Here is a 55,857-nt window from a genome sequence, read left to right on the forward strand (position 1 = left end):
GCTGAAGAGCGCCGCTTTTTTTGCGAGCTTGCAGGAGTGGATTCGCAAACGGTTTGGAGTCGAGGTGGAAACGAGCTGGATGGCGGGCATTCCGGGTGTAGTTCCTGGCATCCATGTCGCGATTGAGGCATATACATCACCAGGGGAGCGCGTCCTGATTCAGACGCCGGTGTACCATCCGTTTTTCCATGCGGTTGAAAACCGGGGACGGCAAGTCGTGCGCAGCTCGTTGCGCGAGCAAGACGGCCATTATGAGATGGACTGGGACGACCTAACCAAAAAGCTGAGCGACCCCGCAGTGAAGCTGATGCTTTTGTGCAGCCCGCACAATCCTGTCGGCAGAGTATGGACCAGGCAGGAGCTGGAGCGGCTCGGAGCCTTGTGCCTAGAGCATGGCGTAATCGTCGTGGCTGACGAAATCCACGCCGACCTCGTCTACGAGCAAGGCAGCCACACCCCGTACTATTCGCTTCCCCCGGAGCTGGCCAGACAGAGCGTGACGTTTTTGGCGGCTTCGAAGACGTTCAATCTGGCAGGGCTGTTCACGTCTTATCTGCTGACGGAAAACAGGCAACTGCTGCGCGATTTTACCGCGACCGCTTCCCGGATGGGCTACGAAAACTTGAACCTGTTCGGCATGGAAGCCACCATCGCGGCCTATCGGCACGGGGAGCCATGGCTCAACGAACTGCTTATGTACTTGCAGCAAAACGCGACGTACATCCAGCGCTATTTGTCTGAGCATGTACCGGGCGTCTGTATGCCTGTGCCGCAAGCAACCTATTTGGGCTGGATGGATTTTCGCCGTCTGGGCCTGAAACAGCCGGAGCTGAATCGCCTGCTTCGCGAAAAAGCAAAGCTCGGGTTTCAGGACGGCGTCGTGTTCGGACAGGAAGGGGAAGGCTTCCAGCGGATCAATTTTGCCTGCCCGCGCGCTGTCGTCGAAGAAGCGATGGAGCGTTTGAAGCGGGCCATTACGGAGTAGGGCGGGTGGCAAAAAGAGTGGCGATGCGTCCCACAATTTGACAGCCACCGTATTCAAATCTACAATCTATTCATATACATCGTGAATATGGATAGAGGGGATAGCAGATGGAGATCGAGCGAGCGTCGATTCAACTGGCCGAAGCAGTGAAAGCGGCCAGCGATTATACAGGACAAGGCAAGGTGGCGGCGTATATTCCCGAGCTGGCAAAAGTAGATTCGCGCATGCTCGGGGCCGCGGTTTGCCTGCCCGACGGGACGATTTTGTCGGCGGGAGATGCAGATGTTCCGTTTACATTGCAAAGCATCTCCAAAATATGCTCGCTGATCGTCGCGTTGTGCCAAAACGGACAGAAGCATGTGTTTGAGCGGGTAGGCAAGGAGCCGACAGGGGACCCGTTCAATTCGATTATCAAGCTGGAGACGATCAAGCCGCACAAGCCGCTGAACCCGATGATTAACGCCGGGGCGATTGCCGTCGCGGGGATGATTCAGGGCAATGGAGTGGAGCAGCGCCTGGACGCAGTGCTTAGCCTGCTGCGCAAAATGACAGGAAATCCCGCGCTGTCCATCAATGAAGCGGTTTACTGCTCGGAAAAGCGAACGGCTGCCCGCAACCGGGCGCTCGCCTGGTTTTTGAAAGACAGCGGGGTTCTTGCGACAGACGTGGAAGAGACGCTTGATTTGTACTTCCGGCATTGCGCGATTGAGGTCACAGCCAAAGAGGTAGCGAGATTGGGCATGGTGCTTGCCGCCGACGGCGTGATTCCCGAGACGGGCGAGAGAGTGATCCCGCAAGAGGTCGCCCGCATCTGTAAAACTTTTATGGTGACCTGTGGCATGTACAACGCTTCCGGAGAGTTTGCCATTGACGCCGGGATTCCTGCGAAAAGCGGCGTAGCCGGAGGGATCATGGCTGCGGTCCCGCAGCGGATGGGGATCGGGGTCTTCGGTCCTGCTCTGGACGAAAAAGGAAATTCGGTCGCCGGAGTCAAGCTGCTTGAGCTTCTCGCAAAGGAATGGAATCTTGCTATCTTTTAGCTTCTTGCAGTTGATCCAGCTTCTCCCCTTTTCAAATGGCCCAGAATCGCGTACTATGTATGATAAGGATGGAGGCAAACGGAGGGATAGGTTTTGACAGAAATTAAAGTTCCTGATCTGGAACAGAAAGCGCTAGCACTGCTCAAAGCAGACGCAGACAAGATTTACAAGCTCATCGACGTACAGATGGAAAACCTGACCATGCCGCAGTGCCCACTGTATGAAGAAGTGCTTGATACCCAAATGTTCGGGCTTTCTCGGGAAGTAGAGTATGCAGTTCGCCTTGGACTGATTGCGGAAGAAATTGGTCGTGAAATCATGGGTTCATTGGAACGCAAACTGGCGACTCTCCATGAACTGTTCAATCAAAAGTAAGGCGAGGAGAGCGGCGATTATCCTCGCTTTTCGTTTTTTTGAAAAAGGTCTTGCCTATTTGTGTTGTATATATTAAATTTATACACAAGTATTTGATATAAGCGAAAATGCGATGACGGAGACCAGTACACGGAAGACACCGCTTGACAGGGAGAAGCTGCCCCAGACTGCAAGCAGCTTTGAAGCGCGAACCGTGGAATTCCCTCCGGAGCAGCCCTCTGAACGGCAGAGCCAACTAGGAGGAAACGGGTCATTTCCGTTAACGATGAGCAAGTGAAGTGCCGGGAGCGCGAATGTTCCTGGTGCTTAATCAGGGTGGTACCGCGAACAGACTCGTCCCTTTTTTGGACGGGTTTTTTTATTCGCCTGCCTCCCTGCATAGGAAAATAGCTACGAAAGAGACCAGTAAACGAAATGTGCTGCCTGACAGGGAAGCCGCTGCCATAGACTGAGAGCAGCCGCAGGACAGCCTTCGTCGAATTCCCTCTGGAGCTGACCTCTGAACGCAAGGCGCCGCAAGTAAGAGAGTCCGGGTCATACCCGTTATCAATGACGAGGAGAGACATGTCTTTATAAGCAAAGGCGATGTCTAACTAGGGTGGTACCGCGAGAAACGAACAACTCGTCCCTTTTTGGGGCGAGTTTTTTTATGTGTGGCAGCAATCTGTATAGTTGAGGAGTGAATCATGATGAAAAATCAAGCAGAACAGTGGACGAGCCGGCTCGGCTTTATTTTGGCCGCAGCAGGTTCCGCCATTGGCTTGGGAGCGATCTGGAAATTTCCGTATATGGTAGGGACGAGCGGGGGCGGCGCGTTTTTTTGCCTGTTCCTGATCTTTACGCTCGTCATCGGGCTGCCGCTGTTGCTAGGCGAGTTTACGATTGGCCGCAGCACGCAAAAAGAAGCGATCAGCGCCTACCGGGCGATTGCACCGGGGACGATGTGGCACTGGATCGGCCGCCTTGGCGTCGTGACCTGCTTTTTGCTGTTGTCGTTTTACAGTGTGGTCGGAGGCTGGATTCTCACTTACCTGATGCGTGGCCTGTCGGGACAGTTGATCGGTGCGCAGTATGAGCAGCTTTTCGGAGAGGTTATCTCCGCTCCGGTAGGCGCAGTCGCTGCCCAGTTTGTGTTCATGCTGATTACGGCCTGGGTGGTGGCCCGCGGTGTGCAGAGCGGGATCGAATCGGCGAACAAATACATGATGCCGGCCTTGTTCATTCTGTTTCTCGTGTTGATGTTCCGTTCCTTGACGTTGCCTGGGGCGATGGAAGGCGTCGCGTTCTTCCTCCGGCCCGACTTTTCCGCACTGAGTGCAGAAGCGATCCTGTACGCGCTCGGCCAGTCGTTCTTCTCGCTCAGCGTCGGCGTATCGGTCATGGTTACGTACAGCTCGTATTTGGCGAAAAACGAAAGCCTGGTGCGCTCCGCAGGCTCGATTGTCAGCCTGAATCTGCTCGTTTCCCTGTTCGCCGGACTGGCCATCTTCCCGGCGGTCTTCTCGCTCGGCTTGGAGCCAACGGCTGGTCCTGGCCTGCTGTTTATCGTCCTGCCGTCTGTCTTTGAAAAAATTGCGCTCGGCGGACTGTTCCTGTTCATCTTCCTGGCCTTGTTCCTGTTTGCCACGCTGACCTCTGCTTTTTCCATGCTGGAAATCATCGTCGCTTCCTTGGCCAAAGGAGAGGAAGGAAAGCGCAAGCGCCTGTCGTGGATCGTCGGCCTGCTCATTTTCGTCGTCGGCGTGCCGTCTGCTTTGTCGTTTGGCGTCTGGAGCGAGGTGACCGTGTTTGGAAAGTCGATCTTCGATGCATTCGATTATCTCGTCAGCAACATTTTGATGCCGCTCGGAGCTTTGCTGATTGCCATTTTTGTGCCGCTGAAAATGAAGCGGGAAGTGCTGATCGAAGAACTGCGCGCCGACCAATCGCCGCTCGCCAAGCGTCTGTTCGTCGTCTGGCTGTTGCTGCTGAAATATGTGTCGCCCCTGGCGATCGTGCTCGTCTTCATGCAGATGCTCGGAATCTGGTAGCGGCAGCGAGCCGGCCAACTAAAAAAGGAGTGCAACGGCAACGACTGCCGCGGCGCTCCTTTTTGCTTTTTCCCAAAGCAGCGGGGATCAGGCGAAGAAGAAGGCGGTTCCGAGAATGATGTAGACCGTGAGCAGAAGAACCCCTTCAAACCAGTTGGTCGCCCCGTCCTTCGTGATCGAGATCGTAATGAAGGTCGCAACCCCGATCGCTGCCAGCTCAAAAGGCGTGAACACGATGTCCATCGGATTGCCGAGCAGCAGGCTGACCAAGACGAGCGTAGGAGCGACGAACAGCGCAATTTGCAAGCTCGAGCCGATGGCGATTTCCACGGCAGCGCCGATCCGCCCTTTCATCGCGAGCAAAAGCGCTGCGCTGTGCTCGGCGGCGTTCCCGATGATGGCGATGACGAACGCACCGACGAACAGCTCGGACCAGCCGAGCGAGTGCGACACATGCTGGACGCCGTGCACGAGCCATTCCGAGACGACCGCGACAAACACGGTCGAGACGGCGAGCATCAGGATCGAGACGCCTTTCGACCAGACAGCGTCGCTTCCGTGAGGCTCGATGTCGGACAAAAAGTCGCTGTGCGTAATCATGGAGAAAATCAGCCAGAGGATGTAGGCGACGATCAGCAAAATCGCGATGACGATGCTCAGCGTCTCAATTTTGACTGGCGGCAGCTCCCTCATGAAGACAGCCGGAATAAACAGGGCGACGATCGCGAGTGTCATCAGCGAGGCGTTGTGCCCAGCCAGTCGGCTGTTGAAGTTTTGCTCCCTGTACTTCAGTCCGCCCAAGAGCACGCTTAGCCCGAGCACGAGAAGCATGTTGCCGATGATCGCCCCGGTGATCGACGCCTTGACCATGTCGAACAAGCCTTCCTTGACGAGGAAAAACGCGATAATCAGCTCGGCGGCGTTGCCGAAGGTGGCATTCAAAAAGCCGCCAATCCGGTCTCCCGCATAATGAGCCACGCTTTCCGTCGATTTGCCGAGCCAGGCCGCGAGAAAGATGATGGCCAGGGCAGAGGTCGCGAACTGGAAAAATTCGTTATCAGTAAAGTAGTGCGCAAAAGCCGCCAAGAGCACAGAGGCCCCGACGAGAGAAAAAAAGAGTCGTAAATTCATGCGATCACCTCAATTGCAAATATCCATTAGTTACCTACCTATTGAATCATACCAGCAAAGTCTTCCTTTTTGTACCAAAAAATTGATGCTCTCCTGGAAACCAGGACGATAGGTATAGAGTTCCTCTTCTGGCAGAAACTAAACGATGAAAGAAGACAGGGAGGTGCTACTATGACCAAGCCTTTGTTGTGTCCCACGTGCAAGTCAAACCGGATGCGCTTTACCATTATCGAACAAATCCCGCGCTACATACGGCTGGACCCGCAAACGGGAGAAGTCGTCCAGCAGATGGGCAGCGAGGAACTGGACTTGTTTCATCAGCCGTACAAGGGCGAATCCTACATGATTCAGTGCGGAGTATGCGGCACGACCGAATCGGAAGAGCGGTTCGTCAAGATGGCGCAGCATATGCAGTCCCAGCGCTCCACCTGACAGGACGGGAAAACGTAAACAGGCACGCAGTCTGCTCGACTGTTGTGCCTGTTCTTTTTTTGCAAAGCTTATCGGCAGAAGATGTGGCGGCCGATCTTTTTGATTTGCGGACGGCTCCAAATCCAACCGGACGTAGCCGTATCCGGGTTGAAGTAGTAGATTGCCCCTCCGGTCGGGTCCCAACCTTTCAAGGCGTCGTTGACCGCTTTTTTCGACTGCTCGTTTGGCGTCAGCCAAATTTGCCCGTCTGCTACAGCGGTGAAAGCGCGCGGCTCGAAGATCACCCCGGCAGGTGTGTTCGGGAAGGCGGGGTTTTTCGTCCGGTTCAAAATGACCGCTGCCACCGCTACCTGCCCGATGTACGGCTCACCGCGGGCTTCCCCGTAAACCGCATTTGCCATCAGGCGCAGGTCGTTGGCCGAGATGTTGGCGGCGTGGTACGTCTCTTTTTTCGGACTGCTCGGCGCCGCAGGTGCGCTCGGAGTTGATGGCGACACGCCCATGTCTGCCGCGGTCGGCTTGTAGTTTTTCGTAGCGTTGTACAGCTTCAATTTCGTTTTCGCTCCGAGCACGCCGTCAACAGGCAGTCCGAACTCGTACTGGAAGTTGCGCAGTGCCCAGTACGAACGCCAGCCGAAGATCCCGTCTACCGTCCCGGTATAAAATCCGAGGTGCTTCAGGCGATACTGCATTTCCCGGACGTCGCTCCCCTCTGCGCCCACTTTGACGATTTGCTGGCTGAACGCATCGGAGCGCATGGGAGAGATCATGATCGCGGTTGTGACAACGAGCGCTATTGCTGCCAGTGCTATCAGCCATTTCACAGGCTGCTTCATTTTTGCTCCTCCTTTGGAAATGTGCTAATCAACTGATGATAATTGTTAGGTTCTCCAACTTTCTACACAACGCCCTAGTAAAATACTGGAGAATGCGTACACTACCATTGACTTTTTCATGGCTGTAGATTGAATGGAGGAGTAGCAAATGAGAGTGGCGCAATACGTGACGAAACAACTGGCAGAGTGGGGCGTAAAACGCGTCTACGGCGTGGCCGGGGACGGCATTTTCGCCTGGCTGGACGCGCTGGGGAAACAGTCGGAGATTCAGTACATTTCGTGCCGGCACGAGTCTGCGGCGGCGATGATGGCGAGCGCCGAAGCGAAGCTGACGGGCAAGCCGGCCGTGTGCGCAGCGACGATGGGACCGGGCTTCGTCAACCTGCTGAACGGGCTGGCGGATGCGCATACAGATCGCGTTCCCGTCATCGCTATCGCCGGACAGGTCGAGACGCACAAGCTGGGCGGGGGCTACAAGCAGTTTGTCGCCCAGGAAGACATGATTCGGCCGATCAGCGCCTACCAGATGACCGTCAGTCACCCGGACGCCGTGGGCGAAGCTTTGCACCGCGCCTTCGTGACGGCTGCCCAGCAAAAAGGCGTGGCGCATCTGGCGATTTGCAAGGACGTGTTTGCGCAAAAAACGAAAGCGGTCGTGCTGCCGCAACTGCCGCGCATCCCGCGCGTGCTCGGCGACCGGGTGGAGATCGAATCCGCCGCAGAACAGATCATGCGTGCGAAAGCGCCGCTCATCCTGCTTGGCACAGGAGCGCGTCCGGCGGCAGCTTTGTGTTTACGGTTCGTGGAGCAGTTGGGCGCAGGAATTTTGTTGTCGCTCGGGGCAAAAGGGGCCATCGACGAGTCGCATCGCCTGGTGCTCGGCGGCTTGGGCGAAGGCGGCAGCGAGGCTTCCCTGCAAGCGCTGGAAAAGGCCGATTTGCTCGTCATTTTGGGCGCAAGCTGGTTTCCGAAGGAGTTCATTCCGAAGCAGTTGCCGATCATCCAGGTCGATCACGCGGCGGCATCCATGCATGCGCATTCGCAGCTTCTGCCTGTCACGGCCGATCTGCTGGACGTCCTGCCGATGTGGAGCCACCGTTTAAAAACCCGTCCGCCAGGCGATGCTTGGGAGAAGAGCGTAGAGAGCTGGCATGCTCGGTTTTGGGCGGAAAACGCAAAGCGCAGTCAGGCGCAGTCGCCTGACGAGGCAGTGAGGCCGGAAAGCTTGATGCACACATTGGGCGAGGTGGTGGCAGACGATGCGATTGTCGCGCTCGATACCGGCGAGCATACGATCTGGTTCAATCGCGCGTTTCGCGCAAGCAGACAGCAGCCGCTCTTTTCCGGGAAGTGGCGCACGATGGGCTTCGGTTTGCCAGCGGCGATTGCGGCCAAGCTCGCTTTTCCGGGCAGGCAAGTGGTCTGCATAACCGGAGACGGCGGCCTGCAAATGAATCTCGCGGAGCTGATGACGGCAGCCGAACAGCAACTCGCGATCACGGTCGTGGTCGTGAACAACCGGACGCTCGGTTTGGAAGAACTGAAAATGCAGCAGGAAGGGTTTCGCCCGTTTGGCGTGCAACTGCACAACCCGGATTTTGCCCTGTGGGCCAAGGCGTGCGGGGTGGACTCCCAGGTGGTGCGCACGGGTGCGGCCTTGGAGCCTGTCTTGCGGCAAGCGCTCACGGGCGAGCGCTTGACATTGCTTGACATCCATTGCACAGCGCCGACATTATCCGAGAGAAAAAAACAAATTCCCTTCCAAGCCCAAGCATGAGTTGTTTATAATGAAAGAAAACTCAGATAAAACGGGGGAGCAGATATCATTCGGTCGAAGAGGAGGGCATCCTGATGGCTGACAGACTTGGCGAGATCAGAGTGGCCGATCAAGTAATCGCGATCATTGCTGCCGTAGCCGTGGAGGAAGTGCTGGACGTTACGGTGCGGTCGGGTGGGCTGTATCAGGACTTGGCGAAAAAGCTGAATGGCGGGGCGAAAGGAATCACCGTGGCGGTCACAGAGGACAGAGTCATCGTCGACATGCGCGTGTCAGTCCGCTATGGCGCGCAAATTCATCGCGTGTGCCACACGTTGCAGGAAAAGGTGAAGGAAGCCGTCGAGAGCTTGACCGGACTGTTTGTGGAAGCGGTCAATGTGCGTGTAGAGACAATCGAGCTTGGCAAATGAAAACGACCTGCGCATCGGCAGGCCGTTTTTTTGCTTCTGGGCAAAGCGAGATGCTACATTGAATAAGGCTGCTTCTTGAGCTGCTCCTCCAGCTTCTGGCGGCTGACCTCGCGCGACACGCTCAGCAAAAAGCCTGTCGAGATCAAGCAAACGAGCAAGGAAGAGCCCCCGTAGCTGATGAAAGGAAGCGGTACGCCCGTGAGCGGAATCAGTCCTGTCACGCCGCCGATGTTTAAGATCGCTTGCAGGGCAATCATGCTGACGACCCCGATCCCGGCCAGGCTGGCAAAGGTGTCCTTGACGCGCAGACATATGTGGATGCCGCGCAACAGGAACAGCAGGTAGACCAGCAGGAACAGAGAAGAACCGATAAACCCAAGCTCCTCCGTAATGATGGAGAAAATGAAGTCGGTGTGCATCTCCGGCAAGTACAAATACTTTTGGATGCTCTTCCCGAAGCCCGTCCCGGACAGTCCTCCGTGGGCGATGGCAATCCACGACTGAATGATGTTGTACCCGGTTCCGCTCGGATCGTTCCATGGATTGATGTAGGAGTTAATGCGATTCAAGGCATGCGGCTTCAACGTGATGTATCCGAGAAAAGCCACGGTCACAACCGGGCCACCGAGGCCAATCAGGTGACGAAGTCTCGCTCCGCCGCAGATCATCACGATCAAGGCGCTGCCCAGAAGAATGGCGGCTGACCCAAGATCGGGCTGCACGACAATCAGGAGGAAAAACAAACCGGTAACCATGAGCGGGGGAAGCAAACCAGACTGGAGTTTGCGTACCCCCTCTCCTTTTTTCGCGAGAATCGCCGCCAGGTACAAGATCAGACCTAGCTTGGCGAACTCTGCGGGCTGCAGGCTGGATGATCCGATCCTGAACCACGAACGCGCTCCTTTCACATCCTCCCCGATTCCCGGAATCAGCACGAGCACAAGCATGATGAAGCTTCCTAACGCAATCAGCAAGAAATTGCGCTTGTAAAAGGAGAAGGGAATATTCATGGCGACCAGCATGCCGACGATTCCGATCAGCAGGAAGCGGATTTGCCGCTTCACGAAATACAGCTCGTCCCCGTTGCAATAAGAGCAGCCATTGCTAGTGAAGCTGGTCAGGGCGAAAATGGAGCTTGCACTAAGCACCATGGTAATACCAAACCCGACGATCAGGGCGGTTAAAAACAGGAGCAGGAAGTCAGGTACGCCCCTAGTCTTCACGGTAATACCCCCTTCTACGTGAAACAGAGAGGGGATACCTCTCTGTACCGCAGTGCGTTTTCATTTGGAATTAGTGCGAGGAAAGCTTTTCGCCAAGCATTTGCAGCTTGAGCTTCGCCGTTTTGACAACGGATTCAGGCATCGGATAGTCGTAATCCAGTCCGTGCGGGAAAAGGTGTTTGCCCATGTACGGATCTTCCAGCTTCAGGACGGCATGGGTGTCTTCCAGCTTGCCTTCGATCACGTTTGCTTCGATGCGCAGGTAGAAGACGTTTCCTTTATCTTGGATCTTATAATCGTATGTAGCGTGCTTGTAATCCCAGGCGCCACGATCAAAGCCAAGCTCGCTCATGTAATGCTCCAGATCGGCGAAAAAGACTTCTTTCGTGCTAAGCCCAGTGTCCTTGATAACCATTCTTTTTCCTCCTACAAATGGTGAGATTTTCACTTATTAATGATAGTCTGTTTTTGGAAGAAGCGCAATGCATAACTCCATTTCGGCCGCGACCTTAGCTTGCCCTTTCTCGCGAATGAAAGGATAGCGGAGAGGACAAACTACAATCGTTCAATTAGCAAAAGGAGGAGAACGAAATGGCCAAAGTGGAAAACCGTACCCTGCGCGAAATTATGACCAAAGATGTCGCAACCGTGACGCTTAAGGATAATGTGTACGAAGTAGCTTGCAAAATGCGTGACTGGAACGTAGGCGTCATCCCTGTCGTCGACGAAAAGAACGACGTCATCGGGATCATCACCGACCGCGATATCGTCATTCGCGGACTTGCGGAAAAGCATGAAGGCTCCACGGCGACAGAAGTAGTCATGACCAAGGACATCATTCTCGGCCAGCCGGGCATGACAGTCGATGAAGCGGCGAAGATCATGGCCCAGCACCAAATCCGCCGCCTGCCTGTGGTGGAAAACGGCAAGCTCGTCGGCATTGTCGCCCTCGCAGACATGGCGATCCGGCAAGTGCACCACGACGAGGCGAGCGACGCGCTCCAAGAAATTTCCGAGCCTGCTCATCACTAATGGCTGCCTGAACCAAAAGCACGCATGAAAAGCTGCCGGAAGCAACGCCGGGCAGCTTTTTCGTTTTTTCTCTGTACATTGACGCAGCGGTAAGGTATATGATACCGATAAAGAAGCTGACAGGGAGAGACACGCATGCTGATTAAGGACATGGCGCGCAGGCTGCAAATCACGCCGCGAGCCATTCGCTATTATGAGGAAAAAGGGCTGATCCGGCCGGCGAAGGCAGGTGATTCCGGATATCGCCAGTTTACCGAAGAAGATGTTTGGCGGCTGCAAACGATCATGACGCTGCGCGAGGTCGGAATGTCGATTGACGATATTCGCGAGCTGCTGGCGCAGATGAAGGAGCACGAAGGTACCTTGCTGCATTACCTGGAACTGCAGCGCTCTTTCATGTACACGAGATGGGTGGAGATGGCCAAAGTCATCCAGACGACGGAGGCGATGATCGAGCGCATCGGCAACAGCCAGACGATCGACCCGGGCGAGCTGTTCGAGCTGGCAGAAGCGAACAAACGGCTGCGGCAAACGCGCGACAACTGGGTGGATCGCTGGAATTTCAACCAGATGGCAGACAGTTACGACGAGTGGGTGCAGCGAGAGTCGCAAAGCACGAACGCCCATCAAGCGTACGAGCGGGTGCTGGATGAAGTCGTCGCCGCGCTCGGTCCCGTGAAAGGCGAGAGCGGGCTGGACGCAGGCACAGGCACGGGCAACCTGGCGAGCCGTCTCGTCCGCCAGGGGGCGAGCATGAGCGGCTTCGACCAGTCGCCGCAAATGTTGAAGCGCTGCCGGAGCAAGCTGCCCGGGATGGAGACGAAGCTCGGAACCTTTTTCGCCTTTCCGTTTCTCGAGGATCGCTTTGACTTTGTGGCGACGAGCTATGCGCTGCACCTTCTCGATGACGACCAGAAGCTGCTCGCGCTCGCCGAATGCCGCCGGGTGCTGAAGCCGGGGGGACGCCTGGCGATCGCGGATTTGATGTTTGTGGACGAGGCTGCCAGACAGGCGCATCTCGCTGCATTGGCCCGAGACGGGAAGAACGAGGCGATTGCGCAAATTGAGGACCGCTTTTACGCCGACCGCTCGCGGCTGCTCCGGGAGCTTGCGGCGCTCGGATTCGCCGCAGAGGCGCGACAGCTCACCACGTACACGCATATGATCGTCGCGAGGCTGAAATAAGAAGAACATTCCTTTACTTTTGGGCTCTTCCAAACGCTGACACGTGCCTAGCCTTCTGCATAGGCTGTAGCGAGAAGGAAAGGAGGACTCCACTATGGGTCTGTTCGATAGCTTTTTTGATCGCGATAACGAGGAGTTTCTGTGGATTATCATTGTCGTGGTCGTTCTGCTGTTCTTGTTTAGCGCCGATCGTGACTAAGTCTGTACGTATAGACAAAACGACCTTGTGGAAGGTCGTTTTTTCGGTTTAGGCGAAAAAAACTTCTGTCGCCAGAATCTGTTCTTTTGGCGGGGCTTCACGCAAAGCCGCGTGCGGAACGAGCGAAAAGACGAGGCCGTCAAGCTGCGCAGGCAGCGGCGGACTTACGAAACACATAGCACATGTGCGAGTGTTTTTCTTTTGTTATTCATCGTTGAAGTTTGTTTTTTATACTGATACAATGACCCTATGGGACAAGAATATAGACGTACAGCTACCACAGTATCTCTCATCCACTATCATTTTGTTTTCTGCCCTCGTTATCGAAGAAAAGTATTAGTGAACCAGGTGGAAATTCGATTCAAGGAACTACTTGAAAAAATATGTCAAGAGAATGACTGGCATATAGTAGCCATGGAAGTGATGCCAGATCATGTCTATCTGCTCCTGAACTGTCTTCCCACCGATTCTCCATCAGACATCATGGCAAAAGTGAAAGGAGTGACCTCTCGAATCATAAGGCAGGAGTTCAAGCATCTTGCTCATTTGCCGAGTCTGTGGACACGCTCTTTTTTCGTAAGTACAGCAGGAAACGTATCAAGCGAAACCGTAAAGCGTTATGTGGAAGAACAAAAGAAAAGGGGGTGAACACATGCAAGCTTTAACGGTTACGGTTCGCCTATCTCCTGATCACCAGATCTTCTTCGTCATTTAGGAAAGGAATATATTCGTGTAGTCAATCAGCTAACGGAACAAGCTGAACAACTTGGTACGTTTCCAAAGACAACGACGAAAAATGTAGAAACCATTCTACCATCAGCCGTCTGTAATCAAGCCATACGTGATGCCAAGAGTGTATACCGAAAAATCAAGAAGTTGGGTACTCGCCCCATTCTGAAAAAACCTGTCTATTTCGTCAACAATCAAAACTACACGGTATCCGAAAATACAGTTGCTTTCCCGATCGTGGTAGATGGAAAGACGAAGAAAACAGCGTTTGATGCTAGGATGACGAGCCGAGATCGGGAACGGTTACGCAAAGGAAAATGTGGGTTGATGCGTATCATGGAAAAGTCAGGGAAATGGTACGCTCAAATTTCGGTAGGCTTCAGCAATTCATCTCCTGCAAAGCAAATCTTGTTGGGATACAAGTTGTGGAAGTGAATCCAGCCTATACTTCTCAACTCTTTCCTGTCTGTGGGGAGAAGAACAAAGCGAGAGACAGAAAGTACGAATGTTCATGCGGATTCAACACGCATCGTGATCGGGTTGGAGCCATCAATATCATGCGTCAACCTGTGGCAGATGGTAACAGTCTGTCAGCCTAAGATGCTAGACGCACTGTCTTAGGACGGGCTGATGAGACAGCCCTGAACTTGGGGGAACTACGGATAGCAGAAATGCACTTCCGACTACCACCCAAGAATCCCACTGGTACCAAAGGTGTCAGCTTGCCCTTTTAGGAGTGGGAATCTCAATAATCTGAGAATCAATGCAACAAAGAAGAGGAGAAGAATCAATGAAACGAATCGTACTGTACTTGTTCGCTCTGGCGCTTCTCTTGGCCGCCTGTTCCGCTTCGGGACAGCCCGAGGCAAACGGGGAGATGACCGCTACGGTCAAACGGGTGGTGGACGGCGACACGTTTGAGCTGGCGAGCGGGGAAAAGGTGAGAATGATTGGAGTCGACACGCCGGAGACGGTCAAGCCTAACCATCCGGTCGAGCCATATGGCAAGGAAGCCAGCAACTACACCAAAGAGCTTTTGACAGGGAAAAAAGTGACGCTCAAGTTTGACGTGGAGCCGTACGACAAATATCAGCGGCTGCTCGCTTATGTGTATATGGAAGACGGGACGTTCGTCAATGAAAAGCTGGTGCGGGACGGCTACGCGCGCATCATGACGATTCCGCCGAATGTCGCCAAGGCCGATGTGTTTCTGGCAGCGGAGCGCGAGGCGCGGGAAGCCAATCGCGGGCTGTGGGGCCTAGATCCTGACGGCAAGGACGCGGGCAAAAAGCCAGCGGACAAAAAATCAGCAGACAAAGAAACGGGCAAGTCCGCCGCGAAGCCTGGCAAACCAACGGACAGTGACCGCGATACGCCGCCAGAAGGCAAAGCGATCAAAGGCAACATCAACGCCAAGGGCGAAAAAATTTATCACGTCCCCGGCTCCGCCAGCTACGAGCAGACGAAGGCCGAGATGTGGTTCGCAACAGAAGAAGAGGCGCAAGCTGCCGGGTTTCGCGCTCCCAAACGCTAGGCGGGTTTGCTGTCTGCGAGGGGCTGCCGGAGCGAGCGGATGTCCCCGACCATCCAGCAAGGCGCCCGAAGAGAGGCAAGAGCAGTTCGCCGACATACCGCATGAGCGGGGCGCTGGATGAAGCGCATTTCTGATTCGTTTGCCGACAGGGAAGGTGGGGAATTTTTATGAACGTGATTATTGTGGATGACGAGCCGCTTGCTCTTCGCCATATGGCCGGATGCTCGCGCGCGTGGGCGGTCTGAACATTCAGGGGCAGTACCGGGAGCCGCGGATGGCTCTGGATAAAATCGTCCAAGCACCCCCGCAGGCCGTGTTTCTCGACATCCAGATGCCTGAGCGAAACGGAATCGAATTGGCCGAACGAATCTTGCAGGAGCATCCGGATACCGCGATCATCTTCGTCACCGCCTACGATGAATACGCGATCAAGGCATTCGAGCTGAACGCCTTGGACTATTTGTTAAAGCCGATTCAGTACGACCGCCTGCAAAAAACGATCGAGCGGCTTTTCAAAAGCCGGCCGCCTCAGCCAGCGAGCGTCCTGCAGGCTGGGACTGGCTTCCTTCGCTGTTTTCGCTCCTTGCAAATGGAGCAGGCTGGAAGAGAGCCGGTGACGATTCGCTGGAAAACGGTCAAGGGGCAGGAAGTATTCGCCTTTTTGCTGCATCACCGGGGAACGGTTGTCAAAAAGCAGGTGCTGCTCGACCAGCTCTGGCCGGACATCGACTGGAAGAAAGGCATTACGCAGCTCTATACGACCGTGTACCCAATCAGAAAAACATTGAATGAAGAAGGACTGGCGATCCAGATTGTAAATTGTGATGAAGGATATTTGTTGGAGATGAACGGAACGAGGCTGGACGTGTCTGAATGGGAAGCAGCGCTCGACGGGGCGCCGGAGCTGACTGGCGAAACCGTGGACGGGCATTTGCGGCTGTCGCAGCAATACAGGGGAGACTATTTGGCGGACCACCATTACCGATGGGCGGAAACAGAACGAAGCCGGCTTCGCGGAAAATTTTTGCAGCATGCCCATCGCCTCGCCCGGTGCCGAAGTACTATATCCATCGGCATATTGCCCAGATCGGCTTGCACATTCCAAAAGAAGAGCGGGAGAAAACAAAAAAGCTGTTTTACGAGGCTTCCGGCGACTTGCCGAACAGCTTTGAAACGCGTTGGCTGCATCCGGACGGGAGAAGCATCGAGCTGAGCGTCATGAAGGTTCCCGTCGACATCGCGGGAGAATTGATGGGGACGCACATCATCATCAAAGACATCACGGAAGAAATTGTCCGCTCGTTCATTACCGATATTTCGCAAAGCCAAAACGACCGGGCAATCGTGTCCACGATCATCGCCATGGCGCAAAACCTCAAGCTCGACGTCATTGCGGAAGGGATCGAGACGAAAGACCAACTGGACATTTTGACGGAAAATGACTGCAAAAAAATCCAGGGCTACTACTTCGCCTGCCCCCTGTCAGCGGGCGATGTGGAGGAATGTTTTTCATGCCTTCGCGCCTTCTGGACAGCCGCAAGTAGCTGGGCTGGCAGACGGTTTCTTTTCAGCGGCAAAAACTTCGACGAGGGCGTTTGCCGTGCGCTTTGGGCCAACCTGTGATTTCGGGTTGGCCTCGATTTTTACGGGGCGAAGGTTGTGGGCAGAAAAGTGGGAAGATTTTTATTACAGACGGTTGACAAACCAAAAATTCTGTTATTAAATAATGGCGAAAGCGCTTTAATTAACAATCAACAACGAAATGTCAAAAGAGGGCCTCCCAGATGGCGAATGCATTTTTTTCTAATCACGTCACAATTCCTTCTGTCAGGGACCTGCGCCATTTTCAGTTTGCATTGCAGAGTGAGGCGCCCATCATCCTGCTCTCGGATGTCCATATCGGCAATCTGAAGAGCTTGACGCAAAAGTGCCACGAAGCGCGGAAAAAAGTGATTGTGCACGTAGACTTGATCGGCGGGTTGAACAAAGACCAAATCGGCATCAAGCTGCTCAAAGATTTGTTTCAGGTGGACGGACTCATCTCCCCGAATGCCAAGATCGTCAATCGGGCAAAAGATGTCGGCCTGATCGGGATTCATCGCTTCTTTTTGCTCGACTCGCGCTCGCTGGAAAACGGCTTGAAGGGTCTTGAAATGAGCGAACTCGATGCGATCGAGATTCTTCCCGGCCCGTTCGCCAAACCGTTTCTCAACCAGTTTCGGGCGGTCAAAAATGTGCCGATTCTCGCGGGCGGTTTTATCGATTCGGTGGAAGTGATCCACGAGCTGTTCGACGCCGGGATTAACGGCGTGACGACGAGCAAGCGGGATTTGTGGAATACAACGTACAACAAAATACAGTAACGGGTTATGTGTAGATGCGAAACCCTACAGAGAGTTAGTGCGAAAAGGCGCTAGCTCTGTGTAGGGTTTTTTGTTTGCGAAAAAGGAGGTGGTGCACCCGACGAGTGCTGCTTGTGCAAGCCAAAAAACAAATGGGGGAGGCAAACGTAAATGGCGGTTATTCAATTTTTGATTCAGCTTGGTCCAGCAGTCATGATGCCGATTATTTTCTTTATTCTGGCGATGATCTTTCGGGTGAGAGTCGGGCAAGGCTTCAAAGCATCCATGCTGGTAGGCATCGGGTTTGTCGGGATCAACCTCGTCATCGGCCTGTTGCTCGGAACGCTCGGACCGGCAGCAGAAGCGATGGTCAGCCGTTTTGGCCTGTCGCTGACGGTCGTAGACCCGGGCTGGCCGGTCGGAGCGACGATTGGCTGGGGGACGCCGATTGTTCCGTTTGTTGTGTTTAGTGCCGTAATTTTGAATATTTTGCTGCTTATGTTTAAATGGACGAAAACGGTCAACATCGACATTTTCAACTACTGGCACTTCATGCTGACCGGGGGCGTCGTCTACGCGGCGACCAACAGTGTCGTGGTCGGAACGATTGCGGCGCTGATCCACTTTTTGATTGCCATCGTGATCGCAGACGTCACCGCCCCGCGAATCCAAAAGGAATTTGATCTGAAAGGCGTCTCGTTCGCGCATGCCACTTCGGCCATTTACGTGCCGATCGGGATGGCAGTGAACTGGATCATCGAAAAAATTCCGGGCCTGCGGACGATCAAAGCCGATCCGGAAGAAATCACCAAAAAATACGGAGTGATGGGCGAGCCGCTCACCTTGGGGACGATTCTCGGCGTTCTGCTCGGGATATTGGCGGGCTTCGGGATTGCCGAAATTTTGACGCTCGGTGTAAAAGTGGCGGCGGTCATGGTGCTGCTGCCTGCGATGATTAACGTGCTGGTGGAAGGGTTGGAAATCGTGCGCAAAGCAGCGGAGGCGTTTTTGAAACAGCGGTTCCCGGACCGGGAGTTTTACATTGGTCTGGACACGGCCTTGCTGATCGGAAACCCTGCCGTGCTCGCCACTGGCTTGCTGCTGATCCCGGGTGCTTTGATCCTCGCCATCCTGCTTCCGGGCAACAAGGTGCTGCCGTTCGTGGACTTGGCGTCGCTCGTGTTTTTGATTCCGATGGCGGCTCCGTATTTGCAAAAAAACCTCGTCCGCCTGTTTATTTCGGGGCTGGTCATGGTCGCGCTCGTCCTCTATGCCGGAACGAGCATCGCCCCGCTGTACACGACCGCGGCCAATCTGGTGAACGTCTCGCTGCCGGAAGGAGTCAGCGCCACGACAGAACTGGCTAACCTGGTCGGCGGAGCAACGACGCCGCTTGGTTGGCTGCTCATCAAGCTGGCCTCAATTTTTGCATGAAACCGTTAAGGGGGAGAGAACGTGGCACAATTTTTGATTGGCATTGACAATGGGGGAACGGTCACGAAAGCAGCGGTGTACACCATCGACGGTCGGGAGGTAGCTGTCTCCAGCCGGAAAACGGCCATGCTGATGCCGCAGCCCGGACATACCGAGCGAGACATGGAGGAGCTGTGGAAAGCCAATGTGGCCGTAATTTCAGATGTGCTCAGGCAATCGGGCATTGATCCGCACGACGTGGCGGGATTGGCAGTGACCGGACACGGAAACGGACTGTACCTCGTCGACGGCGAAGGGCAGGCGGTCGGAAACGGAATCGTCTCGACGGATACGCGCGCCAAGCATCTGGTCGAGCAGTGGTACGCGGACGGAACGGCGGAGCGCGTCCTGCCGAAGACGATGCAATCGATTTGGGCTGGTCAGCCGGTCGCGTTGCTGCGTTGGCTGCAGGAGCATCGAGGCGAGCTGCTCGAAAAAGCGCGCTGGATTCTGATGTGCAAAGACTTTATCCGCTATCGGCTGACGGGGGAAGCGTACGCCGAAGTGACCGATCTTTCCGGCACGAACCTGTTCAACATTAAAGAAGTCGCTTACGACCGCGAACTGCTTGCCGATTTTGGCTTGCAAGGAATCTTCGACAAGCTGCCCCCGGTGAAATACTCCGCCGACATTTGCGGCTATGTGACGGAGCAGGCGGCGCGGGAAACGGGGCTTGCCGTGGGCACACCGGTGGCTGGAGGACTGTTCGACATCGACGCCTCCGCGATTGCCTCGGGCGTGACGGACGAAGACAAACTGTGCGTCGTCGCGGGGACGTGGAGCATCAACGAGTACATCACGAAGGAGCCAGTGGTGGACAAAGACTTGTTCATGACCTCCATCTACTGCATCCCCGGCTATTGGCTGACGCTGGAGGGTAGTCCGACCTCGGCGAGCAACCTGGAGTGGTTCACCAACGAGTTTTTCAGCCAGGAGCACGACGCGGCCGCCAAGCAGGGCATCAGCGTGTATGAGCTTTGCAACCAGATGGTCGCAGGCACGAAGCCCGAGGATTCGCATATCGTCTTCTTCCCGTTTTTGTTCGGCTCCAATGTGGATGCCAACGCCAAGGCGTGCTTTATCGGCCTGAACGGTTGGCATACGAAAGCGCATATGGTCAGAGCCTTGTACGAAGGAGTCGTTTTCGGCCATCGCCAGCACATCGACAAGCTGCTCGTTCACCGCTCCCGGCCAAAAGCTGTGCGTCTCGCTGGCGGGGCCACGAGGTCGGAGGAATGGATGCAGATGTTCGCAGACATTTTGCAGTTGCCCGTCGAGGTGGTGGAAGGAACAGAGCAAGGCACGCTCGGGGCCTCCATCTGCGCCGGGGTCGCGACGAAGCATTTCGCGTCGTTTTCCGAAGCGGCGCAGTCGATGGTGAAAATCAGCAAGACGTACACGCCAAACGAACAGCATCAGGCCATTTACGAGCAGAAGTACCAAGCGTATTTGGAAGTGCTGGAAGCGTTGCAGCCACTGTGGAAAAAACTTTCGTGAAGGATGGAGCAGACATGGATTTTGGCATCAAAGGAAAAAGCGCGATTATTACCGGAGCCTCAAGGGGCGTAGGCCGGGCGATTGCCTTGGCGTTGGCGGAAGAGGGCGCAAAAGTCATCATCAATTACAACCGCAGCGCAGACAGTGCAAATGAAGTAGTCGAACTGATCCGGGAACAAGGCGGCGAGTGCATCGCCATCCAGGCCGATCTCGGCCAAAAGGCAGACTGCGACCGACTGATGACTGAAGCGACCGCCGCATTTGGCAGCGTGGATATTTTGATCAACAATGCAGGCGTATGGCCGAAAAACTGGGTGACCGACATTTCCCTGGAAGAATGGAATCACACGATGGATGTCAATTTGACGTCGGTGTTTCTCACCTGCCAAAGCTTCGTCAATCATTTGCTCGCTGAAAACCGCCGAGGAAAAATTTTGAATGTGACTTCGCAGGCTGCTTTCCACGGCTCGACGACAGGTCATGCGCACTACGCCGCCAGCAAAGCAGGAGTGGTTGCGTTCACGATTTCGCTTGCCCGCGAGGTGGCGAAGCAAGGAATCAATGTCAATGCGCTCGCGCTCGGCATTGTGGAGACGGATATGATCAAGGCCGATCTGGAACAGAAAAAAGACTACTACGTCAGCCGGATTCCGCTGGGACGGGTGGCCAAACCGGAAGAAATCGCGGATATCGCCGCTTTCCTCGTCTCCGAGAAAGCGAACTACATCACCGGAGCCACGATGGACGCCACTGGCGGCATGTTGATGAGATAGAAGCACGAGAGAGGATAGGAGGAAGCAAGATGTTGACCACACTGCGTGAAGTAGCAAACGATGCACGAAAAAATCAATACGCCGTTCCGGCTTTTGACTGCGTAGGCGATATTATGGTGCGTACCATTCTCGATACGGCGGAGCGGCTGCAATCGCCCGTCATCCTGATGTGCCTGGAGCACAACCTGCGAGAGCCGAAAGGGTTCGTCTACCTGGCGGAATACATCAAGGCAGTCGCCCCTTTTTACAACATCCCGATCGTTTTGCACCTGGATCACGCGATGGACGTCGATCTCGTCCAGGAAGCGATCCGCTACGGCTTTACTTCGGTGATGATCGATGGGTCGAGTCTGCCGTTTGCCGACAATGTCGCGCTGACCAGGCAAGTGACAGACTTGGCTCGCCCGCACGGAATCAGTGTAGAGGCTGAGCTGGGACATGTGGGCGGAAACGAGCTGGGCGGCGCGTACGGCACAGAGTCGAAACTGACAGAGCCGTATCAGGTGGCTGAGTTTGTCGAGCGAACAGGTGTCGATGCCTTGGCTGTCTCCATCGGGACGGCGCACGGTGTCTACACGGCAGAGCCGAACCTGAACGTGGAAAGAATGCAGGAAATCAACCAAGCAAGCCCGGTTCCGCTCGTCCTGCACGGCGGTTCGGGAACGCCGGATGCCCAAGTGCAAGCAGTGGTCAAACACGGGATCAGCAAAGTAAACTTGTACGCCGATTGCCGGATTGCGATGGCAAAAGGCGTGAAGCGGGCTGCCGCTGAAATGACCAGAATCGACCCGTTGCCGGAAGAGATGTTCCTTCCGATCAAGCAGGAGCTGGAGCAAACGGTAGAACACAAAATTCGCATGCTAGGTTCTCTGGGCAGAGCGTAAGAGATATAGGAGTGAGAGAGATGAAAGTTTTGGCGATTGCCGATCGGTTTATTCCTTCCCGCGAGATGGGAGAAGGACTGCAAGAGTTGGAAAAGCTCGGTTTTCAGGTAGAGGTGCGGGAATGGCAGCACAACTCGCTGGAAGAATTGCAAAAAGACAATCTGGCGGTGGAGCTGCACGGGCCGGAAGCGGTGACCATGCCAGACAGCGTCTTTGCCGGAATCGAGCAATATGACGTGCTTGTCGTTCAATTTGCCCCCGTCTCTGCGAAAGTGATCGCGGCGGCAAGCAAGCTGAAAGTCATCGGAATTTTGCGCGGCGGCACCGAGAACGTCGCGATTGAGGCTGCCAAAGAGCGCGGCGTTAGCGTCCTGAATACGCCAGGCCGAAATGCCCGCGCCGTAGCGGAGTTTACGCTTGGCCTGATTCTTTCCGAGGTGCGCAACATCGCCCGTTCCCACGCTGCGCTCAAGCAAGCGGAATGGCGAAAGTCTTTTCCGAACAGCGAAGCGATTCCCGAGCTGTTTGCAAAAAAAGTCGGCCTGATCGGATACGGCAATGTCGGTCAGTTGATCGCCGGATTTCTCACCGCCATGGGCTGCGAGATTCTCGTGTACGATGAGTACATCGAGCAAGTGCCGGCTCCGTATCGCAAAGTGGCGCTCGACGAACTGTTGCAGCAAGCCGATATCGTTTCCTTGCATTTGCGGCTGACAGAAAAGACTCAGCATTTTATCGGGGAGCACGAGCTTGCGCAAATGAAGCCGAACGCAGTTCTGATCAATACGGCGCGCTCCGGGCTGATTGATGAAAAAGCATTGGTGGCATACCTGCAAGCAGGCCGGATTGCCGGAGCCGCTTTGGACGTGTTTGACAATGAGCCGCTGGCAGCGGATGATCCGTTGTTGCATCTCGACAATGTGACCATTACACCGCACATGGCGGGCAGTACGCGCGATGCCTTCACGAACAGTCCGAAACAGATGGCGGGCTACTTGGCCAACATCGTCCGCAAAGAGCGGAACGTCCCTGTTGTAAACGAAGTATTACCTCAACTGTAACAAGCTTCCAAAAGCCTTTGCTCATCGGTTTCGCCGCGAGCAAAGGCTTTGTTTTTTCACCGAGAAAAAGGATTGACTTGTCAGACGATTCGCTATAAGATTTACTTAATTAACGATCATTAAGTAAAAGTGTCACACAAACAAAAGGGGGGTATCCATGACGACGAGAGACAAAATCAAGGCAGTTGCCCTGACCCAGTTTGCCAAGGGCGGGTATGAAGGGACGCCGCTGTCGGCCATTACAAAAGAAGTCGGGGTGACAACTCCGGCCGTGTACGCGTTTTTTGGCAGCAAGGAAGACTTGTTTTTATCGATTTTCGAAGATGTTTTGTCCAACCATTACCACTCGGTCAAAAGCGCGATTGAACAAGCGCAGGACGGCACCGTGGAAGAGCGGCTGTACCAGATTTTGCGCGGCGCCTTTACGTATCACGTCAGCCAGGAAGAAGAGACGATTTTTTACAAACGCGCGATGATGTTTCCGCCTGCGTCGCTTGAGGACAAGCTGAAAGAACGCTTCGGCGCGACAGAGGAGATGCTGACGCAGGAAATCCGCGCTTTGCTTGCGGAAGGAATCGCGGCGGGCGCAATCGCAGACCGTCCGCTTGACGATCTGTTGGACGGCTTTTTGTGCCTGATGGATGGACTGTTTTTGCAATTGCTCTACTATGACGAGTCGAAGTTTGAGCACAAGCTGCAAAACATCTGGAAGCTGTTCTGGAGTGGAATCGCCGGATCATAAAAAGACAGATACCGAACCTGGGGGTTAGATGACATGGAAGAGGCGAACAACAAGAAAAACGACTACGAACGCGAGCCGGTCCCACTCGCCTTGCGAAAAGGGTGGGTTCCGCTCAGCCTCGTCTGGATCGCCATCGGCATTGATATCTCATCAATGCTGCTCGGCGCGCAGCTTGGCTCTGGAATGAATTTTTGGGACGCCATCTGGGCGGTTATGCTCGGCTCCTTGCTTTTGGGGATCATGGGGGCCGTATGTGCTTACATGGGCGCAGCCACTGGCTTGTCGACTGCGATGATTACCCGCTACGCCTTCGGGGAGTACGGGGCGCGCCTGATTTCCGCCATCATCGGCATTTCCTTGCTGGGCTGGTTTGGCGTACAGGCCGGATTTTTTGCCCAAAATGCCCAGACAGCGCTTTCTTCCGTTTTGGGCATTGAAATGGACCAGGCAGTTCTCTCGGTCATTGGCGGACTGCTCATGATGTCTACCGCCATATACGGCTATCGAGCATTGGAAAAGCTCAGCTCCTGGGCTGTTCCGCTAATGGTCATCTTAATTGTTACTTCTATTGTTTTGACTATTCAAAATCATCCGTTTTCGCAAATGGCGCAGACTGGGTTGTCCGGAGAGCCGCTGTCCTTCGGGATGGCTGTCTCGCTCGTAATCGGCATCTTCGTCGTCGGGACGATTATCACGCCTGACGTTGCCAGATGGGCGCGGACGCGAAAAGATGCGATGCTCGCCTCGTTCGTCGGTTTTTTTGTCGGCAACAGCTTCATGATCGGCGTGGCGATCATTTTGTCGAAAGCGATGGGCACGAGCGACCTGACGACGATCTTTTTGGCGCTCGGGTTGGGCATCCCCGCGATTTTGGTCATCACGCTCGCGCAGTGGACGACGAATACGAGCAACCTGTATTCCTCATCGCTCGGCTTTTCCGTCGTCTTCAGCAAAACGCCCAAGGTATGGATTACGCTGATTGCCGGCCTGTTTGCCACGGCTCTTGCCTACATGGGCATTTACGATCGGTTTATTACGTTCCTGTCGTTCATCACGATGCTGATTGCGCCCGTCGGGGGAATTTGCATCGCCGAATATTACTTCGTCAACCGTGCGGCTTTTGCTTTTGACAAAGCGCATCGCATGTTGATTGCCCGCTCGCTGGTGTCGTGGCTGCTCGCTTCGTTCATCGCTTACTGCACAACGGCGGCTCCCGATGGCTTGGGGTTGTTTCATTTGACGACGGTTCCGGCGCTCGACGGCTTTTTGTGCGGCGTGTTGTTCCAGGTTGCTTTTGGAGTAGCCAGCCGCAGGAAGCAACAAGCCGAGGAAGCAGCCACAAAAGGATAATGCACACGTACACGCAGAAAGGAAGATACGCATGAGATACATTGACGCACAAGCGATCGAGGACATTGCAGCAGGCGCAGCCGTTTTGGGAACAGGAGGGGGCGGCGATCCGTACATCGGCAAAATGATGGCGTTGCAGGCGATTGAAAAGTACGGCCCGATTCCGCTCATGACGGTAGATGAGCTGGACGACGACGCGCTCGTCGTGCCTTCCAGCATGATCGGGGCACCTACGGTCATGGTGGAGAAAATTCCGGCGGAAGGCATGGTGACGCAAGCCCTCGAATTTATCGAGCAAGCGTTGGGGAAAAAGGTGGCGGTAACGATGCCGATTGAGGTCGGCGGGGTCAACTCGATCATTCCGCTGGTCGTTGCGGCGGAAAAAGGCATCCCCGTCCTCGATGCAGATGCGATGGGCAGAGCTTTTCCGGAGGCGCAAATGGTCACCTTTTACCTGGACGGACTGGCTCCGGCTCCAACCGCGATGACAGATGAGCGCGGCAACGGGATCGTGATGTATCCGGTAGACGGCGTCATGTCGGAGAGGTTCGCGCGCAGCGTGACCATCCAGATGGGCGGCTCTGCGGCGATGTGCGACTATCCGCTGTCGGGCAAACAGGTGAAACAAAGCGCCATTCCAGGCACGCTGACCTTGGCGCAGGAGATCGGCGCCCTGTTGCGCACCGCGCGCAGCCAGGAGACGAGCCCGGTGCGTATGCTTCTGGACAAGCTTGGCGGATTTGAATTGTTTGCGGGCAAAACCGTCGACATTAGCCGCCGGACAGACAGCGGCTTTACAAAAGGCCAGGCGACTTTTGACGGGATCGACCACGATCGCGGACGCCAAATGATTCTCGGCTTTCAAAACGAGCACCTCGTCGCGCTGGAAAACGGTCAACCGCTTGCGACCACGCCTGACTTGCTCGCTGTCCTGGACAAAGAGACAGGCATGCCGATCACGACAGAAGGCTTGAAATACGGCGCGCGCGTCTCGATTGTGGCATTCCCGTGCCATGCCAAATGGCGGACGGCCAAAGGCATCGAGACAGTGGGGCCGCGCTACTTCGGGTACGATTTTGACTATGTGCCTGTGGAACAACTGGTTGCAAAGAGAGGGGAAAAGGCATGAGCTACCGGATTGGAATTGACGTAGGCGGGACGAATACAGACGCGGTGCTGCTGGATGAACAGCTGCAAGTCGTCCACGAGGTGAAATCGCCGACCACAGCAGATGTCAGCTCGGGTATTTACGAAGCGCTGCGCCGCGTTGTGGCCGAAAGCGGAGTCAATCCGCAGCATGTTCGGTACGCCATGCTCGGAACGACGCATTGCACCAATGCGATTGTAGAACGCAAGCGCTTAAACCGCGTGGGCACCATCCGCATCGGAAAGCCAGCCACGACAGCCGTTCGGCCGATGATGGGCTGGCCGGAAGACTTGCGGGCCGCCGTAGGCGAGAACTGGCATATGGTGTCTGGCGGATACGAATACGACGGTCGGACAATCGTTCCTTTGGACGAGGAAGAAATCCGCAGCGCCTGCCGCTCGATGAAAGGCGACGTGGAGACGATTGCGATTTCCGGCGTCTTTTCTCCGGCCAATGCGGATCAGGAAAAGCGGGTGGCGCACATCGTCCGCGAAGAGCTGGGCGAATCTATCTCGATCTCCGTGTCGCATGAGATCGGCAGCATCGGCCTGTTGGAACGGGAAAATGCGACGATCTTGAACGCAGCCCTCATCCAGACGGCAAAAATGGTGGCAGAAGGTTTCCGCGAGGCGCTCGGCAAAAACGGGATTGAACATGCGGGAATCTTTTTCGGACAAAATGACGGGACATTGATGTCGCTCGTGTATGCGATTCGCTACCCGATTTTGACGATCGCTTGCGGTCCGACGAACTCGATCCGCGGCGCGGCTCATCTGTCCGGGCGAAAAGACGGGCTGGTCGTCGATGTCGGCGGAACTACGACGGATATCGGCGTTCTGATCAACGGTTTCCCACGTCAGTCTTCGCTTGCCGTCGACATCGGGGGGATTCGTACCAATTTCCGCATGCCGGACATTCTCTCCGTCGCAATCGGAGGCGGCACGATTGTTCGCCGATCCGGCGAGGAAATCAAGCTTGGTCCGGACAGCGTAGGCTACCAGTTGCGCAATCGGGCATTGATCGTCGGCGGGGATACGATGACCGCGACAGATGTAGCAGTCGTCATGGGCCGCTTGGACTGGCCGGGGGCGAAAGTAGCAGGCATCGACCGGGCTTTTTGCCAGCAGGTAGACGCTCAATTGGTCGCAGCCGTGGAGGATGCGATTGATCGGATGAAGACGAGCCCGACTCCGGTCCCTGTCATTCTCGTCGGCGGCGGCAGCGTCTTGCTGCCTGATCAGATGAAAGGCGTCTCGGAAGTGATCAGGCCGAAACATTTTGGCGCAGCGAATGCGATCGGAGCGGCGCTCGGTCAAGTCAGCGGGCAAATCGAAAAAATATACGCGCTGGACGAGCAGACGAGAGAAGCAGCACTGGCGGATGCAAAAGCCGGAGCGATTCGCGAGGCAATTGCCGCAGGAGCTGATCCGCAGTCATTGGAAATCGTTCATATGGAAGACATCCCGTTGGCGTATTTGCCGGGGAATGCCTTGTTGATTCGCGTAAAAGCGGCAGGGCTTTTGCAGGCATGACCACAAAGCTGATCGCATGACGAGCAAAAACAGGAGCTGACAACAGGCTCCTGTTTTTTTGCATTCCGGGACATTTATCACGCCTTCTGGGTAGGTGGCATATCGTATTCATGACAAACCGGAAAAATCACATGGAGGAGGGCATCCTGCTTGTACCCGCAAACACGTAACTGGTTTCCCTACGTAAGTCCATACGATCCTTGCCCGCCGATTCGGGTGAAAACATACTCGGTGCCGCCACAATTGTTTATCACATTCCAGCCCCCTGATTTGCCCCAAAATTCTCCAGCCGAAGCTTTGCGCACGGGTGTATTGTGGCCGTCTCTGTACAGCCCGTACGACCCGAGGATGGATCACTTAGGAAGAGGGGGAGGGGGTTCCCATGGCACCTGAACAACGAGGAAAAGAATACTACGCTCTGTTGCAAAGGCTGCAAGAGATCGATTTCGTCCTGGTCGAGCTGAATCTGTATCTCGATACGCATCCTACCGATATGAACGCGATAGAGCAGTTCAACCAGCTCACGGAAAAGCGCTGGGCGCTGGCGAATGAGTATGAAAAGTTGTACGGCCCCTTGCAAGGGTTCGGACGCAGCTATTCCGGATATCCGTGGCAGTGGAATGACGAGCCTTGGCCATGGCAAGTGTAGAAATGAGGGGAAAATAACCGATGTGGATTTATGAGAAAAAGCTGCAATATCCGGTTCGCGTCAGCAAGTGCGACGTGAAAATGGCAAAATATTTGACCGAGCAGTACGGCGGGGCAGACGGAGAGCTGGCAGCAGCGCTGCGCTACATGAACCAGCGCTACACGATCCCGAACAAAGTAATCGGTCTCTTGACAGACATTGCCACGGAAGAGTTTGCCCACCTGGAAATGATTGCGACGATGGTGTATAAGCTGACCAAAGACGCGACTGTCGAGCAGTTGGAAGAAGCCGGGCTTGGCGCCCATTACGCCAACCACGACAGAGCGCTGTTTTACAACAATGCGGCAGGCGTGCCGTGGACGGCAACCTACATCGCGGCCAAGGGCGATCCGATCGCCGACCTGTATGAAGATATCGCCGCAGAGGAAAAAGCGCGGGCCACGTACCAATGGCTGATCGACATGACAGACGATGTGGATTTGCAGGACAGTCTGAAATTTTTGCGCGAAAGAGAAATCGTCCACTCCTTGCGCTTCCGTGAAGCCGTGGAGATTTTGAAGGAAGAACAAGGCCGCAAGACGATTTTTTAAGCAAACAGCCAGCGGGAAGACGACTAAGAACGCAAAAGAGAGCGAAAAGCTCTCTTTTTTTGTTAAACATCCACGATAACGGGCAAGGTCAACATCGCATCTTTCCTTTTCACGAAGGGGAAAGTGATTATGTACCGGATCAAGCCAATTTTGGAGAATAAACATCGACCAGGGAAAACATGATAAGTTTGTCCATAAACAAAAGCAGTGGAATGGAGGCTTCCAATGAATCCCTTTGCAAACAATAATCAAATCGCACAACAATTGGCCAAATGCGAGCAGCTCATTGCGCAACTGATCCAGCAGACACAACAAGCATCAGCCCAGTATCAACAGCTTTTGCAGCAAGAACAAAAAAATGCAATGGCGCTCGAACAAATTGCGCAAAGAGAGCATCAAGCGGCACATATGATTCAGACAGCACTTCAAGGACATGACATCGCCATTCAACAAATGCAGCAAATCGCCAACATTTGCAGGCAGGCGGGTTTGTCTGTCCATCAATCCGTCTCAAATGTCCCGCTGTCTTTGCAGCAACAAACACAAGGATACGGAAGCCAGCCGCAACATTAATCGCTGCGGTCAATCCCCTCAAGAGCACCGGGTTCAGAGCGCGGCGAATAAATGGCCTGTTTCAGGGCACAATGTGGGATGACTGAATTTGGAAAGGAGCCGTTTTCGGTGAAAACCAAACGATTGATTTTCCGCTTGTTCCTGCTGATTGCCATCGCGGCGCTCGTCGAGTGGTTCGTCTATGCGAAAAACGATGCACAGACGAATGTCATGGTAGAACAGCCGCAGGCTCACCAGGCTGCGCCTACGCTCCAGGTTACGCATACGCTCACGCAAGATGACCTGGAACTCAAGCTGGCTGTCACCAACTTTACCTTTTCTCTGGAGAACATGGGAAAAGAAAACAAGCAGGGAGAAGGCCATGTCCATCTGTACCTGGATGGGAAAAAAATCGCAAAAGTGTTTGAAGCAAGCTATGTCTTGAAAGACATCCCGAGTGGCAAGCACGAGATTACGGTCGAATTGGCCCACAACAACCACGAGTCGTATGGAGTATCCGAGCGCTTCAACATCGAGGTCAAGCCTTGATTCGCGTCCAAGCCTAAGTGGTCAGACTCCATAGAAAAAAGCCGACAGAAAAGCGCCAATGGCACTCGATTTGTCGGCTTTTTTCATTAGCGCATTTGCACTTTGACTTGCGCCTGTTGGTCAGGCAAGGCAATGACGAGCGTCGGATACGAGATCGCTTGCGTTTTCAGAGCACCAGGTGCTGGCGGCTGAACGCGAACGTGGACGGTGAAGCCGTGCGGGCCTGTCCGCTTGACCTGATCCGCTACAAGTCGGTACCCTCCCGTTGGCCGTTGTCCTGCGCTGATGACGACATACGCCTTGCCGTTCGCGCGCACGACCGTATGACCGCCATTTTTTCGCACGGTTTTCAATGCTTCCGTTACAGCAGGCGGGTACGGAGCGGCTACAGCTTCATACTCGGCTGCGAAAGGCGCAACCTCTTTTACTGCGGGCGCAGATGCGGTAGGATGGGATAGGGAAACCGATTGGGCACCTGTGACACAAAGCGAAGCTGCGAGCAACAAACTAGGGAATATATTCATCATCATTCTCCTTCCAATTGGTAAAAGTAATCGTGATGAGATCATGAAAACTGAGGTGACAGGAGTGCGTGTGAACGATTCGCTGGAATACCTGTCCGAAGCAACGAGACAAGCGATTCTAAACGAACAGACGAGGCGTTTTCGCCTTGACCAGGAACAGCAGGACTTGTCGTCCAGACTGTTGGATAGCGCGTTTATCAGCCGTGTCTGGCAAGAGGCTGATGAACTGGAAAGAACCGTCATCAAGCTGTTTCTTACCAAAGCGCCACGCGGCTTTTTCAGCAAACGGGCCTGGGAACGGGAAACGGCAAAAGAGCACAGACACTTGTCCATCGGTCTGACGAGGCTTCGACGACTGGGACTGATTTTGACTGTACGCAAAATGTGGAGTGAGATCGGTTATGTGATGCCGCAAGAAATTCGTGAGCAGCTGACCATGCAGTTGTTGCCACAATTGACTTCGGCCTATGTTTCTTTGTCAAAAACGCTCCCTTATTATATATCAGCCGGCAGAGGGATACATCTGGATCTTTTTGGGCTTCTGCTGTTCGTCCGCGATCAGCAAGTGCCTGTGACGCAAAAAGGGAGCATTCACCGCAGGGCAATGCAAAAAATGCTTCCGCTCCTGTCCATTGCGGACGAGCACGTACAAGGCATCGCCCTCGCTCCGCTGGACAAAGAGCAGAGAGATGGCCTGGCGCTCACGATTGTCCTCGATCTGGCTTTCCGGCTGGGGCTAGTGATGCGCAAAGAGAAACAGCTTGTCCCAGACGCATACCAAATCCGCCAGTGGCTCAACCATTCTTCTCCCGAGCGATTTGAACAGCTGTATCAGCTGGTTGCGGATCAGCTGCTGCCGCATGGCGATTGGTGGGATGCTTTTGCCCAGATGATGAGGCATGTTCCGCTTGATCAGTGGTGTTGTGTCGACGCGCAATTGCGCATGCTAGAGACAGCGGGTTTTGTCTTGCCAGAGGAGGCCGAAAAAGCGATTGTGGAGCAATGGCTGCACATTTTGCTCGGCATGGGCTGGATTCAGCTCGGAGCCGATGACGAGGAGCGCCTTTTCTGGCGGTGGAACAGTTTGCCGCATTTGACGGCCGAAGAAGGCTGGTTTGTCGATCCGACCGGAGCACTGACGATTCCGCCGCTCGTGCCGCTACGTGACGTGTGGGAGATCAGCGCATTTTGTCAGCTGACGTTTGAAGGCCAGTTGATCAGGGGCGAATTGCAAGCGGGAAAGCTCCAGTCGTATCTTGCTTCGGGGGGAACTAAGGAGCAGGTGATTGAAAAGCTGCGGAGCGGTTGTGCCCATCCATTGCCGGATAGCCTGGTCGAAGTGATCGGGCATTGGGCGAAGGCGGCTACGCAAATCCAGCTGGAGCCGTTTTACCGCGTCCGTACCGCACATGGCGGATTTGTGGAGGAATGGCGGCAAATTCCTGACTTTCAGCCGTTTTTGCAGCACGTTTTGTCTCCGGCGGAATTTTTCATCCCGCTCTCGCAAAAAAGGCAGCTGATCGACCTGCTCAAGCATTATGGCTACGAGCCGCATGTCGTCATGCAAACAGACGCTGCCGATGGGGAAGAAGACACGTCACCGGATGTGGCTGCGAGGGGGCTGCTTCTGATCGAACGGCCCTGGGATGGATACGCGATCGAAAATACGTTTCCTGCCCAAGATGAAGCCATGCCGCAGCTGGCGACATTGCCGAAAATGTGGACGCAGCATTTCCAGTCGTATCATCCGCAATCGCTGCGGGATTTGCTCAAGCGGGCGGCCGAGCTGCAACTGGAAGTAGAAATCCAGTTGACTGATCAGGAGCGGCTGCATGGACTGCCTGTGGAAGTCAAACTGGACATGGGCTATTGGGTCGTCTCCATCAGCGGTCCGCACGGCAAGCGCTCCTACAGGCTTGATGATCTGGGCCGAGTGCGCATTGTCGTGCCTGATTATCTGTACTAAGGGTGTAGATCGTGGTACAATCAGAAGGGACTAAAAGCTTTACGCCTTTAGTGTGAAAGGAGGTCTCGCCCTATGGAAGCAGTAGAGACTGTGGATATGGCCCAGTTGATTATGGAGTCGCATGAACTGTCCACCATGATCAATCAATCGCGCGAGGTCGTGCAATATTTGGAGGCCAAGCGTTGGATGGAGGCAGACGAAGAAGTACAGCGCCTTCTGGAGTTGTTTGAAAAGAAGAAGGAGCAGTATGAAGATGTACAACGGTTCGGGAAGTACCATCCCGATTACAACCATATATCAAAAGAAGTGCGCGAGCTGAAGCGGACGATTGAGCTTCGCGATTCCGTGCAGGCTTTCAAGCGGGCTGAGGACGCGCTGGATGAGTTGTTGTATCAGGTGAGCAGAACGATTGCCCACTCGGTATCTGACACCATCAAGGTGCCGAGCAACAATCCGTTTCTGGAAGCGCAGGGCAGTGGCTGCGGGACCGGGGGAAGCTGCGGTTGCAGCACGAAAAAGCTTTCCTGACAGGCAGTCACGCTTCGGCCTGTGGCGAGGACTTTTCACGCAACAGAAAACAGTCCTCGCACAGGTTGCCGCAGCAAAACTGCTTTTCGCTGGGCACCAGAAAGCGAAAACGGTAGACGTGCTGGTCGTCGCCTGAGCGCACATAAATGCACTCGGGCTTTAATTTGGTATGGGTGGTCAGTCGCTCCCCCGTTTCCATCAGCCGTTCAGTCAGGCGAGAAGCGGGGAGTGTGCTGCTTACATAAAAGAAGCGTTGGCCCGCATGCGTGCGCCAGCCGCTTTTTGTCACGATGCCTTCCTGGTGAAGCGCTTCCTCGAAGCTTCGATAAAAGCTAGTCAGCATAATGACCACAAATCCTTTCTGTATCGGGCGTTTACAGGTGATTATACCATGAAGGGAAAGGAGACCAACGGTTACATGAGAGAACGACGTCTTGGTGTTGCCGTGTGGGTAAAAAACACACGAGCGGCCAAAAATTTACGCAAATTTGGCACCATTCATTACATCTCCAAACGGCTGAACTACGTCTCCATGTACGTAGATGCGAATCTGCTGGACGAAACGATCCGCATCATGGAGAAACTGCATTTCGTGACCAAAATCGAGCGGTCCCATCGTCACGAGATTCCGGTGGAGTACAACAATGCAAGGCCGGACAAAGCGAAGGAATACGATTACAAACAGGAAAAAAACCAGGTGATGGCGCTGGCCGAGACAATGACGGCAGAAGAGGGAAGTCCAGCGACGGTCGGTTCGACATAAGTTGTTCACAAGCTGCCAGTTTTCGGCAGCTTTTTTCCTTTTGCCAAGGCAGTGTACATGGTATGCTAGATAAATAGGCAGACTCCAGGAGTAACGCTGATGAATGCGCTTTCAATACGCGTACATAGATCATGAGAGGAAAGGTGGGGGCGTACATACATGATTCATCTAGACATTAACTGCGACATGGCCGAATGCTTCAGCCGAGGACGACAATCAGAGGATTTGGGAATTATGAAATGGATCACCTCCGTCAACATTGCTTGCGGTTTGCACGCAGGTGATCCGCATCTCATATGCAGAACGATCGAGGCAGCGATCAAGCACGATGTAAAAATCGGAGCGCACCCTGGATACCCGGACATACAAGGCTTTGGACGACGCTCCATGAACCTGTCTGTGAACGAAGTATATGAGCTTGTTTTGTACCAGGTAGCGGCTTTGTCCGGCATGACACGCGCTTTGGGGGGAGAACTGCACCATGTCAAGCTGCACGGAGCGCTTTACAACGAAGCAGCAGAGCGTCCCGAGCTTGCCGAGGCGGTCGTCCAGGCGATTGCCGACATCGACGAGGAGCTGATCCTGTACGCGTTGTCCGGCAGCAAGCTGGTGGAAGCAGGGCTGGAGCATGGACTGCAAGTAGCCGAGGAAGTTTTCGCGGAACGGGCGTACATGCCGAATGGCCGTCTGGCTCCGCGCGAGTTGGAAGGCAGCGTGCTCATCAGCAAGGAAGAGCGGATGGAGCAGACGCGCCAGCTCGTGCTCAAGCAAAAAGTAACGACGGTCAATGGCGAGGTCATCGAGCTTGCAGCCGATACGCTTTGCGTCCATCATGAGAGTCACGACGTGCTGCAATTTTTGGTGGAAGTGCATAAATGGGCAAAGCAGAACGATGTGAAAATCGAGCCGATCACTGCCCGGTAAAAGTCATACTGGCAGCCATCCCGTAATAAAAGAAAGCCATACAGCAACGCCAACTCCTGCGATTCAGGAAGACGACGTTGCTGTATGGCTTTTTTGCGCGCTTGCTTCCACGATTCTCCCGTTTTCCATCAAAAGGATCGTATCTCCGAGCTTTTCCGCTTCGTCCCGGTCGTGGGTGACGAGCAGAAACGGAATGCCCCACATTTCGTGAAGCCGGAGCAATTCGTCCTGACATTGCTTGCGCGTGGCTGTATCCAGCGCGGAAAGCGGTTCATCCAGCAGCAAGATGTCCGGCTCCGTAGCGAGTGCCCGCACAAGCGCGACACGCTGCTTTTGCCCACCCGAAAGCTGGTGCGGGTACTTGTCCAGAAGATGATCGATTCCGACTGTCGTCAAAAGCGGTTCCAGATGCAGTTCGTGCCCTTTTCGCAGACCGTAGCGAATGTTTTGGGAAACGGTCATGTGCGGGAACAAGGCGTAATCCTGAAACAAGTAGCCAACGTTGCGCTTCTGCACGGCGAGCGGTTTTTGCCCCGCGCTGTAAAACGTGCGGCCGTTCAAGGAAATGTGCCCTCCATCGGGATGGACAAGCCCGGCTATGCTGTTCAAAATAGTCGTCTTGCCCGAACCGGATGGGCCGAAGAGGACGACAATCTCCTGTTCGGTTGAAAAGGAGACATCCAACACAAAATCTGGCAAGCGCTTCTGAATGTCTACTTCCAGCATGATGCTCTCCCTCCTGCCTTACTTTTGATTGGCGTACCTGCGCACGTTGCGTCGGCTCCACCAGTTGAGCCATAGAGTGGTGCCCATGCCGAGCGATACGATGATGACGACCCAAAACAGCGCTTTTTCCATTTGTCCGGCTTCCACGGCAAAATAGATGGCGACCGGAATCGTGTCCGTTTTTCCCGGGATGTAGCCTGCGAGCATCAGCGTGGCCCCAAATTCCCCCAAGCCGCGGGCAAACGACAGCACAAGTCCTGCCAAAAGCCCTGGCCAAGCCAGCGGGAAAGCGACGGTCCAAAAAACGCGCCACTCGGATGCGCCCATCGTGCGTGCGGCATTTTCCAGGCGTTGGTCGACTCCGGTAAAAGCTGCGGCGGCGCTCTGGTACATCAGCGGAAACGAGACGACGATCGAGGCGATCACCGCTCCCGACAGCGTAAAGACGACCTGGATACCGAACCATTGCTCAAGCAGTTGGCCCAAAAATCCGTTTTTTCCGAACAGCAACAGCAGACCGAAGCCGACAACAGTAGGGGGCAAGACGAGCGGGAGCAGGAAAAAAGACTCCAGCACGTTTTTGCCCCAAAACTCTTTTTGCGTCATCCAGCGCGCGCCAAGCATGCCAAGCACAAAAACAAAGGAGGTGGATAGCGCAGCCACTTTTAACGACAGCATCAAAGGTGTCAGATTCGTTTCCATATCGCTAACCCACCTTTTTTCTGCGAGAACGTCTCGACGTTTTTCATGAAATAGAATGTGACCGCTTGTGTGAATCACAAACGGTCATAAACTTTTGCTGCTTATTGGAATCCGTACTTCTGTAAGATCGCTTTTCCTTTGTCACTTGTCAAGTAGGCGAGGAAAGCTTTTGCTGCATCTGTATGTTTGGAAGCGCTGATGACCGCACCTGGATAGACGATTGGCTTGTGCCATTCCGGCTTCGCTGTAGCGAGTACCTTCACGTCTTTGGAGATCGCGGCGTCGCTGGAATAGACGATTCCGACTTCCGCATTTTTCGATTCCACGAAGGTCAGTACCTGACGAACGTCACTGCCGAATACCATGCGGCCGTTCAACGACTCCCACATTTTCAGCGTGTCCAGCGTTTCTTTGGCGTAACGTCCCGCTGGAACCGACTCAGGCTCACCGACAGCGATGTGCTTGATGTCTGGATTGTTCAGTTCTTCAAAAGAAGTAATCGCGATCGAGCTGTCTTTTCCCGCGATCAGGACGAGCGAGTTTTTCGTAAAGTCTTGGCGCGTGTCTTTGACAATCAGTTGTTTTTCGTCCAGTCCGTCCATGTCTTTTTTGCTGGCGGACAGGAAGACGTCGGAAGGAGCGCCTTGGGCAATTTGTGTCGCCAGTTTGCCAGAGCTGCCGAAGTTGAAAGTAAGGGTTGTTCCCGGATTTTCTGCTTCAAAGCCCGTTTTCAGTTCGTTCAGGGCATCTGTCAAGCTTGCCGCTGCGGAAATCATCAGCTCTGCCTGTGGAGCCTGTTGTTGTTGGCTGTTCTCTGTTTTGGCAGGCTCATTTGCCTGCGGAGCTGTTTGGGAAGTCGAACACGCGCCGAGCATCAGGGTAAATGCTGCGCATAAAGCGAGCCATTGCTTTTTCATCAAAACTAACCTCCAATGTGATGTTTCGTTATATTTAATTATAACTGGATATAAATAGATTATAGTTCCTATATGTGAATAATCAATTGCGATTTTACGAGAATTGAAAGAAAATGAAAGGAAAGAACCGAGCGGAGGCATGACATGAGCCATGAAAAGTCGTACACAACAGAAGAAATTGCCAAGCTTTTGCGCATCTCCAAACTGACCGTTTACGATCTGATTAAAAAAGGAGAACTGCCGGCTTATCGGGTCGGGAGACAGATGCGCGTGGACGAAAGCGACCTGGAGGCGTACAAAACGCGCGCCAAAGGGGGATACCGTGCGGCTGCGCAGCCGGTGGCGTACACGTTACCTGTGCCGGGGCAAGCGCAGCAGGCGCCGGGACAAGCCCAGCCGACAACCGGACGCAATGTCATCATCAGCGGTCAGGATGTCAGCCTCGACTTGCTTTCCAGCCATCTGGAAAAAAGCGATGCAGCGCTTCGTCCGCTGCGCTCCTACCAAGGCTCGCTGAACAGTCTGGTCGCCATGTATACAGGCAAAGCCGATATCGTCAGCACCCATTTGTTTGATGGCGAGACGATGGATTACAACGTTCCTTACGTCCGCCGTCTTTTATCCGGCCATCGCTTTGTCGTCGTTAACATGTTGGCTCGTTGGGCCGGCTTTTATGTGCAGCCTGGCAATCCGAAACAGCTTTTGTCCTGGACCGATCTGACCAAGTCCGGGGTGCGGATGGTCAACCGGGAAAAAGGATCGGGGGCACGCACGCTGATCGAGGAGCAGTTTCGGCTGGCGTCCATCACAGGGCGGGACGTGAATGGCTACGAGCGGGAGGAGAACAGCCATCTGGCTGTAGCGGGAGTGGTCGCACGCAAGGAAGCGGATGTGGGAGTGGGCATTGAAAAAGCGGCTCGCATGGTCGGCGTTGAGTTTGTTCCGCTGATCAAGGAACGATACGATCTCGTCATTCTCAAAACGGAGGAAAACGGGGCGCTGCTGAAAACGGTCATGGATATTCTCCACTCCGCTGCCTTTTCCAAGGAGCTTGAGGCAGTTGGCGGCTACGACCTGTCCCAAACGGGAAAAATCATGTACGAGACGTGGTAGCACACGGAGCCGTTCACCCTTGCTGTTGCGAGGGCGGACGGCTTTTTCTCGACAGAATCTCCTGAATTTCTACTCACCCTGCCCTTTATTTGCTACAATGGAACAAAACGGTACGACTGTTTTGTCGACCCGCAAGCGGTCTATCCTATCCATTACGATAAAAAACGCACGCTTGCAGCCGAGCGATTTTTGGGGGCTGTCATGAAGACTTTGCAAAAAACAAGCTTATTAGTATGCATCACCATTCTCGTCATGTTTGGCTCCATCGGGATCATCAGCTACTGGCCGCAGATCTCGGGCTTTTTTCAAACGAGCCAGGCGACCGTGGCAGAGCAGCCGGGGGTCGATCCGTTTTCCTACGATCCGCCGTTGCCTTCCCTTGTGAAAGACTTGCATCCCGTGTATAACATTCAAGCCGAGTTGCATACGTCGGAAGCGAAAATTACCGGAAAAATGACGGTCGAATTTGACAATCCGCAGACGGCAGACCTGCGTCTGTACGTCTACGATTATTTGTGGAACAAAATGACGGTCAAGTCGATCCGCTACAAAGACAAGCCGCTTGCCTTTGAACGCGGCCTGTCCACGGTCAAGCTGGCAAACCCGCTGGGAGCGGAAATGCGCGGGACGCTCGCGATCGAGTTTGAAAATCCGGTGCCGCGCAGAGGGACGCGCTTTGGCGTCAAGGACGACATCTGGACGCTGACGACGTGGTATCCGATGCTGGGCGCGCAAAACCAGCAAGGAAAATGGTACGATCCGCCGCAACGGGTAGATTTTGGCGATCCGTTCGTCTACCATTACGCCGACTACGACGTCTCCTTCGTCTCCCCGAAAGGCTACAACTGGGTCAGCTCGTGGGGCCGGGGCAGTACAAAGGCAGTCGAGGGCAGCAAGCAGCTAATCCGCTACGAGGGCAAAAAGCTGCTCAATTTCGCCTTGGTCGGCAGCCCGCTGTATCATGTGGAGACGATCCAGATGGGGCCGAACCTGTCTGTCGATATTGCGTCCGTGGACAAAGGCAACATCCAGCGGATCAAGACGATTGCGGAGTCGGTGTTTCCTACGTACAACGACTGGTACGGACCGCTTCCGTATCCGCACGTCGCGATTGCCGAGACGAGCACGGGCACGACGTATGCGATGGAGTACGCCAATCTCGCCATTTTCAAGCGCGACATGTACCAGCGCAATCTGATCGACCACTGGTTGCCGCATGAAATCGCCCATTTGTGGTGGTACAACAGCGTGGCGACGCTGGAAGCGTCTCACGGCTGGCTGGACGAAGGGCTTGTGGAGCTGAGCGTGTACCATTACTTGCAAAACCGGTACGGAGCGCAGTCGGCCTCCACGCTGCTCGATGAGTACAATCGCGACGCCCGCCGCTTGCAGGAGCGCTACCCCAACGGCAGCCTGGACAAGCCGTTGCAAAAGTTCGCGACCGAAGAAGAGTTCCATTGGACGTGGTATTCGAAAGGGGCGCTGCTGTTTGACCATTTGCGCAAGCAGATTGGCGATGACGCGTACAAACGTTTTCTGCACCGCGTGCAGCAAAACTACCACGGCAGCGTGATCGGGGCCGAGCATCTCGACCAGGCGCTGGGGCAAACGCTGCAAGGCGAAGCGAAATACTTCGTGTACGCGACGAAAAAGCCGAATCGCGAAGGCCTGGGCGCTGTGCAACTGGAGCCGTACATCACGACGATCATCAACAACATGAGCTTTTATCCGTCCATTCCGGCCAGGGCGACAGGCGGCACGGTGTATTTGCCGCTGCGCGAGCTGGGGGAAAAAATGGGGCTTGCCATAAGCTGGGATCAGGAAAAGCAGATGATTCGCGTAAGAGGCAATGGCCGAGAAGTGTTCGTCAAGGAGCGGGAACGCTTCGCCATCCGCGATGGGCAAAAGCTCGACCTCGGTCATCCGCTGACGGAAATCAAGGAGCGCACGATGGTGCCGCTGTCGTTTTTCGCTGACGTATTCGAATGGGATACGGACTACAATCCAGCCGAGAAAACCGTAAAAATTCAAACGCGAAAAGCGAGTGGAAAGGTGGCGGAAACAAAATGAAAAACTTGATTCTGGTCGGCTTTATGGGAACCGGAAAGACGACGGTCGGCGTCGCGCTGGCCGATTCTTTGGGAATCGCGCACCATGACCTGGATGCCGCGATCATCGAAAAGGAAGGCTGCTCCATCCCGGAGCTGTTCGCCCGGCACGGGGAGACGTATTTTCGCGATGCGGAGTCCCGCCTGCTGTCACAGCTTCTGGACGATGGTCCGCAAGTTTTGACGACAGGCGGAGGAGCTGTCCTGCGCAAGCAAAATGTCGAGGTCATGCTGGCAAAAGGAACCGTGATCGCGCTTTATGCCAGCGAAGAAGAATTAATCAGGCGGCTGGAAAACGATACTTCGCGCCCGCTGCTTTCCGGCGGGGTGGCAGAACGTGTGAAAACATTGATGGCGGAACGCGCGGGGGCGTACGATTTTGCCCCGATCCAGGTGGATACGACCGGAAAAAGCCTGGAGGCGATCGTGGACGAAATTAAGGCGCAGGTGGTTGAAAGCGCAAAAGACGGGAAACAATAAAAAAGGACAGCGCTATTGCCGGAAAAAAGACGGCGTGTATCTGCGAGTACGAAGGAGGTCACGTGCGATGTCCTTTCAAGAGTATTTGAAGTACCTGACGAAATTGTTTGTCCAGTACATGGATACGCCAAAAGATGAACGGCGTCAGCGAAAGGCTCCGCGTGAGCCTTGGTCGGCACGCTGGTTCGGGGCGATCCCTATGTCGATCCGGCTGTTGTGGCGCAAATAATCCTACCTTGGTAAGCGGACGGAGGGTGCGGTGCGTATGGCGAGAGTAGCGGTAGAAAAGTCCCTTTCCCAGATTCGCAAAATGCTGTGCGATAACGGCTATGATGTCGTCGATTTGGGAAACTGGCAACAGGTGGTCGACGCGATCGTGATTACGGGTCAGGATATAAACGTCTTGGGCGATCAGAACAAGACGATTACAGGTGCGTCGGTAATCAATGCAGAGGGAATGACGGCCAATGAAGTTTTTCATGCCGTACACGAACGCCTTTCCCCAACCGATCATCATTGATCGAAAAAAGCCAAAGGCTGCGCCTTCGCTAGACAAGCATGCGCAGCCCAATCAAAAACAAGCTCTCCGCCAGCGACTGGCAGGGAGCTTGTTTTTTTGCCAAAAGCGACGGATCAGCTCTGCGGCTGTCCCGCTACGTAAAATTTTCCGACCTTGTCAGCGTAAGCGTAGGGGACAAAGCGCAGTCCTTCATCCCATACTCCCACGTAAGCATTTTGATCGTTCCACAAATGAAGCGAGCCGACGACGAACGGGGCGAGCACCTGGGAGTGGTACAGCGGAACGGTCAGCGTCACGGGTGCATCGCTTTGCTGCTGCCACAACTGCGGCCATGAAATTGCGCTGTCCCCGTACAACTGGCTGACCCAGCCGATCTGGTCGAACGGATCTTTTTGCGTCCCTTGCAGGATGCGCGTCCCTGTCAGCCGCTGCCCGGTCTGTACCAGATTTTGCGCAGCCAGGCTGCGAAAGACTGGCTCGTTTGCGGCGAAGGAAGCGGGGTACGCTTCGCCTGTTTTGGCGTTCACCAGTTGCGGCGACGACTGGCGGGCGATCAGCCAGTGGGAAGCGAATCCGTCGTAGACAGGCTCTGCGGCAATTTCCCGCGGGGCAAAGGCATCGTCGAACAAAATGTATTCCCCGACCCCGTATTCCAACAGCACGAATTTTTCCTGGGCAGGCGCTTCGGCGGCCTCTCCCACGACCAGGTACCCTACCTGTCTGTCTGTTTTTTTGATGCTGACCAGCCACTGATGTTGATTCGGGCCGAGCGTCTGCACTTCTGTATCGGCTTTTTGCCACTCCTTGAATTGCGGATCGCGGTTGGCGAGTTCGTTCATCCACGTCTGGATTTGGGCGTGAAACTCTCTGTCCCAGCTCTCCTCTGCGTGGACAGGCCAGGCGAGCAACGCAAAAGACAAGAGCACCCCGAGAAGGGGGAGGAATCGTCTGGTCACAAACATGCACCACCTTTTGTACAGGCTAAGCTTATTCCTATTGTAACCAGCTATGGCAAAAAGATTTGTTGCAACTTGTCAGTTCCGCAGGACTTCTTCTCGCTGATCTTTTACATGATTCGCCCGGATGCGGGGAGATGGCGCACCGTTTTTGCCGGATGCGCTTTAATGACAGGCGGAGCAGAGTGCAAGTAAAACAGTCCGCCGTTAATAAAATGAACCTCGATGCGCGGCTCGTACTGCCAGCGCAGCTCGTCCATCCGCCGCTGTTTTTCTTCTTCCGGCGTGCTTTTTTTCCATTCCTCCTGGTTGATTTCCTCGCGCGGCGTCACCTGGACGCCATTGGCACGTAAAAAGTCGAGGATTCGCCCGCCGGAAGAGCGGTATTCGTCAAGCGTCTGCGCAGCTTCGACAACAGCCTCCCTGGCGGGGACGGCGTCGCGCGCAGGCAGCGGGATCGAGGCTTTTTGCTCCGGGGACTCTACCGCTTCCGCCTCGGCTGCTTCTGTCTCGCTCTGTTCGGCAGGCGGCTCTCGTCGGGCCAGCTCTTCGTAGTAGGCGGCGAGGATGTCCAGCTCCTCCGTCAGTCGCGCCCGCGCCTCTACGGCCCACTCCTGGTCTTCCTGCGCGATGACCGCATCGACCTCCTGCCGGGCCAGCTCCAGCGCGTCTTCCACAGACAGCTTCCGGTCGAGCGTGTAAAAGTAGTCCGGGATCGCGGGCGCAAGCGTCAACTGAAACAAAAACGAGGAAAAGTCGTGCACGAGGCGCGGCTGATGCAGGTTGATCCCGAGATAGAGCATGATGTCGCGCCGCTTGTCGCAGATGAGCGATACTTTCAGGTTGAGCCCGAGCCAGGGAACGAGCGGCGTGGAGCGACGCTTGCCGGTGCTTGGCAAGGAAGCGGTATTTTGCTCGTACATGCATAAAAAGCGCCCGTGCTTTTTCGCCGAGGCAAAAATTTGCTGCATGCGCGCAGCGCCCAGATGCAGATGCTCGGCCCGCAGCCCGTCCGGCATCCGGTCCGGGTGAAACGCAAAGGTAAGCACGAGCGGCTGGTAGGCCAGGTTCATTTTGTCGACCCAGCTCCAGTAAAACGGGCGGTTGCCGATATCCTTGTCGACCTCGACCGGAAGCTTGACCGTCAAGTAATCCGGGTGGGCTTCGACGATGTGCGCGGAAAAAGTCGCGAGGTAGCGCTCTACAAATTGCCTGACCTGGTTGGCTTGCATCAGGAGAAACCTCTTTTCTTGTGTGCGTTTTTTCTGCTACTGCTCTGCCGCTTCCGACAGGGCAGGGGATGCGTGCTGTTGTCTGCTGGCGCGGATGGCGTGGCCCATGTTGTCGAGCTTCAACGCCATTTCGCGGGCCGATTTGGAATCCATGATGATCTGCGTCAAATTTTCTTCCAGCGACGAGTTGAGATTCAGCCGCTCCACGATGTCGTCCAGCTCGCCGATGACCATCTCGAACAGGTCGATTTTTTCGTACAGCAGCTTCAAAATGTGCTCCTCAATCGTGCCGACGGTGGACAAATTGTAAATGTGCACGTCCCGCTTCTGGCCGAGACGGTGGACACGGCCGATCCGCTGCTCGACGCGCATCGGGTTCCACGGCATGTCGTAGTTGATGACCTGGTTGCAAAACTGCAGGTTGATCCCTTCCCCGCCAGCCTCTGTGGCGATCAGTACTTGCGCGCGGTTTTGAAACAAATCGGTCATCCAGTCTTTTTTGCTGCGCTTGAAGCCGCCGCGAAACGGCACAGAAGTAATGCCGTGGTCATGCAAATATTTTTGCAGGTAGTTTTGCGTCGCCCGGTACTCGGTGAAAATGATGACTTTGTCGTTGATCTCCTGGATCAGCTCGACCGTTTTGGCCGCCTTGGAATGCGTCTCGATCCGCTTAATCATCTCCACCAGCTCCAAAATTCGGCCGCGCAGGGGGGAGTCTTCGCTGGTGCGCTGGTGCATGTTGTACAGCGTCATGAACGAGGCTTCCTTGCTGGAGCAAACCTCGCGCTGCAACGTAATCAAGGCGAGCGAGTTGAACAGGCCAGCTCCTGTCTGGTACTGGTCGCGCACAAAGCGGGTGACGCCCTCGTACAGCTCCATCTCTTCCTGCGACAGCTCAATCGGAATCGACTGGACGCGGCGACTGGTGAACTGGATGCCGCCGTCGCTTCGCTTGTTGCGAATCATCACCTTTTCAATTTCTTCGCGCAATTTGTCGCTGTTTTTCGACTGTCGCTTTCCTTCGACGTAATTGGAGGAAAACGACGTGGAGTGGCCGAGGTGCCCCGGCTTCAACAAATTAATCAGGTTGTACAGCTCGTCCATTTCGTTCTGGATCGGCGTAGCCGTGAGCAGCAGGCAATATTTTTTGCGAATTTCCTTCACGAACTGATAGTTTCGCGTCCGCTTGTTTTTCAGCTTGTGCGCCTCGTCGATAATCAGCATGTCGTAGTCGATGTCGAGGACGTGGCGGCGGTGCGGATCTCGTTTCGCCGTGTCGATGGAGGCGACGACGACTTCATGCTGCCGCCACATGTACTCCTTTTTTTGCGCCACGGCGGGAATCCCGAATTTTTGCTGCAACTCCTTCGTCCATTGGATGACGAGGGAGGCGGGGACGAGCACGAGAATTTTTTTCGCCAGACCCCTGACCATGTACTCCTTCATAATCAGCCCGGCTTCGATCGTCTTGCCCAGTCCGACCTCGTCGGCGAGGATCGCGCGTCCGCGCATGTCGTTGAGCACTCGCTCCGCCGTTTGCAACTGGTGGGGAAACGGGGAGAGCAGCGGCAAGTATTTCAGGCATTGCAACTGATCGAACTCGCGAACAGCCATGGCCTCTTCCGCTTCCAGCGCCAGCTTGAACAGCTCCCACTTGTCCCAGGGGCCGTCTTCGTGCATTCGCTCCGTCAGCGGGGATATCCAGCTCGTGTCAAATGAAACAGGAATATTCGGCATATACGTTACTCCTTTACACAGCTCTGCCATAACTTTCATGCGCTTTATCAAAAAACTTAACATTTATGATCGTGTTCATCATTTTGTTAAGTATTTCTTGATCTGACTGTTAATTTGCATATTTTCAACGGCGGACTCTCATGGTAGGATATAGAGGAAGTTCATTCATTAGTATGGAAATCATAGCAAAAACTTATGTATGACCATCTAACCAACGCGAATGATAGTAGCAGGGAGAGACTGCGCGAACCACTGCAGCGCCGAAGGAGCAAGCCGGGAACGGTGAATCTCTCAGGCAAAAGAACCTCTACTGGACGCAACTCTGGAGAGAGCTCGAAATCGGAGCCACCAAAGGGGAAACTTGCAAGCGCGGTGATCCCCGCCGCGCTTGATTGGCAAGGTAACTCTCAGGTACCAAGGACAGAGGAGGAGAAATGGGCACCGTTCTTTTGGTGTACCCGTTTTTTCGCCTCTGTTTTTTCATGGGGAGAAATGCCGACTAACAGTTTTTGGGAGGTGCCACACATGTCCAATCTGAAAAGAACGCCACTGTTTGATTCCTACGCAAAATACGGCGCCAAGACAATCGACTTCGGCGGCTGGGAGCTGCCTGTACAGTTTTCCAGCATTGGCCAGGAGCACGAAGCCGTTCGGACGAAAGCAGGTCTGTTTGATGTATCCCACATGGGAGAAGTAGACGTAAAAGGCGAGAGTGCGCTCGAATACTTGCAGCGCGTCACCACCAACGACGTGTCCAAGCTGGCTGTCGGGCAAGCGCAGTACAGCGTGCTCTGCTACCCGGACGGCGGTACGGTCGACGATCTGCTCGTTTACAAATACGCGGACGACCATTACCTGCTTGTCATCAACGCAGGAAACATTGACAAAGACTTTGCATGGCTGGAAGAGCACCTGATTCCGGGTGTCACGATTGAAAACATTTCGCCGCAAACGGCGCAAATCGCCATTCAAGGGCCTTTGGCCGAGTCGATTTTGCAAAAGCTGACCGCCACAGACCTGTCGAAAATCGGCTTCTTCCGTTTCGAGCGCGACGTAGAGGTCGCTGGCATTTCCGCGCTGGTATCCCGCACAGGCTATACAGGCGAGGACGGCTTTGAAATTTACCTGCCTGCAGAGCGTGCCGCTGAACTGTGGGACGCGTTGCTTGAAGCGGGCAAGGAAGACGGGCTTCTGCCTTGCGGACTTGGCGCGCGCGACACGCTGCGCTTCGAAGCGAAGCTGCCGCTGTACGGCCAGGAGCTGAGCAAGGACATCACGCCGATTGAAGCAGGCATCGGCTTCGCGGTGAAGGTGGACAAAGAAGTGCCGTTCATCGGCCAAGAGGTGCTCAAGGCGCAAAAAGAAAACGGCGCGCCGCGCAAGCTCGTCGGCATCGAGATGATCGACCGCGGCATTCCGCGCACGCACTATCCGGTCTACGTCGGCGAAGAGCTGGTGGGCGAAGTGACGACAGGCACGCAGTCCCCTACCTTGAAGAAAAACGTCGGATTGGCGCTCGTGAAAAGCGAACATGCGGCGCTTGGCACCCAACTGGAAGTGGAAATTCGCGGAAAACGCCTCAAAGCAGAGGTTGTCGCCGCTCCGTTTTATAAACGTCCGAAAAACTAAGCAATCGCCCACTATACATCCTATTTTGAGGAGGACAACGTTCGTGAAATACCGCTACCTGCCCCAAACCGATCAGGACAAGCGCGAAATGCTCGAAACTCTTGGCATTTCCAGTGTAGAAGAACTGTTTGCAGACATCCCGGAAGAAGTGCGCTTCAAAGGGGCGCTGAACATTCCGGAAGCTCTGTCCGAGCCTGATCTGGTGAAATACTTCACGCGTCTGGCTAATCAAAACGTGAACTTCAGCACGCACGTCAACTTTTTGGGTGCTGGCGTTTACCAGCACTATGCGCCAAGCACAGTCAACCACATGTTGCTGCGCGGAGAATTTTTTACCGCCTATACGCCTTACCAGCCTGAAATCAGCCAGGGCGAGCTGCAAGCCATTTTTGAATTCCAGACTATGGTGTGTGAACTGACCGGAATGGAAGTAGCGAACTCCTCCATGTACGACGGAGCGACTTCCTTGGCAGAAGCGGCGATGATGGCGGCTGGTCACACTGGCAAAAAGCGCGTCATCGTTTCCCGTGCTGTGCACCCGGAAGCGCGCGGCGTTCTGAAAACATACGCGTACGGTCAAGGCGTAGAGCTGGTTGAAGTCGGCATCAACAACGACGGCGTAACCGACACACAAGCTCTGGAAGCGCTGATTGACGAAAACACAGCGGCCGTTATCGTGCAATATCCTAACTTCTTCGGAAACGTGGAAGACTTGGCAGCGGTCGAGCCGATTGCTCATGGCAAAGGCGCTCTGTTCATCGTTTCTTCCAACCCGCTTGCGCTGGGCGTATTGGAAGCGCCAGGCAAACTGGGCGCTGACATCGTGGTGGGCGATATGCAACCGTTCGGCATTCCGGCATCGTTTGGCGGACCACACTGCGGATATTTCGCAACGACTACCAAGCTGATGCGCAAAATGCCAGGCCGGATCGTCGGGCAAACCAAAGACGAGAACGGCAAGCGCGGTTTCGTACTGACGCTGCAAGCTCGTGAACAGCATATCCGTCGTGAAAAAGCGACTTCGAACATTTGCTCCAACCAGGCTCTGTTGGCACTGGCGGCTGCGATCACCCTGACTGCGCTCGGAAAACAGGGCGTACAGGAAATGGCGATGATGAACTTGCAAAAAGCGCATTACGCCAAGCAAGCGCTGCAGGCAAAAGGTCTGGAAGTGGTCTTTGCCGCTCCATTCTTCAACGAATTCGTAGTCAAACTGTCCAAGCCGGTGGCAGAAGTAAACAAAAAGCTGCTTGACGCTGGCATCATCGGCGGCTACGATCTGGGACTGGATTACCCGGAATACGCGGGCCATACGCTGCTTGCGGTAACCGAGCTGCGGACCAAGGAAGAAATCGACACATTGGCGGCTGAATTGGAGGCGATCACACGTGCGTAACGACCAGGAAAAAGCACTGATTTTTGAAATGAGCAAACCGGGCCGTGTGGGCTACAATCTGCCGGCATTGGATGTACCAGAGGTAGAGGTGGCAAGCCTGCTGCCGAAGCACCTCATCCGCGAAACTCCTGCTGAACTGCCGGAAGTATCCGAGCTGCAGTTGGTTCGTCACTACACCGAATTGTCCCGTCGCAACCACGGGGTAGACAACGGGTTCTACCCGCTCGGTTCTTGCACGATGAAATACAACCCGAAAATCAACGAAGACGTTGCCCGCTACCCAGGCTTCGCGCAGACGCACCCGTACCAGCCGGAAGAAACCGTACAAGGCGCACTGGAGCTTTTGTACAACCTGCAAGAAGAGCTGGCTGAAATCACCGGGATGGACGCAGTTACGCTGCAACCGGCTGCGGGGGCAGCAGGCGAGTGGACAGGTCTGATGATGATCCGCGCGTACCACGAGAGCCGCGGCGAAGGCCACCGCACAAAAGTCATCGTGCCAAACTCCGCGCACGGTACGAACCCGGCTTCTGCAGCGGTAGCAGGACTGGACACCGTCACGATTGCCTCTGACGAGCGCGGCCTGGTAGACATTCAGGCGCTGCGCGATGCCGTAGGCCCTGATACAGCGGCACTCATGCTGACCAACCCGAACACGCTCGGTCTGTTCGAGGAAGACATCGTGGAAATGGCGAAAATCGTCCACGAAGCAGGCGGCCTCTTGTATTACGATGGAGCGAACGCGAATGCGATCCTCGGCATTGCCCGTCCAGGCGACATGGGCTTCGACGTGGTGCATCTCAACTTGCACAAAACGTTTACAGGCCCTCACGGCGGCGGCGGACCAGGTGCTGGCCCTGTCGGCGTGAAAAAGATTCTCGAACCGTTTTTGCCAACGCCGATCGTGGCGAAAAAAGAAGACGGCAGCTTCTACTGGGACAGCAACCGTCCGGCTTCCATCGGCCGCGTAAAAGGCTACAACGGAAACTTCGGCATTCTCGTGCGCGCTCACAGCTACATCCGCACCATGGGTCCGGAAGGCTTGCTGCAAGTGTCGCAAAATGCGGTGCTCAGCGCGAACTACATGATGCGCCGTCTGGCTACGGCTTACCATCTGCCGTATGACCGCGTCTGCAAGCATGAGTTTGTTTTGTCTGGCGTGATCCAGAAAAAGCTGGGCGTACGCACGCTCGACATCGCCAAACGCTTGCTCGACTTCGGTTATCACCCGCCAACTATCTACTTCCCGCTGATTGTCGACGAGTGCCTGATGATTGAGCCAACCGAAACCGAAACGAAAGAAACGCTCGACGAGTTCATCGACGTTATGCTGCAAATTGCCCGCGAGTGCGAGGAAACGCCTGAGCTTGTACAGGAAGCGCCGCACACAACCGTGGTCAAACGTCTGGACGAAGCGACAGCGGCGCGCAAGCCGATTCTGCGCTACCAGCCGCAAGCACAATAGCTCTCTTTTGGAAAAGCCGCCTTTTTACAGGGCGGTTTTTCTTTCCGAATGATGCTATCATGAACAGATGGGATTGATCCGACATTTCGGGGAGAGAGAACCAATGATGAACAAACGGATCGTATTTACAGGCGGCGGCTCCGCGGGGCACGTCACCGTCAACCTCGCGCTCATCCCGCGTTTTTTGCAGCAAGGCTGGGAGGTCGCCTACATCGGCTCGACGACAGGGATCGAGCGGGAGCTGGTCAGCAGGCTCGACGGCGTGCGCTACATCGGCATTGCGACAGGCAAGCTGCGCCGTTATTTCGACTGGAAAAACTTCACCGACCCGCTGCGCGTAGGCAAAGGCGCCTGGCAAGCTTACCGCTTTCTCGCAGCCTGGAAGCCGGCTGTCGTCTTTTCCAAAGGAGGATTCGTCTCCGTGCCCGTCGTCTTTGGCGCCTGGCTGAATGGGCTGCCTGTCGTCCTGCACGAGTCCGATCTGACGCCGGGACTCGCCAACAGGCTGTCGCTGCCTTTTGCCGCTAAAGTGTGCGCGACGTTTCCCGATACGCTCCAGCATTTGCCCAAGGGCAAAGGGACACATGTAGGGGCGATCGTTCGCGACGAGCTGAAAACAGGCCGGAAGGAAGCGGGGCTTGCGCTGTGCGGCTTTTCCCCGGACAAACCGGTGCTGCTCGTCATGGGCGGCAGCCTGGGGGCGAGGCGGTTGAACGAAGCCGTTCGCGGCACGCTCGACGCGTTGACCAAGCGTTTTTCTGTCGTGCACATTTGCGGCAAAAATCAGTTGGACAACAGCCTGAAGCGGGACGGCTATCGGCAATTCGAGTACGTCCAGGACGAGCTGCCTGACCTGTTGGCGATGACCGACCTCGTCGTCTCGCGCGCAGGCTCCAATGCGATTTACGAGTTTTTGCAACTGCAAAAGCCGATGCTTCTCGTGCCGTTGTCGCGGGCGGCGAGCAGGGGAGACCAGATATTGAATGCCCGCTCTTTTGAGCAGCAAGGCTTTTGCGAGGTGCTCGAAGAGGAAGCGTTGAGCGCAGACAGCCTGATCCGGGCGCTGGACCGTTTGCAGCAAAAGCGTCCGGCGATTACGGAGAAGCTGCGCGCCGCAAGCGAAAAGCAGCAGGACGCGCTGGCGCAGGTCATGGCGATCATCGAGGAGACGGCTCGTTGATGCAGCCGATCCAAGCCTTGCCGTCCTATGGGGAGAAGCGTAAAATGAAGGTGTTGTGAGTAGGGAGGTACATACGATGGAACAGTGGCGCTATATCGTGACGGAAGCGATGTCTCCGGCGATGAACATGGCTGTGGACGAGGCGATTTTGCAGTTGCACAGCGAGGGCAAGGTGCCCCCGACCGTTCGCTTTTACACGTGGGACCCGGCTACTTTGTCGATTGGCTATTTTCAAAAGGCGATCAAGGAAATCAATCTGGAGGAAGTGCAAAAGCGCGGGCTGGGCTTTGTCCGCCGCGCGACAGGAGGACGTGCCGTTTTGCACGATCAGGAGCTGACCTACAGCGTGATCGTGTCGGAGGAGCATCCGCGGATGCCGTCCGGCGTCACCGAGGCGTACAAAATCATCAGTCTCGGCCTTTTGCACGGCTTTCAAAACCTCGGCCTGGCAGCAGAGATGGTGTCGCTTGCGAGCGAGGAGGAAAAAGAAAAGTACACCTCTCCAGGCTCGTCCGCTTGCTTCGACTCGCCATCGTGGTATGAGCTGGTCGTGGAAGGGAAAAAGGTCGCAGGCAGCGCGCAGACGCGCCAAAAGGGCGTCATCCTCCAGCACGGCTCCATTTTGCTCGATATGGACGTCGAATTGCTGTTCTCGCTGCTGCACTTCCCGTCGGACCGCGTCAAGCAGCGGATGATGGACAGCTTCCGCCAAAAAGCGGTGACGATCAACGAGGTAAGCCCGCGGCCTGTGAGCTTGCAGGAAGCGATTGAAGCGTTTTCCAAAGGCTTCGCCACCGGACTGGAAGTGGAGCTGGTGCCGTCCGCGTTGACAGACGAGGAACTGGCATTGGCGGAGGAGCTCGCCCGGACGCGCTATGCGACGGATGAGTGGAATTTGCGCCGCTAGGCTGTTTGTTGGCGAACATACGCGAAAAGCTCTCCTGGGCGTACTGCCAGTCAGGAGAGCTTTCTTTATGGAATCAATCGAATTAGACGAGCACGCTGTCGTGAATGTGCTGTTCAAACAAAGCTTGCAGCCTCGCTGTGACAGGACCGGGCTGTCCGTTGCCAACGGCCTCGCCATCGACGGATACAAGCGGCATGATTTCCGCTGTCGTGCTGGTGAGGAACAGCTCGTCGGCTTGCTTCAGGAAGGCGATGTCAAAAACCGTCTCGTGGGCGACGATGCCGTTTGCCTTCGCCAGATCAAGGACGACCTGGCGGGTAATGCCGTGCAGGATCAAGTGGTCAGCCGGATGCGTGTACAGCTCGCCGTTTTTTACCGCAAACAGATTGGCCGAGCTGCACTCTGTAATGATGCCGTTGCGGTGCAAAATCGAATCTTGCGCTCCGGCGTCCTTCGCGTACTGCTTGACCAGTACGGCTCCCAGCAGGTTCAGCGTCTTGATGTCACAGCGCAGCCAGCGGATGTCTTCGACGAGTTGGGCTGTCCAGCCTTTTTTCAAGTCCTCTACAGGTCGGGCTTTGGGGCGGACAAAAGCCATGATGACAGGCTTGATGCCGCTCGGGATATCGTGAATGCGCGGAGCTGCGCCGCGAGAAATTTGCAAGTAGAGAGTCGCATCGTCCTGCTCGGTGATGTTGTTTTTCAAAAGCAGTTCTTTGGCCAACTGGGTCAGCTCTTCAGCGCTCCACGGCAGCGCAAGCTTGATCTCGCGGGCGCTGCGGAACAGCCGCGTCAGATGCGCGTCCCACTGATACAGGCGCCCTTTGTAGATTCGTACGACTTCGTAAATGCCGTCCCCAAAGTTGTAACCGCGATCTTCCGGTTGAACGGCCGCTTGCCCCTCTTCAACCCATTTGCCATCGACATATAGCATGGTGAGTCCTCCTCTAGTGGTTCCATCCGCTTTTTTCCAACGGTTTATGATTTTGATACAACAGTAGCAAATCGCACTGCGCAGGGTCAATTTGAAAACGGAAAATCCGCTATCAATTATTTAGCGGGGAGAAGCGCTACTCTATTAAGTTTTCATATAGGCGCCGCCGTCTCGACAAATCGACGCGTTCGGCGAAGACTAGATGTGCCTGCGAGCCGATTTGGGCAGAAGGAAAACGAAAGCTGTCCGCCGCTGACGGCGCGTGCTGGTATTTGACTAACTATTCTGACTAGACGCTGTTTGGCAGGGCGGCCCATAATAAAGGCAAACCGCATCAGGAAGAAGGGAGAATGCCATGCGATCCGCCGGTCATTACGCACTAGGAGCACTGCTTGTTTGGGGAAGCCTGTTGCCGCTGTCTTTCGCGCTGCCGCAGGCATATGCGAATCAGGCGCGCACAGGGATGGATGCCGATCTGTTGTACAGCCATGTGGAGCGCCTGGCGAAAACAGCGAGACCAGCCGCGACCGAGACGGAATTTGCCGCAGGGGTATATGTGGAGAATGCCTTGCGCTCATACGGTTATGAGACTGCCTTGCAGCCTTTTTATTATCATACGTACCAAAAGCCCGCGAGCCTGTCTCTGGCGATCGAAGGCTGGGAGCGGAGCTGGGCGGCGCTGCCATTGACGTTTGGACAAAACGGCGCGCAGACGGCAGAGTTGGTCGATGCGGGCTATGGCCGGGCCGCTGATTTTGCCAGCGGCGCGGCGAGGGGGAAAATTGCACTGGTCAAGCGCGGGGAAATTCCGTTTGGCGAAAAGGTCAGACAGGCCGCTGCCGCCGGAGCCGTGGCGGTCATCGTCTGGAACGATCGCGAGGGGGAATGGCGGGCGTCGCTGGGCGAGCCGCTGGACATGTCAGTTCCGGTCATCGGCCTGTCGCGGGAGGAAGGGCAACTGCTCCGGCAGCGGGCGCTGAAACAGCCGCTGAGAGCCACTGTGAAGGTCGAGGGCGGCGTGACAAGGCGGCATACTGCCTACAACATCATCGCGACGAAAAAGCCGACAGAGGCGGCAACAGGCCAGCGCGTGCTCATCCTCGCCCACCACGATTCAGCCGCTTCGTCGCCAGGGGCTAATGACAATGCCTCCGGCGTGGCAGTCATGCTTGAGGTCGCCCGCAAGCTGTCCGAGAGCCAGCTCGATACCGAGGTGCAACTGGTCAGCTTTGGCGCCGTGACAGCGGGCCAGCGCGGGCAGTGGGCCTTCAGCGAATCGCTGACCGAGCAGGACAGGCAAAAAATCGTCGCCGCCTACTACGTCGATGCGGTGGGGCGGAGCGGAGACGTAACGGCCTTCGCCGGGCGCCGGGAAGCCGTTCTGGCGACTGGCTTGCTGGCGGAAGCGGGAGCACAGCAGTCTGCGCTGGAAGTCGCGCGTGCAGAGCAGCAAAGGGAGCTTGCGCCGTTGACCGTGGCAGGCATTCCCGCTGTGCTCGTCACGCGGCAAAAAGCGGCGGGTGAGGCAGACAGAGCGGGAGATGTGCCCGCCACTATAGAAAAAGAGCAGCTCGCCGAAGCGGCGCAAATGATTTTTTCCGCGGTCGGAAACATAACGGACACGGCGACTCCGGCCTATCCGATCCCGTCAGGACAGACGACCGGACAGGGCGAGCCGGAGGAAGATTTTCAGTAGTGCGCTGCTGCGTGTTGAGCGATGGAACAAGTGCGGGAAACGAAGAGGTGGAGCGTCCTCGGGAGGGCGCTTTTTTTGCTGAAGAACAAGCGAACACAAGGGGATGTGCCCTGATTTCTGGCCGCACCGCGAACTTTAGCCATGAAGGAGTGTTTTGTTGGGGTTTTGCCTGCGTTTTGTCGTAATATGTCGAATGACAAGGAATAGCCACACATTGGAAAAAAGTTTATAATTTTTAAGAATCCTAAAAAAGTTCGTCCAGTCTATATTGTTGTTTTTACATATTTCTGAAAATTATATTCAATCCAATCCATGCTAGTTACGACAGTCCATACTACTCAGCAAAGAACAGCGGAGGTTGTGATGATACCAATAGGCTCAAGTAGTTTTATGCTTTCGTTAACACTCATCATCGGCTGGATTCCAGTCAGCGTACTGTTGCTGCGCCACTATCCCGAGAGAATTGATTTGTGGTCTTTCTTTTCGCTGAACTTACTGTACGCGCTGCTGCTGACGATTCCGTGCTACCGCATGTACAAACAGGCGAGGGAAGGAGGGCAGCACACGCGGGAACAGGAAGAGCTGGCGCGGCTGAGAAGAGAGCTGGATAAAGCCAAGGAGCTACTTGATGCATTTTTGCAGCAGACTCCGGATGCAGTCTCGATTCTGGATCTGGACGGAAAATTCATTCACGTGAACCAGGCGTCCGTGGAACAGTTCGGCTACAGTACGTCTGACCTGCTCGGCAAAACGATTCCGTGTGTGCCCGAAGAATATCGCGCGGAGATGGAGCAGTACCATGCGGAAGTTTTGCGGGGAAAGGCGATTGTCGGCTATGAAACAGTCCGTCGGCACCAGAACGGCTCGCTCATGCATGTCTCGCTGTCGTACGGCCCTGTTTTGGACAAGCAGGGACGAGTAACAGGGGTCATTTGCTGCTCCCGGGACATTACCCAGCGAAAACAGATCGAACAGGAGTTGCAGGAGAGCCAGGCCCATTTTCGCCTGATTACGGAAAACATGAGCGAAATGATCTATTTGGTAAAGCGGGACGGAAGCGTCGCGTATGTGTCCAATGCGCACGCGACGTTTTTGGGGTATTCGTGCGAGGAAATGACCAGAATGGGTCCTGCCGTCATACATATGATTATTCATCCGGAAGACCAGAAGAGAGTCACCGAGCTTTTCAAACAGTGCTGGCGCAAGGAAGAGGAAGCGACGACCTTTTATCGGCTGAAGCACAGCCAGGGGCATTGGGTCAATGTGGAGTCGCGCTTCAAACCTGTGGGCAACAGTGACGGAGTGGGCGACAGCATGCTGATCGTCTCGCGCGATGTGTCTGAGATCACGAAGACAAAAGAGATGCTGCGCCAATCAGACAAGCTGTCTGCCATC

General features: G+C 55.0%; 57 protein-coding genes, 1 pseudogene, 2 riboswitches and 2 other annotated features (2 of these 62 running past the window's edge). Of the genes and pseudogenes, 45 read left to right on the top strand and 13 right to left on the bottom strand.

Annotated elements, in window-relative coordinates; translation table 11 throughout:
* The 4 genes from AC3WQH_RS02400 to AC3WQH_RS02415 all read left to right on the top strand — a co-directional run.
* A protein-coding gene (locus AC3WQH_RS02400; protein ID WP_025848476.1) for a MalY/PatB family protein crosses the window boundary here: on the top strand, window positions 1–985 show its 3' portion. Its footprint begins 185 nt before the window's first position; 985 of the gene's 1,170 nt are visible here — the last part of the coding sequence; its start codon lies off the left edge, out of view; its stop codon occupies window positions 983–985.
* 107 nt (window positions 986–1,092) lie between these two features.
* Window positions 1,093–2,025, top strand: a complete 933-nt coding sequence (gene glsA, locus AC3WQH_RS02405; RefSeq protein WP_327990794.1) for a glutaminase A — start codon at window positions 1,093–1,095, stop codon at window positions 2,023–2,025.
* Window positions 2,026–2,118: 93 nt separating this feature from the next.
* Complete coding sequence (locus AC3WQH_RS02410; protein ID WP_005827123.1) at window positions 2,119–2,400, top strand: Fpa/YlaN family protein; 282 nt, start codon at window positions 2,119–2,121, stop codon at window positions 2,398–2,400.
* 103 nt (window positions 2,401–2,503) lie between these two features.
* Window positions 2,504–2,744: a binding site (T-box leader), on the top strand.
* Window positions 2,745–2,783: 39 nt separating this feature from the next.
* Window positions 2,784–3,033 (top strand) — a binding site (T-box leader).
* A gap of 56 nt (window positions 3,034–3,089) precedes the next feature.
* Window positions 3,090–4,430 (top strand): sodium-dependent transporter, encoded by a 1,341-nt coding sequence (locus AC3WQH_RS02415; RefSeq protein WP_238500619.1) that lies wholly within the window; start codon window positions 3,090–3,092, stop codon window positions 4,428–4,430.
* An 87-nt stretch (window positions 4,431–4,517) separates the two neighbouring features.
* Here AC3WQH_RS02415 and cax read toward each other — a convergent pair whose 3' ends face one another.
* A complete protein-coding gene (gene cax, locus AC3WQH_RS02420; protein ID WP_005827127.1) occupies window positions 4,518–5,561 on the bottom strand; it encodes a calcium/proton exchanger in 1,044 nt (347 codons plus the stop codon).
* Window positions 5,562–5,732: 171 nt separating this feature from the next.
* On the opposite strand from cax, the gene AC3WQH_RS02425 reads away from it, so the two are divergent.
* Window positions 5,733–5,993, top strand: coding sequence for a hypothetical protein (locus tag AC3WQH_RS02425; protein ID WP_005827129.1), 261 nt, complete (start codon window positions 5,733–5,735; stop codon window positions 5,991–5,993).
* Between the two features lie 68 nt (window positions 5,994–6,061).
* Here AC3WQH_RS02425 and sleB read toward each other — a convergent pair whose 3' ends face one another.
* Window positions 6,062–6,829 carry a spore cortex-lytic enzyme gene (gene sleB / locus AC3WQH_RS02430; protein ID WP_005827131.1) on the bottom strand — a complete coding sequence of 256 codons (768 nt, stop codon included), beginning with the start codon at window positions 6,827–6,829 and terminating at the stop codon, window positions 6,062–6,064.
* Between the two features lie 148 nt (window positions 6,830–6,977).
* Here sleB and AC3WQH_RS02435 point away from each other — a divergent pair, with 148 nt between their 5' ends.
* On the top strand, window positions 6,978–8,606 hold the full coding sequence (locus AC3WQH_RS02435) for a thiamine pyrophosphate-binding protein (protein ID WP_492331890.1): 1,629 nt from the start codon (window positions 6,978–6,980) through the stop codon (window positions 8,604–8,606).
* Between the two features lie 74 nt (window positions 8,607–8,680).
* Window positions 8,681–9,016 carry an Asp23/Gls24 family envelope stress response protein gene (locus AC3WQH_RS02440; RefSeq protein WP_005827135.1) on the top strand — a complete coding sequence of 112 codons (336 nt, stop codon included), beginning with the start codon at window positions 8,681–8,683 and terminating at the stop codon, window positions 9,014–9,016.
* A gap of 53 nt (window positions 9,017–9,069) precedes the next feature.
* On the opposite strand, the gene ftsW is transcribed toward AC3WQH_RS02440, so the two are convergent.
* Both ftsW and AC3WQH_RS02450 read right to left on the bottom strand, forming a co-directional pair.
* Window positions 9,070–10,239, bottom strand: a complete 1,170-nt coding sequence (gene ftsW / locus AC3WQH_RS02445; RefSeq protein ID WP_007785222.1) for a putative lipid II flippase FtsW — start codon at window positions 10,237–10,239, stop codon at window positions 9,070–9,072.
* A gap of 70 nt (window positions 10,240–10,309) precedes the next feature.
* The gene (locus AC3WQH_RS02450) at window positions 10,310–10,654 is read right to left on the bottom strand and encodes a YugN family protein (protein ID WP_005827140.1); all 345 of its coding nucleotides are present in this window, start codon (window positions 10,652–10,654) and stop codon (window positions 10,310–10,312) included.
* A 176-nt stretch (window positions 10,655–10,830) separates the two neighbouring features.
* On the opposite strand from AC3WQH_RS02450, the gene AC3WQH_RS02455 reads away from it, so the two are divergent.
* From AC3WQH_RS02455 to AC3WQH_RS02560, 22 genes and pseudogenes are all read left to right on the top strand, one after another.
* Window positions 10,831–11,271, top strand: a complete 441-nt coding sequence (locus AC3WQH_RS02455) for a CBS domain-containing protein (protein ID WP_005827142.1) — start codon at window positions 10,831–10,833, stop codon at window positions 11,269–11,271.
* Window positions 11,272–11,406: 135 nt separating this feature from the next.
* Window positions 11,407–12,456 carry a MerR family transcriptional regulator gene (locus AC3WQH_RS02460; protein WP_005827143.1) on the top strand — a complete coding sequence of 350 codons (1,050 nt, stop codon included), beginning with the start codon at window positions 11,407–11,409 and terminating at the stop codon, window positions 12,454–12,456.
* Window positions 12,457–12,904: 448 nt separating this feature from the next.
* A complete protein-coding gene (gene tnpA / locus AC3WQH_RS02465) occupies window positions 12,905–13,303 on the top strand; it encodes an IS200/IS605 family transposase (RefSeq protein WP_025843694.1) in 399 nt (132 codons plus the stop codon).
* Window positions 13,304–13,307: 4 nt separating this feature from the next.
* A pseudogene (locus AC3WQH_RS02470) lies at window positions 13,308–13,983 on the top strand (transposase).
* A gap of 191 nt (window positions 13,984–14,174) precedes the next feature.
* A complete protein-coding gene (locus AC3WQH_RS02475) occupies window positions 14,175–14,918 on the top strand; it encodes a thermonuclease family protein (protein ID WP_005827149.1) in 744 nt (247 codons plus the stop codon).
* Between the two features lie 232 nt (window positions 14,919–15,150).
* On the top strand, window positions 15,151–16,131 hold the full coding sequence (locus AC3WQH_RS02480) for a response regulator (protein WP_051353899.1): 981 nt from the start codon (window positions 15,151–15,153) through the stop codon (window positions 16,129–16,131).
* Window positions 16,074–16,541, top strand: a complete 468-nt coding sequence (locus AC3WQH_RS02485) for an EAL domain-containing protein (protein WP_290426086.1) — start codon at window positions 16,074–16,076, stop codon at window positions 16,539–16,541. The genes AC3WQH_RS02480 and AC3WQH_RS02485 overlap by 58 nt, the downstream gene beginning before the upstream one ends.
* A gap of 161 nt (window positions 16,542–16,702) precedes the next feature.
* Window positions 16,703–17,281 carry a glycerol-3-phosphate responsive antiterminator gene (locus tag AC3WQH_RS02490; RefSeq protein WP_283859125.1) on the top strand — a complete coding sequence of 193 codons (579 nt, stop codon included), beginning with the start codon at window positions 16,703–16,705 and terminating at the stop codon, window positions 17,279–17,281.
* Between the two features lie 150 nt (window positions 17,282–17,431).
* Window positions 17,432–18,694, top strand: a complete 1,263-nt coding sequence (locus AC3WQH_RS02495) for a PTS galactitol transporter subunit IIC (protein ID WP_005827156.1) — start codon at window positions 17,432–17,434, stop codon at window positions 18,692–18,694.
* Window positions 18,695–18,715: 21 nt separating this feature from the next.
* Window positions 18,716–20,230, top strand: coding sequence for an FGGY-family carbohydrate kinase (locus AC3WQH_RS02500; RefSeq protein ID WP_026557047.1), 1,515 nt, complete (start codon window positions 18,716–18,718; stop codon window positions 20,228–20,230).
* Between the two features lie 14 nt (window positions 20,231–20,244).
* Entirely contained in the window at window positions 20,245–21,003 is a 759-nt protein-coding gene (locus AC3WQH_RS02505) for an SDR family NAD(P)-dependent oxidoreductase (protein WP_007785242.1), read from the top strand.
* Between the two features lie 29 nt (window positions 21,004–21,032).
* The gene (locus AC3WQH_RS02510) at window positions 21,033–21,887 is read left to right on the top strand and encodes a class II fructose-bisphosphate aldolase (RefSeq protein WP_007785244.1); all 855 of its coding nucleotides are present in this window, start codon (window positions 21,033–21,035) and stop codon (window positions 21,885–21,887) included.
* A 20-nt stretch (window positions 21,888–21,907) separates the two neighbouring features.
* Window positions 21,908–22,948, top strand: a complete 1,041-nt coding sequence (locus AC3WQH_RS02515) for a 2-hydroxyacid dehydrogenase (protein ID WP_007785246.1) — start codon at window positions 21,908–21,910, stop codon at window positions 22,946–22,948.
* A 157-nt stretch (window positions 22,949–23,105) separates the two neighbouring features.
* A complete protein-coding gene (locus AC3WQH_RS02520; protein ID WP_173595748.1) occupies window positions 23,106–23,690 on the top strand; it encodes a TetR/AcrR family transcriptional regulator in 585 nt (194 codons plus the stop codon).
* 33 nt (window positions 23,691–23,723) lie between these two features.
* Window positions 23,724–25,040, top strand: a complete 1,317-nt coding sequence (locus tag AC3WQH_RS02525; RefSeq protein ID WP_492331891.1) for a cytosine permease — start codon at window positions 23,724–23,726, stop codon at window positions 25,038–25,040.
* A 31-nt stretch (window positions 25,041–25,071) separates the two neighbouring features.
* Window positions 25,072–26,169, top strand: coding sequence for an S-methyl thiohydantoin desulfurase family protein (locus AC3WQH_RS02530; RefSeq protein ID WP_007785255.1), 1,098 nt, complete (start codon window positions 25,072–25,074; stop codon window positions 26,167–26,169).
* Entirely contained in the window at window positions 26,166–27,719 is a 1,554-nt protein-coding gene (locus tag AC3WQH_RS02535; protein WP_007785257.1) for a hydantoinase/oxoprolinase N-terminal domain-containing protein, read from the top strand. Before AC3WQH_RS02530 ends, AC3WQH_RS02535 begins: the two co-directional genes overlap by 4 nt.
* Window positions 27,720–27,869: 150 nt before the next feature.
* On the top strand, window positions 27,870–28,112 hold the full coding sequence (locus AC3WQH_RS02540) for a spore coat associated protein CotJA (protein WP_007785259.1): 243 nt from the start codon (window positions 27,870–27,872) through the stop codon (window positions 28,110–28,112).
* Entirely contained in the window at window positions 28,102–28,368 is a 267-nt protein-coding gene (locus tag AC3WQH_RS02545) for a spore coat protein CotJB (RefSeq protein ID WP_007785261.1), read from the top strand. The genes AC3WQH_RS02540 and AC3WQH_RS02545 overlap by 11 nt, the downstream gene beginning before the upstream one ends.
* Before the next feature lie 20 nt (window positions 28,369–28,388).
* On the top strand, window positions 28,389–28,958 hold the full coding sequence (locus AC3WQH_RS02550; protein WP_005827166.1) for a manganese catalase family protein: 570 nt from the start codon (window positions 28,389–28,391) through the stop codon (window positions 28,956–28,958).
* Between the two features lie 225 nt (window positions 28,959–29,183).
* Window positions 29,184–29,531 carry a hypothetical protein gene (locus tag AC3WQH_RS02555; protein ID WP_007785263.1) on the top strand — a complete coding sequence of 116 codons (348 nt, stop codon included), beginning with the start codon at window positions 29,184–29,186 and terminating at the stop codon, window positions 29,529–29,531.
* A gap of 108 nt (window positions 29,532–29,639) precedes the next feature.
* Window positions 29,640–30,059, top strand: a complete 420-nt coding sequence (locus AC3WQH_RS02560) for a hypothetical protein (protein ID WP_007785265.1) — start codon at window positions 29,640–29,642, stop codon at window positions 30,057–30,059.
* Between the two features lie 86 nt (window positions 30,060–30,145).
* On the opposite strand, the gene AC3WQH_RS02565 is transcribed toward AC3WQH_RS02560, so the two are convergent.
* Window positions 30,146–30,586, bottom strand: a complete 441-nt coding sequence (locus tag AC3WQH_RS02565) for a protease complex subunit PrcB family protein (protein WP_035317423.1) — start codon at window positions 30,584–30,586, stop codon at window positions 30,146–30,148.
* 40 nt (window positions 30,587–30,626) lie between these two features.
* On the opposite strand from AC3WQH_RS02565, the gene AC3WQH_RS02570 reads away from it, so the two are divergent.
* Together AC3WQH_RS02570 and AC3WQH_RS02575 are read left to right on the top strand one after the other, a co-directional pair.
* The gene (locus AC3WQH_RS02570; RefSeq protein WP_217364871.1) at window positions 30,627–32,549 is read left to right on the top strand and encodes a hypothetical protein; all 1,923 of its coding nucleotides are present in this window, start codon (window positions 30,627–30,629) and stop codon (window positions 32,547–32,549) included.
* Between the two features lie 72 nt (window positions 32,550–32,621).
* Window positions 32,622–33,077, top strand: coding sequence for a YlbF/YmcA family competence regulator (locus AC3WQH_RS02575; protein WP_007785272.1), 456 nt, complete (start codon window positions 32,622–32,624; stop codon window positions 33,075–33,077).
* Between the two features lie 7 nt (window positions 33,078–33,084).
* On the opposite strand, the gene AC3WQH_RS02580 is transcribed toward AC3WQH_RS02575, so the two are convergent.
* Window positions 33,085–33,420 carry a hypothetical protein gene (locus tag AC3WQH_RS02580; protein WP_007785273.1) on the bottom strand — a complete coding sequence of 112 codons (336 nt, stop codon included), beginning with the start codon at window positions 33,418–33,420 and terminating at the stop codon, window positions 33,085–33,087.
* A gap of 75 nt (window positions 33,421–33,495) precedes the next feature.
* Between AC3WQH_RS02580 and AC3WQH_RS02585 the strand changes: the two genes are divergently transcribed.
* Window positions 33,496–33,840 carry a YlbG family protein gene (locus AC3WQH_RS02585; RefSeq protein ID WP_007785275.1) on the top strand — a complete coding sequence of 115 codons (345 nt, stop codon included), beginning with the start codon at window positions 33,496–33,498 and terminating at the stop codon, window positions 33,838–33,840.
* A gap of 159 nt (window positions 33,841–33,999) precedes the next feature.
* Window positions 34,000–34,764 carry a 5-oxoprolinase subunit PxpA gene (locus AC3WQH_RS02590; RefSeq protein ID WP_007785277.1) on the top strand — a complete coding sequence of 255 codons (765 nt, stop codon included), beginning with the start codon at window positions 34,000–34,002 and terminating at the stop codon, window positions 34,762–34,764.
* A gap of 63 nt (window positions 34,765–34,827) precedes the next feature.
* On the opposite strand, the gene AC3WQH_RS02595 is transcribed toward AC3WQH_RS02590, so the two are convergent.
* The 3 genes from AC3WQH_RS02595 to modA all read right to left on the bottom strand — a co-directional run bounded on the left by AC3WQH_RS02595 (window position 34,828) and on the right by modA (window position 37,109).
* Entirely contained in the window at window positions 34,828–35,490 is a 663-nt protein-coding gene (locus AC3WQH_RS02595) for a sulfate/molybdate ABC transporter ATP-binding protein (RefSeq protein WP_007785279.1), read from the bottom strand.
* Window positions 35,491–35,508: 18 nt separating this feature from the next.
* On the bottom strand, window positions 35,509–36,192 hold the full coding sequence (modB, locus tag AC3WQH_RS02600) for a molybdate ABC transporter permease subunit (protein WP_007785281.1): 684 nt from the start codon (window positions 36,190–36,192) through the stop codon (window positions 35,509–35,511).
* A 101-nt stretch (window positions 36,193–36,293) separates the two neighbouring features.
* Complete coding sequence (modA, locus tag AC3WQH_RS02605) at window positions 36,294–37,109, bottom strand: molybdate ABC transporter substrate-binding protein (protein WP_007785283.1); 816 nt, start codon at window positions 37,107–37,109, stop codon at window positions 36,294–36,296.
* Between the two features lie 144 nt (window positions 37,110–37,253).
* Between modA and AC3WQH_RS02610 the strand changes: the two genes are divergently transcribed.
* The 5 genes from AC3WQH_RS02610 to AC3WQH_RS02630 all read left to right on the top strand — a co-directional run bounded on the left by AC3WQH_RS02610 (window position 37,254) and on the right by AC3WQH_RS02630 (window position 41,330).
* Entirely contained in the window at window positions 37,254–38,222 is a 969-nt protein-coding gene (locus tag AC3WQH_RS02610) for a helix-turn-helix transcriptional regulator (RefSeq protein ID WP_007785285.1), read from the top strand.
* 201 nt (window positions 38,223–38,423) lie between these two features.
* Window positions 38,424–40,292, top strand: coding sequence for a stalk domain-containing protein (locus tag AC3WQH_RS02615; protein ID WP_492331892.1), 1,869 nt, complete (start codon window positions 38,424–38,426; stop codon window positions 40,290–40,292).
* Window positions 40,289–40,810: a shikimate kinase gene (locus AC3WQH_RS02620; RefSeq protein WP_005827198.1), complete on the top strand. Its 522-nt coding sequence runs from the start codon at window positions 40,289–40,291 to the stop codon at window positions 40,808–40,810. Before AC3WQH_RS02615 ends, AC3WQH_RS02620 begins: the two co-directional genes overlap by 4 nt.
* Window positions 40,811–40,877: 67 nt before the next feature.
* Window positions 40,878–41,039, top strand: a complete 162-nt coding sequence (locus AC3WQH_RS02625; RefSeq protein WP_005827201.1) for a YqzE family protein — start codon at window positions 40,878–40,880, stop codon at window positions 41,037–41,039.
* Window positions 41,040–41,075: 36 nt separating this feature from the next.
* On the top strand, window positions 41,076–41,330 hold the full coding sequence (locus tag AC3WQH_RS02630) for a YkuS family protein (protein WP_005827202.1): 255 nt from the start codon (window positions 41,076–41,078) through the stop codon (window positions 41,328–41,330).
* Between the two features lie 113 nt (window positions 41,331–41,443).
* On the opposite strand, the gene AC3WQH_RS02635 is transcribed toward AC3WQH_RS02630, so the two are convergent.
* The 3 genes from AC3WQH_RS02635 to AC3WQH_RS02645 all read right to left on the bottom strand — a co-directional run bounded on the left by AC3WQH_RS02635 (window position 41,444) and on the right by AC3WQH_RS02645 (window position 45,255).
* Complete coding sequence (locus tag AC3WQH_RS02635) at window positions 41,444–42,286, bottom strand: hypothetical protein (protein WP_492331893.1); 843 nt, start codon at window positions 42,284–42,286, stop codon at window positions 41,444–41,446.
* Between the two features lie 110 nt (window positions 42,287–42,396).
* A complete protein-coding gene (locus AC3WQH_RS02640) occupies window positions 42,397–43,518 on the bottom strand; it encodes a YqhG family protein (RefSeq protein WP_197187709.1) in 1,122 nt (373 codons plus the stop codon).
* A gap of 36 nt (window positions 43,519–43,554) precedes the next feature.
* Window positions 43,555–45,255 carry a DEAD/DEAH box helicase gene (locus tag AC3WQH_RS02645; RefSeq protein ID WP_005827210.1) on the bottom strand — a complete coding sequence of 567 codons (1,701 nt, stop codon included), beginning with the start codon at window positions 45,253–45,255 and terminating at the stop codon, window positions 43,555–43,557.
* 220 nt (window positions 45,256–45,475) lie between these two features.
* Window positions 45,476–45,572: riboswitch (glycine riboswitch) on the top strand.
* Window positions 45,573–45,689, top strand: a riboswitch (glycine riboswitch). It begins immediately after the preceding riboswitch.
* A 91-nt stretch (window positions 45,690–45,780) separates the two neighbouring features.
* On the opposite strand from AC3WQH_RS02645, the gene gcvT reads away from it, so the two are divergent.
* The 5 genes from gcvT (at window position 45,781) to AC3WQH_RS02670 (ending at window position 51,832) form a co-directional block, all read left to right on the top strand.
* Window positions 45,781–46,884, top strand: coding sequence for a glycine cleavage system aminomethyltransferase GcvT (gene gcvT / locus AC3WQH_RS02650; RefSeq protein WP_005827212.1), 1,104 nt, complete (start codon window positions 45,781–45,783; stop codon window positions 46,882–46,884).
* Window positions 46,885–46,927: 43 nt separating this feature from the next.
* A complete protein-coding gene (gene gcvPA, locus AC3WQH_RS02655; protein ID WP_005827214.1) occupies window positions 46,928–48,280 on the top strand; it encodes an aminomethyl-transferring glycine dehydrogenase subunit GcvPA in 1,353 nt (450 codons plus the stop codon).
* Window positions 48,273–49,745: an aminomethyl-transferring glycine dehydrogenase subunit GcvPB gene (gene gcvPB, locus AC3WQH_RS02660; RefSeq protein ID WP_005827216.1), complete on the top strand. Its 1,473-nt coding sequence runs from the start codon at window positions 48,273–48,275 to the stop codon at window positions 49,743–49,745. The genes gcvPA and gcvPB overlap by 8 nt, the downstream gene beginning before the upstream one ends.
* 106 nt (window positions 49,746–49,851) lie before the next feature.
* Entirely contained in the window at window positions 49,852–50,925 is a 1,074-nt protein-coding gene (gene murG / locus AC3WQH_RS02665; protein ID WP_026557057.1) for an undecaprenyldiphospho-muramoylpentapeptide beta-N-acetylglucosaminyltransferase, read from the top strand.
* A 76-nt stretch (window positions 50,926–51,001) separates the two neighbouring features.
* The gene (locus AC3WQH_RS02670; RefSeq protein WP_005827220.1) at window positions 51,002–51,832 is read left to right on the top strand and encodes a lipoate--protein ligase family protein; all 831 of its coding nucleotides are present in this window, start codon (window positions 51,002–51,004) and stop codon (window positions 51,830–51,832) included.
* An 82-nt stretch (window positions 51,833–51,914) separates the two neighbouring features.
* On the opposite strand, the gene dat is transcribed toward AC3WQH_RS02670, so the two are convergent.
* Complete coding sequence (dat, locus tag AC3WQH_RS02675) at window positions 51,915–52,766, bottom strand: D-amino-acid transaminase (RefSeq protein WP_007785303.1); 852 nt, start codon at window positions 52,764–52,766, stop codon at window positions 51,915–51,917.
* A 355-nt stretch (window positions 52,767–53,121) separates the two neighbouring features.
* On the opposite strand from dat, the gene AC3WQH_RS02680 reads away from it, so the two are divergent.
* Complete coding sequence (locus tag AC3WQH_RS02680; RefSeq protein WP_290426079.1) at window positions 53,122–54,462, top strand: M28 family peptidase; 1,341 nt, start codon at window positions 53,122–53,124, stop codon at window positions 54,460–54,462.
* A 390-nt stretch (window positions 54,463–54,852) separates the two neighbouring features.
* Window positions 54,853–55,857, top strand: partial view of a PAS domain-containing sensor histidine kinase gene (locus AC3WQH_RS02685; RefSeq protein ID WP_157179552.1) — the 5' portion only. Its footprint extends 657 nt past the window's final position; the window shows 1,005 of its 1,662 coding nt (coding positions 1–1,005); its start codon is at window positions 54,853–54,855; the stop codon falls past the right edge of the window.

The organism is Brevibacillus sp. FW301-21C12A (assembly GCF_058788915.1).

What these genes read in the sequence shown, in the direction of transcription:
- glsA (WP_327990794.1), top strand. Translation starts at nt 1,093, where the DNA reads ATGGAGATCGAGCGAGCGTCGATTCAACTGGCCGAAGCAGTGAAAGCG.
- AC3WQH_RS02415 (WP_238500619.1), top strand. Translation starts at nt 3,090, where the DNA reads ATGAAAAATCAAGCAGAACAGTGGACGAGCCGGCTCGGCTTTATTTTG.
- cax (WP_005827127.1), bottom strand. Translation starts at nt 5,561, where the DNA reads ATGAATTTACGACTCTTTTTTTCTCTCGTCGGGGCCTCTGTGCTCTTG.
- AC3WQH_RS02425 (WP_005827129.1), top strand. Translation starts at nt 5,733, where the DNA reads ATGACCAAGCCTTTGTTGTGTCCCACGTGCAAGTCAAACCGGATGCGC.
- sleB (WP_005827131.1), bottom strand. Translation starts at nt 6,829, where the DNA reads ATGAAGCAGCCTGTGAAATGGCTGATAGCACTGGCAGCAATAGCGCTC.
- AC3WQH_RS02435 (WP_492331890.1), top strand. Translation starts at nt 6,978, where the DNA reads ATGAGAGTGGCGCAATACGTGACGAAACAACTGGCAGAGTGGGGCGTA.
- AC3WQH_RS02440 (WP_005827135.1), top strand. Translation starts at nt 8,681, where the DNA reads ATGGCTGACAGACTTGGCGAGATCAGAGTGGCCGATCAAGTAATCGCG.
- AC3WQH_RS02450 (WP_005827140.1), bottom strand. Translation starts at nt 10,654, where the DNA reads ATGGTTATCAAGGACACTGGGCTTAGCACGAAAGAAGTCTTTTTCGCC.
- AC3WQH_RS02455 (WP_005827142.1), top strand. Translation starts at nt 10,831, where the DNA reads ATGGCCAAAGTGGAAAACCGTACCCTGCGCGAAATTATGACCAAAGAT.
- AC3WQH_RS02460 (WP_005827143.1), top strand. Translation starts at nt 11,407, where the DNA reads ATGCTGATTAAGGACATGGCGCGCAGGCTGCAAATCACGCCGCGAGCC.
- tnpA (WP_025843694.1), top strand. Translation starts at nt 12,905, where the DNA reads ATGGGACAAGAATATAGACGTACAGCTACCACAGTATCTCTCATCCAC.
- AC3WQH_RS02475 (WP_005827149.1), top strand. Translation starts at nt 14,175, where the DNA reads ATGAAACGAATCGTACTGTACTTGTTCGCTCTGGCGCTTCTCTTGGCC.
- AC3WQH_RS02490 (WP_283859125.1), top strand. Translation starts at nt 16,703, where the DNA reads ATGGCGAATGCATTTTTTTCTAATCACGTCACAATTCCTTCTGTCAGG.
- AC3WQH_RS02495 (WP_005827156.1), top strand. Translation starts at nt 17,432, where the DNA reads ATGGCGGTTATTCAATTTTTGATTCAGCTTGGTCCAGCAGTCATGATG.
- AC3WQH_RS02505 (WP_007785242.1), top strand. Translation starts at nt 20,245, where the DNA reads ATGGATTTTGGCATCAAAGGAAAAAGCGCGATTATTACCGGAGCCTCA.
- AC3WQH_RS02510 (WP_007785244.1), top strand. Translation starts at nt 21,033, where the DNA reads ATGTTGACCACACTGCGTGAAGTAGCAAACGATGCACGAAAAAATCAA.
- AC3WQH_RS02515 (WP_007785246.1), top strand. Translation starts at nt 21,908, where the DNA reads ATGAAAGTTTTGGCGATTGCCGATCGGTTTATTCCTTCCCGCGAGATG.
- AC3WQH_RS02520 (WP_173595748.1), top strand. Translation starts at nt 23,106, where the DNA reads ATGACGACGAGAGACAAAATCAAGGCAGTTGCCCTGACCCAGTTTGCC.
- AC3WQH_RS02525 (WP_492331891.1), top strand. Translation starts at nt 23,724, where the DNA reads ATGGAAGAGGCGAACAACAAGAAAAACGACTACGAACGCGAGCCGGTC.
- AC3WQH_RS02530 (WP_007785255.1), top strand. Translation starts at nt 25,072, where the DNA reads ATGAGATACATTGACGCACAAGCGATCGAGGACATTGCAGCAGGCGCA.
- AC3WQH_RS02535 (WP_007785257.1), top strand. Translation starts at nt 26,166, where the DNA reads ATGAGCTACCGGATTGGAATTGACGTAGGCGGGACGAATACAGACGCG.
- AC3WQH_RS02545 (WP_007785261.1), top strand. Translation starts at nt 28,102, where the DNA reads ATGGCACCTGAACAACGAGGAAAAGAATACTACGCTCTGTTGCAAAGG.
- AC3WQH_RS02550 (WP_005827166.1), top strand. Translation starts at nt 28,389, where the DNA reads ATGTGGATTTATGAGAAAAAGCTGCAATATCCGGTTCGCGTCAGCAAG.
- AC3WQH_RS02555 (WP_007785263.1), top strand. Translation starts at nt 29,184, where the DNA reads ATGAATCCCTTTGCAAACAATAATCAAATCGCACAACAATTGGCCAAA.
- AC3WQH_RS02565 (WP_035317423.1), bottom strand. Translation starts at nt 30,586, where the DNA reads ATGATGAATATATTCCCTAGTTTGTTGCTCGCAGCTTCGCTTTGTGTC.
- AC3WQH_RS02570 (WP_217364871.1), top strand. Translation starts at nt 30,627, where the DNA reads ATGAAAACTGAGGTGACAGGAGTGCGTGTGAACGATTCGCTGGAATAC.
- AC3WQH_RS02575 (WP_007785272.1), top strand. Translation starts at nt 32,622, where the DNA reads ATGGAAGCAGTAGAGACTGTGGATATGGCCCAGTTGATTATGGAGTCG.
- AC3WQH_RS02580 (WP_007785273.1), bottom strand. Translation starts at nt 33,420, where the DNA reads ATGCTGACTAGCTTTTATCGAAGCTTCGAGGAAGCGCTTCACCAGGAA.
- AC3WQH_RS02585 (WP_007785275.1), top strand. Translation starts at nt 33,496, where the DNA reads ATGAGAGAACGACGTCTTGGTGTTGCCGTGTGGGTAAAAAACACACGA.
- AC3WQH_RS02590 (WP_007785277.1), top strand. Translation starts at nt 34,000, where the DNA reads ATGATTCATCTAGACATTAACTGCGACATGGCCGAATGCTTCAGCCGA.
- AC3WQH_RS02595 (WP_007785279.1), bottom strand. Translation starts at nt 35,490, where the DNA reads ATGCTGGAAGTAGACATTCAGAAGCGCTTGCCAGATTTTGTGTTGGAT.
- modB (WP_007785281.1), bottom strand. Translation starts at nt 36,192, where the DNA reads ATGGAAACGAATCTGACACCTTTGATGCTGTCGTTAAAAGTGGCTGCG.
- modA (WP_007785283.1), bottom strand. Translation starts at nt 37,109, where the DNA reads ATGAAAAAGCAATGGCTCGCTTTATGCGCAGCATTTACCCTGATGCTC.
- AC3WQH_RS02610 (WP_007785285.1), top strand. Translation starts at nt 37,254, where the DNA reads ATGAGCCATGAAAAGTCGTACACAACAGAAGAAATTGCCAAGCTTTTG.
- AC3WQH_RS02615 (WP_492331892.1), top strand. Translation starts at nt 38,424, where the DNA reads ATGAAGACTTTGCAAAAAACAAGCTTATTAGTATGCATCACCATTCTC.
- AC3WQH_RS02620 (WP_005827198.1), top strand. Translation starts at nt 40,289, where the DNA reads ATGAAAAACTTGATTCTGGTCGGCTTTATGGGAACCGGAAAGACGACG.
- AC3WQH_RS02625 (WP_005827201.1), top strand. Translation starts at nt 40,878, where the DNA reads ATGTCCTTTCAAGAGTATTTGAAGTACCTGACGAAATTGTTTGTCCAG.
- AC3WQH_RS02630 (WP_005827202.1), top strand. Translation starts at nt 41,076, where the DNA reads ATGGCGAGAGTAGCGGTAGAAAAGTCCCTTTCCCAGATTCGCAAAATG.
- AC3WQH_RS02640 (WP_197187709.1), bottom strand. Translation starts at nt 43,518, where the DNA reads ATGCAAGCCAACCAGGTCAGGCAATTTGTAGAGCGCTACCTCGCGACT.
- AC3WQH_RS02645 (WP_005827210.1), bottom strand. Translation starts at nt 45,255, where the DNA reads ATGCCGAATATTCCTGTTTCATTTGACACGAGCTGGATATCCCCGCTG.
- gcvT (WP_005827212.1), top strand. Translation starts at nt 45,781, where the DNA reads ATGTCCAATCTGAAAAGAACGCCACTGTTTGATTCCTACGCAAAATAC.
- murG (WP_026557057.1), top strand. Translation starts at nt 49,852, where the DNA reads ATGAACAAACGGATCGTATTTACAGGCGGCGGCTCCGCGGGGCACGTC.
- AC3WQH_RS02670 (WP_005827220.1), top strand. Translation starts at nt 51,002, where the DNA reads ATGGAACAGTGGCGCTATATCGTGACGGAAGCGATGTCTCCGGCGATG.
- dat (WP_007785303.1), bottom strand. Translation starts at nt 52,766, where the DNA reads ATGCTATATGTCGATGGCAAATGGGTTGAAGAGGGGCAAGCGGCCGTT.
- AC3WQH_RS02680 (WP_290426079.1), top strand. Translation starts at nt 53,122, where the DNA reads ATGCGATCCGCCGGTCATTACGCACTAGGAGCACTGCTTGTTTGGGGA.